The following is a 42353-nucleotide window of genomic DNA, read 5'->3' on the forward strand; positions in this document are numbered from 1 at the left end:
GGCCGCCCTGCGCTGGCTCGCCGCCGAGCTGGACGCCGACCCCGGCTTCCGCTTCATCTGCTACGTCGACTCGCTGCGCGGTATCGCGCTGATGGACGCCGCACTCCGCGAGGCGGGCGCGAGCCGCCCCGTCGACGTCGTCATCGAACTGGGCGCGGGCGAGACCGCCCGCACCGGCGTCCGCACCGAGGCCGAATGCCTCGAACTCGCCGACGTCATCGCGGGTGTGGACACCCTCCGCCTGGTAGGCGTGGCCGGCTACGAGGGCGAGGTGCCCGACGCGACCCCCGAGCGGGTGACGGCCTGGCTGCGCCGACTCATCGCGCTGGCTGTGGAGTTCGACAAGACCGGGCGCTTCGCCGACCTCGACCGGATCGTCGTCAGCGCGGGCGGCAGCGCCTGGTTCGACACGGTCGCCGAGGTCTTCGCCGGGATCCCCGCGCTCTCCGCCCCGGTCCTCAAGCTGCTGCGTTCGGGCGCGTACGTCTCCCACGACGACGGCCACTACCGCCACCTCACCCCCTTCAACCGCGTCCCGGAAGAAGGCGCACTCCGGCCGGCCTTCCGCCTCTGGGCGCAGGTCATCTCCCGCCCCACCCCTCACCAGGCATTCCTCAACGCCGGTAAGCGCGACGCCGCCTACGACCTCGATCTCCCGCAGGCCCAGGTCGTACGCTCCGGCCGGGACGGCATCGAACGCCCCGCCACCGGCATCACCGTCACCGGCCTGTCCGACCAGCACGCCTGGGTCACCACCGAGGGCGCGGACGACCTGGAGGTCGGCGACTGGGTGGGGCTGGGCCTCTCCCACCCCTGCACGTCGTTCGACAAGTGGCAGCTGATCCCGCTCGTCGAGGCCGACGGCACGGTCACGGACTTCATCCGCACCTTCTTCTGATAACGCGGCTGCCGGAGCACCACCCCAAGCCGCTCCCCCAGCACTCCCCCGAGCAGTTTCCCGAGCACGTCCCCGAACGCTTTCCCGAGCAGTTTCCCGAACCGGCATCTCGCACCTTCCCCCGTCTCGCTCTCTCATCAGGAAAACGCTCCGCGCCCCCGTTTCGTGAGACGCCCGGGAAAGATTTCCTGAGCCACCGCCCCCGGCAGCCCCCGCGCCGCCCGCACAGACCCCGGCGGTGCGCGCCGACCCCCGCGGCCCGCACCGCCGGTCTCAGAAAGGCCCCCATGGACACCGTGTTCCGCGACGCACGCGTCATCGACGGATCCGGCGGCCCGTCCTACCGCGCCGACATCGCCCTGTCCGACGGCCGGATCGCCACGATCCACCGCGAGGGCGACGCCGGCCCCCGCCCGTCCGCCCGGCACACGGTGGCCGCCGACGGCCTCGCCCTCTCCCCCGGCTTCATCGACATGCACGCCCACAGCGACCTCGCGCTGCTCCGCGACCCCGCGCACGAGGCGAAGGCCGCCCAGGGCGTCACCCTCGAAGTCATCGGCCAGGACGGCCTGTCGTACGCCCCGGTCGACGACCGCACACTCGCCGAGGTCCGCGCCCAGATCACCGGCTGGAATGGCGACGGCTCGGACATCGACTTCACCTGGCGCACCGTCGGCGGCTACCTCGACCGCCTCGACCACGGCTTCGACGGCCACGGCATCGCCGTCAACGCCGCCTACCTCATCCCCCAGGGCACCGTCCGGATGCTCGCCATGGGCTGGGACGACCGCGCCGCCACCGCCGAAGAGCTGGCGCGGATGCGGCAGTTGGTCGCCGAGGGCCTGGAACAAGGCGCCGTCGGCCTCTCTTCCGGCCTGACCTACACCCCCGGCATGTACGCGTCCGACGCCGAACTGACCGAACTCTGCCGGGTCGTGGCGCAATACGACGGCTACTACTGCCCGCACCACCGCTCCTACGGGGCGGGCGCCCTCCAGGCGTACGAGGAGATGGTCGCCCTCACCCGCGAGGCCGGCTGCGCCCTCCACCTCGCGCACGCCACCATGAACTTCGGCGTCAACAAGGACCGCGCCCCCGAACTCCTGGCCCTGCTCGACGCGGCCCTGGCATCCGGCGCCGACATCTCCCTGGACACCTACCCCTACACCCCCGGCTGCACGACGCTCGTCGCCATGCTGCCGAGCTGGGCGAGCGAGGGCGGCCCGGACGCGATCCTGGCCCGCCTCCAGGACGACGCGAGCGCCGCCCGCATCCGGCAGGTCATGGAGGTCGACGGCGCCGACGGCTGCCACGGCGTCCCCATCGAGTGGGACGCCATCGAGATCTCGGGTGTCTCCGACCCGGCCCTGAGCTGCTACGTCGGCAAGACCGTCGCCCGCAGCGCCGCCGAACGCGGCGAGGAGCCCTGGGTCACCGCCCGCCGCCTCCTGATCGAGGACCGTCTGGGCCCGACGATCCTCCAGCACGTCGGCCACGAGGAGAACGTCCGCCGCATCATGCGCCACCCGGTGCACACCGGTGGCAGCGACGGCATCCTCCAGGGCGCCAAGCCGCACCCCCGCGCGTACGGCACCTTCCCGCACTACCTCGGCAAGTACGTCCGCGAGCTGGGTGTCCTGCCCCTGGAGGAGTGCGTCGCCCACCTCACCTCGCGCGCCGCCACCCGCCTGCGGCTGCCCGACCGCGGTCTGGTCCGCGAGGGTTACCGCGCCGACCTGGTCCTCTTCGACCCGGAAACGGTCGCGGCAGGCTCCACCTTCGACGTCCCGCGCGCCCTGCCCACCGGCATCCCGCACGTCCTGATCGACGGCCGCTTCGTCATGCAGGACGGCAAACGGACCGACATCCTGGCGGGCCGCTCCGTCAGGCGCTCAGCGCCCCGCCCTTGACGGCGGTGATGAACCGGCCCCAGGCGGCGGCGGGGACGATGACCGTCCCCCCGTCCCGGTCCTTGGTGTCCCGCACGGGGACGATGCCAGGGAGGTCGTCGGCGACCTCTACACAGTTGCCGCCGTCGCCGTTGGTGTAGGTGCTGGTGCGCCAGCGGGCGGCGCCGAGGAAGTCCTCACCGATCTCGACGCAGTCCCCGCCAGAGCCGTTGCTGTAGCTGCTCGTACGCCAGACAGCGGCGTTCAAGTCAGTCTGCCTGCTTGCCATTTCGGTAGTCCTCCGCCGTTTCCTCGATCATCGCCAGGGACGCCTGAGGTGGCAGCGCGGCGGCCCTGAGCAGATCGTACGACTTGCGGTACTCCTCCACGAGCGCCGGATCGTCGATGGTGTCCCCGCTGTGCAGCGACTCCGTGTAGACCAGCGGCGGGGCGTCCGGGAAAGCCATGAGCTTGGCCGTACCGAACATGAAAGGGTGCGGCCCTTGATTACGCGGAAGGATCTGTGGAGCGATCCGGTGCCGCCGCGCCAACGCCGCGATGCTCTCCAGCTGTTCGGCCATCTCCGCCGCCGGGAGAATGGGTTCACGCAGCAGCGACTCGTGCAGGATCACCCAGTACATCGGGGTCTTGTGGTCGTCCTCGAAGAGTCGCGCTCGCGCCATTCGGGCATTGGCCTTCTCTTCCACCTCCTCGGTGGGGGCCAACGGATGCGTCGCCCGCACCACCACCCGCGCGTACTCGACGGTCTGCAGCAAGCCGGGGAAGACGCTCGGGCTCCACTCCTCGATGGTCTTCGCTTGCTTCTCCGCCTCCAGAATCCGCGCGAAGTAATCGGCATGGCCGACCCGCCGCGCCTTGCGCACGTCCTCGCACCGCCGCCCGAAGAAGCCGTCCGTCTTCAGCACCCGGTCCACGTGGGCGGCGAGATCGGCCGGCATCCGCCGCTGGCCGTGTTCGATCTCGCTCAGATAGCTCACCGCGTAGAAGCTCCCCTCCACCGTCGCCTGAAGGGTCAGCCCCGCTTCCTCCCGCTTCCAGCGAAGCCGAGCCGTAAAAGGCGGGGACACTGACTGAACCGTCAACTTCCTTGCGTGCAGGCATTTTTCACCGCTCCACGATGTACGCACCGAAAGGGAAATCCCTTCCACGCTACGCCGCCTCGCGTCACTCTGTGAGCAGTTGGTCACGATACGCACAGGAAGACGAAACCATGCCCGACCGGACACACACCCCCCGCCCCCACCACGACGACGACGCGGACGACTGCGCCGAAGCACTCCGCGCCGCACTCGCCGCCAACGGCATCTCCCTGCCCTCCCTCGGCATCGACCTGCCGGCCTTCGCGGGCAGCTACACGCTCCCCCTCATCGCCCTCGGCAACTGCAACACCGCCACCGCCCGCAGGCTCGCCGCCGTACTCCACAAGGCCGCCGGGAAGTGACGAAGCCCCATCGGGACCGGCCCCCGAAGAAGCACGGCGACGCCCCCGAAGAGGCCCGGCGCGAGGAGCTGGCGGAGAGCGTCAGGAGGCTCAACAGGTGGTCGTCCGGCGGAGGCGGGCGACGCTGAGGCCATGGCGCCCGTGGCATCCATGCCGCCCGTGGTGGCCGTGGCGTCAGTGCGGCCGGTCCTGTGCGACCCGCGCGGCCCACTCCATGGCCACGACCGGCTGGTTGGTTATGCCCATCGCCCCCACCTCCTCCGCGAACCGCTCCCGTTCAGGTGTGAGGAAACCGGTGAGGAAAGCCAGCGGCCCGAGGTACCTGCGTTCCTCGCGCAGCCGCCGGGCCAGCGCGAACCCGGCGTTTCCGTCCCCGTCCCTGGTGATGTCGGAGAGCAGCAGGTCCACGGGGTGGGCCGCGAGCAGGCGGAGTGCGGTCGCATCGTTCCGCGCCAGATGCACCCGCGCACCCCGGGAGCGCAGCTCGGCCGTCAGCCAGTACTCGTCCGTGGCTTCGTCGTCGACCCAGAGGACGGAGAGGTCGAGGTCGCGCACCCCGGGCGGCGGAAGGTAGCTGGCCAGCCGCTCGGACGCCGCGGCCGGAACCGGCTGCGGTAACGGGTCCTGGCCGTGCTGCGGTGACGGGTCCTGGGCCTGCTGTGGCACCGGGGCCGGAGCTGGGGCGGGAGTCTGGGGGCGGCCCTGCTCCTGGAGGACGGCCAGCACCAGTTCCCGCAACTGGTCCTCCTGGTTGGTGATCGCCGCCCCCAACCGGGCTGCCCGGTCCTCCCGTTCGGGGCTCTGCCGGATCGTGTAGAAGATCACCGGTCCGGCGTACAGCCCTTCCTCCTGGAACCGCTGGACCATCGCGAACCCGGCGGCGTGGTTGCGCCGCCTGCTGATGTCCGAGATCAGCAGGCCCGGTGTACGGAGACGCAGTTCGCCGGCGGCGGCGGCGCTCGTGGTCACGTGCCGCACCCGCACCCCCAGACTCCGCAGCACCGACCGCACCTCCGCTTTGCGGTCCGGCTGGTCGTCGACCCACAGGACGTCGAGCGTCGGCAGGGCGTAGCCACCCGGCGACTGGTACGCGACCAGCCGACCCTGCCGCACCCATGTCGGCAGGCCCGTCTCGACCGGGAGCTGCACCGGCGGCAGCGGCTCCGGTTGCTCGTACGCAGGTGAACCGCCTTGCGGCGTCGGCCCGTTGCGGAACCCCTCGGGGAGATCCGGATACGGAGCCACGCCGGGGCTGCCCTGCTGCCCGCCATAGGGCGTGTCCGGGGGCGGGGCGGAGTGCTGCCGCACCGACGGCTCCGGGCGCCCCTGCTCCCCGGTGCCGATCAACCCGACCGACGCCGCCTCGACCCGCACGCGACGATCATCCCCGGACGCACCGTTGATCACCTGCCACAGCGGCCCCCACTCCCGCCCCACCCCCTCCGGCCCGTCCGGACCATCGGGCCCGTCCGGGTTGCCTCGGCTGCCCGCCCCCTCACCCGAAAGCCGGGGCCCCTCCCGCAGCCGCAGCAGCAGCCGGGCGGCGTCATCGCGGGCGGTGAGTTCGTCAACGAGCGAGGTGAACGCCGGGTTCGTCACCAAGTCGGGGAACTCGTTCGGCAGTTGACGCTCCAGCGCCGCCAGCACCTCGGCGCCGGACGCGTCGGGTGCGCCCGGCACCAGCAGGTCGTAGCGCGCCACGAACTCCCTGGCCACCGTCAGTTCCGTATCGGCAACGGCGCCGGGCGCCGCCAGCAACGTCCGCCGCACCGTCCGGTACGTACGGAACTCGGCCACCACATCGCCGTCCACCGTCCCGGAAGGGCCCGTCATCATCCGGTAGAAGTCCGGGTAGAAGTACTGGAGCAGCAGCGTCCGGATGACCGCCTCCGGGCCGAAGTCCCGCCACACCGGATTGAGCGTCGCCTCCAGGACGAAGCCGTTCACCAGGCGCTTGATACGCCGCGGATTCCGACCGGTGCGCTGCACCAGCAACTCCACCAGCGCGTCGTCCAGCAGCGGTTCCACCCCTGCGGTCCGCGCGCACCAGCGGATGTACTCCTCGACGCCCTGCCCGTCGGGAGCCGGAATCCGGTAGCTCGTCTGGAAGATCTTCTCCATGAACGCCGAACCGGCGGGCGACAGATCGCGCAGCAGTCCGTTCGGCCCCATGGCGGAGCGGTCGCAGCCGACGACGAAGGCCAGACCGGGTACGTCCAGATAGACCTTCACTGCCTCGCAGACCGCGAGCACCGTCTCCTCCGAGCAGCGGTCGAGGTCGTCGATGAAGACCACCAGGAGGCGGCGCGGCTGATGCCCGTCCGTCTGCGCCCATTCCTGCACCAGATCGCCGATGGCGGCCCGCATCTCGTTACGCGCCTGGGAGTTGACCGACAGGTTCTTCCACAGTTCGTCGACGAGACCGGAGACGCCCAGCGGCCCGGCGGCGACCGTCGTCACGGCGCGCACCGCCCGCAGCAGCGCCCGCTGGTCGGTGACCCGCTGGAGGCCGCGCCGCAGCACCCGCCGGTCGAACCGCATCAGAACGGACTTGATCAGCCCCTCCAGCGCGTCCGCCCCGGTCGACGTCCAGGCGTTGTACCAAACGGTGTGCACCTCGGGCAGCGCCGCCAACTCCGCGTCGACCAGCCGCATCAGGCTGCTCTTGCCCATGCCCCAGCCCGCGTCGATGGCGAGGGTGAAGGGTGTCGAGGGCCGGGAGGAGACCAGCAGCCCGGCGAGCCGGCGCGCGGCGCTGCCGCTGCCGAGCAGATCGGCGGCGGCTTCCGCCACCGGCTCGTCGTTGAGCAGCGAAAAGGGCGTGTACCCGGCTGCTGTGCTCGCCATCCTGGCCCCCGTGTCAGGTCGTCGGCGTGATCCGGACCCGCCGCGCGCCCGGCCGTCCGATTGCCCGGCCGTCGGCTGCAACGAAATCCACGGACAAGCGTACCCACGACCAGTGACAGCACGTGACGAGTCGCACACCATCAGCTGATCAAGGTGGGCAAAAACACCCGGCGAGCGGGCCGACCCGGTCGTAAAGTGGCGGGCATGCAGGTGATCCAGTCAACCAAGCTCGCCAATGTCTGCTACGAGATCCGTGGCCCCGTGCTGGAGGAGGCCATGCGGCTTGAGGCGGCGGGTCACCGCATCCTCAAGCTCAACACCGGAAATCCCGCGGCGTTCGGCTTCGAGTGCCCGCCCGAGATCCTGGAGGACATCCTCCGCTCGGTCGGCACGGCGCACGGCTACGGCGACGCCAAGGGCCTGCTCTCCGCCCGCCGCGCGGTGATGCAGCACTACCAGACCAAGGGCGTCGAGGTCTCCGTCGACGACATCTACCTCGGCAACGGCGTCTCCGAACTGATCCAGATGTCGATGCAGGCGCTGCTCGACGACGGCGACGAGGTCCTGGTACCGGCCCCGGACTACCCGCTGTGGACGGCATCCGTCTCCCTCTCCGGCGGCACCGCCGTCCACTACCGCTGCGACGAGCAGGCGGACTGGATGCCGGATCTCGCCGACATCGAGCGCAAGATCACCGACCGCACCAAAGCCATCGTCGTCATCAACCCCAACAACCCCACGGGCGCGGTCTACGACGACGCACTCCTGGAGGGCATCGCCGAGATCGCCCGCCGCCACCACCTCATCGTCTGCGCCGACGAGATCTACGACAAGATCCTCTACGACGGCGCCACCCACACCCCCTTCGCCTCCCTCGCCCCCGACCTGCTGACACTGACCTTCAACGGCCTGTCCAAGTCGTACCGGGTGGCGGGCTACCGCAGCGGCTGGCTGGCGGTCTGCGGCCCCAAGGCACACGCCTCGTCCTACATCGAGGGCCTGACGATCCTCGCCAATATGCGCCTGTGCGCCAACATGCCGGCCCAGCACGCCGTCGCCACCGCACTCGGCGGCCGGCAGTCGATCAACGACCTGGTACTCCCCGGCGGCCGTCTGCTGGAACAGCGCGACACGGCCTACGACCTGCTGACCCAGATCCCCGGCGTCAGCTGCGTCAAGCCGAAGGGCGCCCTCTACGCCTTCCCGCGCCTCGACCCCAAGGTCTACAAGATCAAGGACGACCGCGAGATGGTCCTCGACCTCCTCCGCGCCGAAAAAATCATGATCGTCCACGGCACCGGCTTCAACTGGCCGGATCCGGACCACTTCCGCCTGGTCACCCTGCCGAACAAGGACGACCTGACGGATGCGGTGACGCGGATCGGGTCGTTCCTTGAGGGGTATGGGCAGTACTGAGGGAGACGCAGCGCCGCCCCCTTCGGCGCTCGGCGCGACAGCGCCACGATCACCAGCACCGGATGCCCGGCGGACAGTTGCCCGCCGGGCATCCGGTGTTTTCGCTCCTGACGGCACAGGCCGAGTTCCTCCACCCCGGGGCAGGTCACGCATCGCTTACGGACAGTCCCGATCGGCCGCGCCTTTCCAGCCGTTCGTCACTCTCGGCACAATTCCTCGCCATACTCGGCATAACTTTAGACTCCGTCTAAGGTAAGATGGTCTCCTAGACGTTTTCAGGAGGCCATCCCCATGTACGAACCGATCCGCACCAAGTCGGTCCACACCATGGCCGCGGCCCCGGAGATCCCGCATCGCTCCCGTGAGGAGGAGCTGGACATCCGGCTCGCAGGACATCTGACCGCGTTGCTGACCGTCACTGACGAGCTGCACGCCCTGGTATCACAGAGCGCGGCGCACGGGCGGGGCGCCGACGCGCTGGCCGTGGCCGCCGACGAGATAGCCGAACAGGTCGCCCGTCTCAATGGCGGCCACTACCCGCTGCGCGCCGAGCCCACCGGCGGCGATCCGTCCCGTCGGCGGGCGCTGGAGCAGCGGGCGCGCACCCTCGCGGGCAACGCCCTGGTGATCGCCACGTCCCGTGAGGACACCGCGGCGATAGCACTGGCCGTGGAGCGCCTGGAGGCTCACGGCGACGGCGCCACCGTGACCGGCCTGCCGGATCTCGCGACGGCGTAGCGGCCCGCCCGGCACCGGGCACCGGCTTCACCGCGTCGGCCCGGAAGCCCGAAAGCCGAGCGGGGCCCCGCACCAAGTACGGGGCCCCACAAGCACGGTGGCACGGTGAGCCGTGCCACGGGCATCAGCCCAGGCGCTGCACCAGCGCGCGGTACTCGTCCCACAGTTCCTTCGGCGCGTGGTCACCGAAGGTGTTGAGGTGCTCGGGAATCAGCGCCGCCTCCTCGCGCCAGACGTCCTTGTCGACGGTGAGCAGGAAGTCGAGGTCGGCGTCGGACAGGTCGAGGCCCTCGGTGTCCAGCGAGCCCTTGGCCGGCAGCACGCCGATCGGGGTCTCGACGCCCTCGGCCTTGCCCTCAAGGCGCTCGACGATCCACTTCAGCACCCGGCTGTTCTCGCCGAAGCCCGGCCACACGAAGCGGCCCTTGTCGTCCTTGCGGAACCAGTTGACGTAGTAGATCTTCGGCAGCTTGGCCTGATCCTTGTCGGCACCGACCTTGACCCAATGCCCCATGTAGTCGCCCATGTTGTAGCCGCAGAACGGCAGCATGGCGAACGGGTCGCGGCGCAGCTCGCCGACCTTGCCCTCGGCCGCGGCGGTCTTCTCGGAGGCGACGTTCGCACCGAGGAAGACGCCGTGCTGCCAGGTCAGCGACTCGGTCACGAGCGGTACGGCGCTGGCGCGGCGGCCACCGAAGAGGATCGCCGAGATCGGCACGCCCTTGGGGTCCTCCCACTCCGGCGCGATGATCGGGCACTGGCCCGCGGGGACCGTGAAGCGGGCGTTGGGGTGGGCCGCCGGGGTCTCGGACGCCGGGGTCCAGTCGTTGCCCTTCCAGTCCGTGAGGTGCGCGGGCAGTTCCTCGGTCATGCCCTCCCACCACACGTCGCCGTCGTCGGTGAGCGCGACGTTGGTGAAGACGGAGTTGCCCCACATCGTCTTCATGGCGTTGGCGTTGGTGTGCTCGCCGGTGCCGGGCGCGACGCCGAAGAAGCCGGCCTCGGGGTTGATCGCGTGGAGGCGGCCGTCCTCGCCGAAGCGCATCCAGGCGATGTCGTCGCCGATGGTCTCGACCGTCCAGCCCGGGATGGTCGGCTCCAGCATCGCCAGGTTGGTCTTGCCGCAGGCGCTCGGGAAAGCGGCGGCGACGTACTTGGCCTCGCCCTGCGGCGGGGTGAGTTTGAGGATCAGCATGTGCTCGGCGAGCCAGCCCTCGTCACGCGCCATGACGGAGGCGATGCGCAGCGCGTAGCACTTCTTGCCGAGCAGGGCGTTGCCGCCGTAGCCGGAGCCGTAGGACCAGATCTCGCGGTCCTCGGGGAAGTGCGAGATGTACTTGGTGGTGTTGCACGGCCACGGCACGTCCTTCTCGCCCTCGGCGAGCGGGGCGCCGAGGGTGTGCACCGCCTTGACGAAGAAGCCGTCCTCGCCCAGCTCGTCGAGCACCGCCTGTCCCATGCGGGTCATGGTGCGCATCGAGACGGCGACGTATGCCGAGTCGGTGATCTCCACGCCGATCGCGGAGAGCGGCGAGCCGAGCGGCCCCATGCAGAACGGGACGACGTACATCGTCCGGCCGCGCATCGCACCGCGGAAGATGCCGTCGGAACCCGCGAAGATCTCCCGCATCTCGGCGGGGTCCTTCCAGTGGTTGGTCGGCCCCGCGTCCTCCTCCTTGCGGGAGCAGATGAAGGTACGGTCCTCGACACGCGCGACGTCCCGGGGGTCGGACGCGGCGTAGTACGAGTTGGGCCGCTTGACGGGGTCGAGCTTGGTGAAGGTGCCCTTGTCGACCAGTTCCTCACACAGCCGCTCGTACTCCGCCTCCGAGCCGTCACACCAGACGACCCGGTCGGGCTGGGTGATCGCTGCGATCTCGTCGACCCAGGTGGTGAGGCCCTGGTGACGGGTCGGGGTGGTGGGAGCCGCGTTGTCGCGCGCCACGATCGCTCCTAGATGAGGGTATGGACGGACCGACGTCCGGTTCACCCGGACAGATCCGCTTCTTTGACTGTCTGCCCCTTGGGGGCTGCGACCCGGATGCTTCGTGACCGCTCATCCGGTGCCGACCGCACTCATTTGATCATCCGACCATGACGGACATCTGTCCAGAGGGCGCCTTCGTGACCGTCACCACTTCGGCACTGATCGGTAACTTACGGTGGCGTAGGTAGCATGACGGCCATGACTTCCCCGCACGATGCCGTAGCGAGCCACCCTCCCCCCGTGCCCGCAGCAGATGCGGTCTCGTCGGTCGCCGCGGCGGCGGCACCGCTCAAGCCCAAGCTGCGCGGCTGGCTGCACGCCGGCATGTTCCCCGCGGCCCTGCTCTCCGGCGTCATCCTCACCGCGCTCGCCGACAGCACCCGCGGCCGGATCGCCTGCGCGATCTACACCCTCAGCGCCTGCCTGCTGTTCGGCGTCAGCGCGCTCTACCACCGCGGTAACTGGGGCCCACGCGCCGACGGAGTGCTGCGCCGCCTCGATCACGCCAACATCTTCCTGATCATCGCGGGCACCTACACGCCGCTGACCATGCTGCTCGTGCCGGGCAGCCGCGGACAGGCACTGCTGTGGGCGGTGTGGGCCGCCGCCCTGGCCGGCATCGCGTTCCGGGTCTTCTGGGTCGGCGCGCCACGCTGGCTCTACACCCCCTGCTACATAGCGATGGGCTGGGCCGCCGTCTTCTTCCTCCCCGACTTCCTGCACACCGGCGGCGTCGCCGTCCTCGTCCTGGTGATCGTCGGCGGCCTCCTCTACAGCGCGGGCGGCGTGATCTACGGCATCAAACGCCCCAACCCCTCGCCCCAGTGGTTCGGCTTCCACGAGGTCTTCCACTCCCTCACCCTCGCGGCGTTCGTGGTGCATTACGTGGGCATCTCCTTGGTTGCCTACTCGCACGCCTGACGCCCCGGCACGATGGGCCCGCCTTGCGCGAGGCGGGCCCCGCGGCGCCCGTCCCACCACGACACGACCATGGCCCCAGCCCACCCGATGGCCGAGAATGATGTGCATGGTCTCTGCACGTACCTCCGCCGCAGCGTCGGCCGACAGGCCGGTGATCGGGCTGCGGGAGCGGAAGAAGATTCAGACTCGGCAGGCGATCCGGCGGGCCGCCTACCGGCTCTTCGACGAGCAGGGGTACGACGCCACGCCCGTCGACCAGATCGCCGAGTCCGCCGATGTCTCACCCAGCACCGTCTTCCGCTACTTCCCCACCAAGGAAGACATCGTGCTCAGGGACGCCCACGGCACCGTGCTGGAGGCCGCGATCCGGAGCCGCCCGGTCGGCGAACCGGTGGCCGAAACCCTGCGGCAGGTGACCCTCGCGGCGCTGCGCGCCCTGGGCGCCGGGGACCGCGGTGAGCTGGTGCGGCGTGCGCGGCTGATCCGCGACGTTCCCGCGGTGCGCGGCCGTACGGCGGAAAACCTCGCGCGGGACACGGAGTTGATCAGCACGGTCCTGGCCGAGCGGGCCGGGCGCCCGGCCGGTGACCTGGAGGTGCGGGTGATCAGCGCGGCGATTCTGGCGGCCCTCCAGGAGACCCTGTTGCGCTGGGCGGAGGAATGCGGGACACCGGGGGCGGCGGGGAGGTGCGCGACGGACGGCGGGCCCGCCGAGCTGGAGGCGATGGTTCACCGCACGATGGACCTGCTGACGCGGGGGCTGACGCTCTCATCGGACTCATCGGACTGAGCACCGCCCGGCCGCACGCGGGCAGCGCCTCCCCGCAGCGGGGGCACCGTCCCCCGGAGTGGCTGATTCCTGCGCTCACGCCTCGCCGAGCCGGGCCGCGAGGCGGGCCCGGAGTTGGGAGAGCCGCGCTATCCGGTCGTCGAGGTCGGCCAGCCTGCGCCGGGCCACCGTCTCCGCCGCGCCGCACCGCTGTGCACCGGGATCCCGGGGTATCAGCTCCGGCAGCCCGCTCGGCGGCAGGGTGTGCAGCAGGTGCGCGAACGCCCGCACGTCACCGACCGTCAGCCCCGCCTCCCGGAGATCGCGCACCGCCCTCAGGCGGCGGACGTCCTCGGCGTCGTACTCGCGGTGCCCGGCCGGCGTCCGCCGGGCCGTCAGCAGCCCCTGCTGCTCGTAGTAGCGCAGCGCCCGGGGCGTCATCCCGGCAGCCGCCGCCGCGTCCCCGATCCGCATCCGCCCCTCTTCGGTACGCATGTCAGCCGGTGGCTTCCCGACCGAAGTCGACGTCGCCCAGGGCGCGTTCGATGCCCGCCGCGCAGTGCAGGACGTACGGATCCGCGCCGAACGGGCCGACGATCTGGAGCCCGAGCGGCAGCCCGCCCGCGGAGCGGCCGGCGGGGAGGGCGACCGAAGGCAGTCCCGCGTTGCTCCACGGCAGGGACATGATCGACGAGCCGGTGCTGCCGAGGCCGAGCGGCGCCGCGCCGGTGGCGGCCGGGGCGATCCACAGGTCGATGCCGGCTTCCGTGCCCGCCACGGCGAGCCGGTCGCGGAACGCGGCGCGCCGCACCCGGGCCACCTCGTAGTCGGAGTCCCCGATCGAGCGGCCCTCCCTGATCGCCTCGGCGGTCTGCTCCCGGTAGAGGTCACCGAAGCGTTCGAACCAGTCGGCGTGCGCGCGGGCCACTTCGTAACGGTTCATGGTGAACAACTGCGTGACGACGTCGGCGAAGTCGTCCATCAGCGGCTCCTCGTGGACGGTGTAGCCGGCCGCCCTGAGCAGCGCCCGCTGGTCGTTGAGTGCGGCCAGCGCCTCGTCATCGGCGCGCCGCAGGTACGGGCCGACGGGCACGCCCAGCACCGGGAGCCGCGCCTCGGTACCCGTCCCTTCCTGCGGGGCCACGGGCCAGCCGTCGCAGAGCACCGACGCGGCGAGCGTGACACCCGCGACGTCCGACGCGTAGCACCCCAGGGTGTCGAAGCTGACGGCGTTGGGGATCACCCCGGCGATGGGGATCCGGCCGAGGCTCGGTTTGAAGCCGACCACGCCGCAGTACGCGGCGGGCCTGATCATCGAGCCGACCGTCTGCGTCCCGATCGCCAGCGGCACCATTCCGGCGGCGACGGCCGCGGCCGATCCGCTGCTCGAACCGCCCGGCGTATGGGCCACGTTGTGCGGATTGCGGGTCGGCCCCGGCGCGGTGACGGCGAACTCCGCCGTCACCGTCTTCCCTGCGATCACCGCCCCGGCGGCGCACAGCCGGTCGACGACCGCGGCCTGCGCCCCGGCGAGCACTCCCGGTGGCAGCGCCGACCCCGCGCGGGTCGGCAGCCCGTCCACCCGCACGATGTCCTTGACGCCGACCGGCACGCCGTACAGCGCGGGCTTGGCGGGCCGGTTGGCCAGGTCCGGCGCACCGGCCGTCGCGCTGTCCCACGCCTCGGCCGTGCGGCGCGCCTCCTCCAGGAGCCGGGCCCGCCGCTCCGGTTCGGGGACGAAGGCCCGTACGTGCGGGTCGACGGCGTCGATCCGGTCGCAGGCGCGGCGGGCCGCGTCCACGGGGTCGTCCGCACCGGACCGCAGGGCAGCCGCCTCTTGGACGAGCGATCTGTGCCGCAGGAAGCTCTTCACCCGTGCAGGCTACAACCGGCCGCCGCGGACCCGGCCGGTTATCCACAGCCCCCGGCCGACGCGCTTCCCGACGGTTTCGCCGCCGGCTTCAGCGGACGCGTAACCGGCCGGCCCGAGGCTCGCCTTCGGGTTCCCGCACGGCCGCCCACCGGCGCCCGCCTCCCCCCCTTGCCGCTCACAACTCCACGATGACCGCGCCCATATGACGTCCCTCGGTCAGTTCGCGCAGCGCGGACGGGGCCTGCTCGATGCCGTGCAGCCTGGCGTGCGGGAAGGTGAAGGTGCCGTCGCGCAGCCCGGCTCCGAAGCGGGTGTGCCACTCGGGGATCAGGTCCAGGTGGTCGTAGAGGGCGACGCCGCGCAGGGTGATGCTGCGGGCGAGCAGCGACAGGGTGTCGATCTCGGTGGTGGCCGGCACGTCGGTGGACATCTGGCTGGCCAGCGCGCCGACGATCGCCAGGCGGGCGCCCCGGTTGGCGAGCGTGATGGCGGCCTGGAGCTGCTCGCCGCCCACGTTGTCGAAGAGCGCGTCGATGCCCTCCGGTGCGGCGCGGCGCAGCTGCTCCTCCACGGGGCCTGCGCCGCGGATGACCACCGCGTCGTAGCCCAGCTCATCGATGAGCCGGTCGGCCTTCTGCTGCGATCCGGTGCTGCCGATGACCCTCTTCGCGCCCTGCTGCCGGGCGATCTGGCCGGCCAGGGTGCCGACGCCGCCGGCCGCCCCGGTGATGAACACGGTGTCGCCTGGCTTCACTTCGGCGCCGCGGACGATGCCCATCCAGGCCGTGGGGCCCTGCGAGAGGTAGCCGGCCGGGTCGGGCAGCAGCCCGGGGGTGATCTTGCGGACGGCCGAGGCGTCGACCAGGGCGTACTCGCGCCAGCCGAGGTGATGTTCGACCTGGTCACCAGGGGTGAGGTCGGTTCCGGGTGCCGCGACGACCTCGCCGATGGCCGGCCCGTTCAGCGGCTCACCGATACCGAACGACGGCATCGGCACCGAGGTGGACTCGTCCATGAGGGTGCGCATCACGGCGGCGACCCCCATGAGGGTGTTGCGTACGAGGACCTGCCCCGGGGCGGGCTCGGGCACCGGCAACTCGACGATCTCGAACAGCTCGTCGGTGACCGGGCCCTCGGGGCGGGCGGCCAGGCGGACTTCGCGGTAGGTGCGGTTCGTCATGGGAAGAGGCTAGAACTTGACGCGTACGTCAAGGTCAATCCCGTCTCTGGGCCTAGGACTTGAGCATCCCTGGGCCTAGGACTTGCGAGGGAGGCGCCACCGGGGAGCGCGACGGCACTCCCCCGTGGCCCCTGCCCCCGGATTCCGCTCAGCTCCGGAGCCGGTCGGCCAGCTCCTCCGGGTCCGTGGTCGGCCGCTCGCAGGTGAAGTGGCGGCACACATAGGCGGCCGGTTCGCCGTCGACCAGGGGGCGGTCCTGGAGCAGCGGCACCTCGCCGGCGTCGTCCGACCCCGGTGCGCCGAGCGCGACGACCGCGCCCGGTGCGGTGCCGAGCAGCGCGGCACGGTGCAGCGCCGCGGTGGCCGGGTCGCCCTGCGGCCCGACGACGGCGACCTCGCGCGGGCCGTCCAGCGCGGCCTCGGCGACGGCGAGTCCCCAGCCGATGAACCGGGGCGCCCGGCCGCCCAGCGCCGTCACGATGGCGAGGGCCCGCTCCGCGGCGTCCCTGTGCAGTGCGCTGCCGGTGAGCGCCCCGTAGGAGAGCAGGGCGCCGGCTGCGGCCGTCCAGCCGGAGGGTGTGGCGTTGTCGGTCGGGTCCTGCGGGCGGCGGATCAGCGCCTCGGCATCGGACGCGGTGTCGTAGAGCGTGCCGTCGTCGGCGCTGAACTGGACCAGCACGGTGTCCAGGAAGAACCCGGCGAACTCCACCCAGACGCCCTCGCCGGTGACGGATGCGAGGGTCAGGAAGCCCTCGGCGACGTTCGCGTAGTCCTCCAGGACACCGGAGTTGTTGCCCGGCACGCCGTCCTTGGATGTGCGGTGCAGCCGGGCCTGCCAGTCCATGTGGACGCGCACCAGGAGGTCGGCGGCGTCGGTGGCGGCCTGGACGAGATCAGGGCGGTCGAAGTAGGCGCCGGTCTCGGCGAGCGCGGCGATGGCCAGGCCGTTCCAGGAAGCGACGATCTTGTCGTCCCGCCCCGGGCGCGGTCGCTCGGCGCGCGCCGCGAGCAGCCGCTCGGTGACCGAACGCACCCGTTCGGCGTCGACCGGACCTCCGGTGCCCGGGAGTTGGAGTACCGAGGCGCCCTCCTCGAAGGTGCCCTCGTCGGTGACGCCGAAGTGGACCGCGGCGAACTCCGCGTCCTCCTCGCCGAGCGCGTCCCGCAGCTGCCCGGGGGTCCACGCGTAGTACGCGCCCTCGACGTGCCGCCCCGTCCCGTCGTCGCTGTCCGCGTCCAGCGCGGAGGCGAAACCGCCCTGTTCGGTGCGGAGTTCACGGACCATGAAGTCGGCCGTACCGAGCGCGATGCGGCGCGCCGACTCGGATCCCGTGGTCCGCCAGAGGTGCGCGTAGGTGCGGCACAGCAGTGCGTTGTCGTAGAGCATCTTCTCGAAGTGCGGCACGGTCCACGACGCATCCACGGAGTAGCGCGCGAACCCGCCGCCGAGCTGGTCGTAGATGCCGCCGCGGGCCATCGCCTCGCAGGTCGCCTGGACCATTTCCAGGGCGCCTTGGGATCCGGTGCGCGCATGGTGGCGGAGCAGGAACTCCAGCACCATGGGCGGCGGGAACTTCGGCGCACCGGCGAATCCGCCGTGCACCGCGTCGAATTCCCGGGTCAGTCCCATCAGCGCGACATGCAGGTCCTCCGGGCGCGGCGGTCGCTGCTCGGCGGACTCCAGGGCCCCGGTGAGGGAGCGGCCCGCGAGGTCGGCGACGATCCGGCCGGCCACCTCGCCGACCTCGTCACGGCGGTCGGTCCAGGCACTCCGCACCCCTTCCAGGACCTGCCCGAAGGACGGCATGCCGTGGCGCGGCGCCGGCGGGAAGTACGTACCGAAATAGAACGGTTCAGCGTCCGGCGTCAGGAACACCGTCATCGGCCAGCCACCCTGCCCGATGGCCGCCTGTACGGCCTCCATGTAGACGGCGTCGACGTCCGGGCGCTCCTCGCGGTCGACCTTCACGGCCACGAAATGCTCGTTGAGCAGCGCGGCGGTGGCGGGGTCCTCGAAGCTTTCGTGGGCCATCACGTGGCACCAGTGGCACGAGCTGTAACCGACGCTGAGCAGCACCGGCACATCGCGCCGCCGTGCCTCGTCGAACGCTTCGGCGGACCACGGCCACCAATCGACCGGGTTGTCGGCGTGCTGGAGCAGGTACGGGGACGTCTCATGGGCCAGGCGGTTCGGCATGCGCCCATCCTCTCCCAACCGGGTGCCCGGAACGCGGAGCGGGCGGTTGCGGGGAGTTATCCACAGCCCTGCCGGAATTCTTGCGGAGGCGGAAGACTGTGCGGACGACGCGATCACCGGCCGGCCCGCCCGCAGCGGCAGGACCGGCCGGGGGGCCGCAGCGCAACGCAACACAACGACCGATCGACGCGAGGACCGAACGACCCGAGAACCGCACGTGCGGGAACTGCTGGAGGGGGATGGGCATGCCGGGCTCACTGGCCGAGTGGCGCGAAGGCCACCGGGCGCAGGCGGACGAACTGCTGGCGCGGGGTGGAGCCGGAAACGGGGTGGCGGGCATGGCGGCTCGGGCTCGTGCCGAACCGCCATGCGCGCGAGGTCATGGGAGTGACCGTCGCGCCGCCTGTCGCCGAGCAGTGATGCCGTGTCCGGGCCGCCGGCGCTCCGCCGCCGGTCCGGACCGCCGGATCAGCTGGTCTTCGGCTTCGCCGTCTGCGCCGCCTTCGGAGCGGCGGGTGCGGTGCTGCCCGCCTCGCCGTCCTTGGACGACTCCTCGAAGTCCACCTTCTTCATGTGCCGGTTCATGGACTTCATCAGCAGCCACACGGCGCCGCCGATGACCGCGAAGACGATGAAGCCGAGGACGCCGGGGGTCACTTTGTCCTTGTCGAAACTGTCGGCAAGGGTGACGAAGTGCGTCAGGGCGAGGGTGCTTGTCGCGCTCATCATGGGGTCAATTGTTGCGGATGCCTGCGAAGAGGTCGTCCTCGGGGAGGGATGTGTCGACGAGCGACTTGGCGAGCTCGTATTCCTCCGTCGGCCAGACCTCCTGCTGGATGTCCATCGGCACCCGGAACCACCCGCCGTCGGGGTCGATCTGGGTGGCGTGCGCGATCAGCGCCTTGTCGCGGATCTCGAAGAAGTCGGCGCACGGAACGTAGGTGGTCAGGGTGCGCTCGCGCTGCTCGAACTGCTTCCAGCGCTCCAGCCACTCGCCGTACGGCGATTCCATGCCGCGCGCGAGCAGCGATTCGTGCAGCGCCACGGTGCGCGGGCGGTTGAAGCCCTGGTTGTAGTAGAGCTTCTGGGGCTGCCAGGGCTCGCCGGCCTCCGGGTATTTGTCCGGGTCGCCCGCCGCATCGAAGGCCACCATCGTGATCTTGTGGGTCATGATGTGGTCGGGGTGCGGGTAGCCGCCGTTCTCGTCGTAGGTCGTGATGACCTGCGGCTTGAACTCCCGGATCAGCTTCACCAGCGGCTCGGCCGCCGCTTCGACGTCCTGGAGGGCGAAGCAGCCGTCGGGCAGCGGCGGCAGCGGGTCGCCCTCGGGCAGACCGGAGTCGACGAAGCCGAGCCATTCCTGCTTGACGCCCAGGATCTCCCGGGCCTCGTCCATCTCCTTCTTGCGCACCTCGTGGATGTGCTCCTCGATGTACGGATCGCCCTGGAGTTTGGGGTTGAGGATGGAACCTCGCTCACCGCCTGTGCAGGTGGCGACCAGCACGTCCACCCCCTCGGACACGTACTTGGCCATGGTGGCCGCACCCTTGCTCGACTCGTCGTCGGGGTGGGCGTGGACCGCCATCAATCGCAGCTGCTCAGTCAAGACTCGATCCTCAGTGAAAGGCTGGAGAAGATGCCTCCTATAGTGACCGAAGCGAGGGGGCCATGTATTCCCTGGGCCAGGAAGCCCACGAGGCCGGTGTTCCCGGCCCCCTGTAGCAGGAGGACAGCAGATGACCGCGGTGCGCGACGGGCTCCCTGACGGACGCTACGGCCGGACCGCGGACCAGCGCTCCGACCGCAAGCTCAAGATCGTCGGTGCGGTCTTCGGTGCCGTACTGCTCGGCGTGGTCGTCTGGTGCGGCGCCTCGTACATCGCGGGGCAGGACCTCAGCGGCCGGGTGATCACCTGGGACGCGGTGTCCGACAGCGCGGTCAAGGTGCATCTGGAAGTCGTCAAGGACGCGGACGCGAAGGGCGTGTGCACGCTGCGGTCGCAGTCCGAGGACGGCGCCGAGGTGGGCCGCAAGGACGTCACCGTCGACCAGCGCGGCAGCCAGGTGGACACCGAGGTCACGGTGCGGACGACGGCCCGTGCCACCAATGCCGTCCTGGTCGGCTGTACGGCCTCCGGCGGCAACTGAGTCCGGCCCCGCGGCGCCCCGTCTTCCCGGCCGCGGGAGGGCCGCACACAGCGGATCGTCGACCGACCGGCCCTGACCAGCGGTGACGCTTTCCCGCGCGTTCCTTGCCGATTTCCCCTTCCCCGTTTTGTGCCGGAATTGTTAGGCTCGTGGTTTCGCCCACCCGTGAAGGCGCAATCCTTCCTGGTAGGGCGTTTGATGTATTCCCCAGTACGTACCGACGAGGAGCACCCGTGACCCAGACCAGCGAAAGCGTCACCTGGCTGACCCAGGAGGCGTACGACCAGCTCAAGGCCGAGCTGGAGTACCTGTCTGGTCCCGCACGCACCGAGATCACCGAAAAGATCGCGGCGGCCCGCGAGGAAGGTGACCTGAAGGAGAACGCCGGGTACCACGCGGCCAAGGAGGAGCAGGGCAAGCAGGAGCTTCGCGTGCGCCAGCTCACCCAGCTGCTGCAGACCGCGAAGGTCGGCGAGGCCCCCGCCGCCACCGGCGTCGTCGCTCCCGGCATGGTCGTCACCATCGCGTTCGACGGAGACCCGGACGACACCCTCCAGTTCCTGCTGGCCTCGCGGGAGTACGCGAGCTCGGACATCGAGACCTACTCCCCGCAGTCGCCGCTGGGTGAGGGCGTGAACGGCAAGAAGGTCGGCGCCGACGCGGAGTACGAGCTTCCCAACGGCAAGAAGGCGAGCGTACGGATCCTCGACGCCACCCCCTACTCGGGCTGAGCCTCGCCCCTCGCAGAGCCTGACAGCGGCCCGGAGCAGCACGCTCCGGGCCGCTGTCGTGCGTCCGTACCCGCCCGTCCGGGGCCGGGGCGTATCAGGCCGTCGCCGACCGGTACTTGCGGACCGCCAGGGTCCGGAAGAGGGCGATGATCACCACGGACCAGATGAGCGACGCCCATACCGGGTGCTCCATCGGCCAGGCCCCGGTCACCGATACGGGGCGTCCGGCGATGCTGTTGCCGAAGAGGTCCCTGGCCGCCTGGACCGTGGCACTGAAGGGGTTCCATTCGGCGATGTACTGGAGGAACGTCGGCATGCCGTCGACCGGCACGAAGGCGTTGGAGATGAACGTCAGCGGGAAGAGCCAGATCAGCCCGCCCGAGGTGGCCGCCTCCGGCGTCCGCACGGTGAGGCCGATCAGCGCGCCTATCCAGGAGAAGGCGTAGCCGAGCAGGAGCAGCAGCGCGAATCCGATGAGCACCTTGCCGAGGTTCTCGTGGGCGCGCCAGCCGATGATCAGCGCGACGACGGCCAGCACAACCAGCGTCAGCGCGGTCTGCACCAGGTCGGCGAGGGTGCGGCCGGTGAGCACCGCGCCACGGGACATCGGCAGCGAGCGGAACCGGTCGATCAGGCCCTTGTGCATGTCGTCGGCGATGCCGGCGCCCGCGCCCGCCGTGGCGAAGGTGACGGTCTGCGCGAAGATGCCGGCCATCAGGAACTCGCGGTACGCCTGGGCGTTGCCCGGCGCGGCGCCCGGGATGTTGATCGAGCCGCCGAAGACGTACGTGAAGAGCACCACGAACATGATCGGCTGGATCAGGCCGAAGATGACCACCTCGGGGATCCGCAGCATGCGAATCAGGTTGCGCTTGGCCACCACGAGAGAGTCGCGTACGGAGCGGCCGATGCCGCCGCGGGGCTGCGGGGTCCGGACCGGAGCCGCTTCGGTCACCGCGCTCATTTCACGGCCTCCTTCGTGGGCTCCGGGGTGGCGTCCGCCCCGTCCTTCGCCGACTTCTTCCGCCGCTTGGCGTCCTTCCGCCCGCCGCCGGGGCCGCCATCCGCGGCGTCCCCGCCCCCGGTGCTCCCCTCCGCTTCGGTCTCCGCGGCGTGCCCGGTGAGCGAGATGAACACGTCGTCCAGGGTCGGCCTGCGCAGCCCGATGTCGTCGATCTCGACGTCGTGGGTGTCCAGTTCGCGGATGACCTCGGCGAGGAGTTTGGCGCCGCCGGTCACCGGGACCGTCAGCTTGCGGGTGTGCGTCTCGATCGTGCCCTCGCCCGTGCCGAAGCGCCGCAGCACCTCGTCGGCGACCCGGATCTGGCCGGGGGTGTGCACCACCACTTCGACGCGTTCGCCGCCGGTGCGGGCCTTGAGCTGGTCGGACGTGCCGCGGGCGATGACCCTGCCGTGGTCGATCACGCAGATGTCGTGCGCCAGCCGGTCGGCCTCCTCCAGGTACTGGGTGGTGAGCAGCAGCGTCGTGCCGCCCGCGACCAACTCCTGGATGACGTCCCACAGTTGCTGGCGGTTGCGGGGGTCGAGGCCGGTGGTGGGCTCGTCCATGAACATCACGGGCGGGCTGACGACCAGCGCGGCTGCGAGGTCGAGACGGCGGCGCATGCCACCGGAGTAGGTCTTGGCGGTGCGGTCCGCGGCGTCGGCGAGGTGGAAGCGCTCCAGCAGCTCGACCGCCCGCCGCTTCGCGTCCCGCGAGCTCATCTGGTAGAGCTGGCCGACCATCACGAGGTTCTCGCGGCCCGTCAAGTACTCGTCCACGGCGGCGAATTGGCCGGACAGGCCGATGGACCTGCGCACCCGGTCGGGGTGGCGCAGCACGTCGATCCCGGCGACCGTCGCGCTGCCGCTGTCGGGGCTGAGCAGGGTGGTCAGTACGCGTACGGCAGTGGTCTTGCCCGCGCCGTTCGGCCCGAGCAGGCCGAGGACGCTCCCTTCGGGGACGTCGAGATCGACGCCGTCCAGTGCCCTCACGTCGCCGAAGGTCTTGACCAGCCCCTCGGCATATATGGCGCCTGGCATGCGGGTACCCCCATGGCTTGGGTGAGTTCCAGGTCGAATCCTACGGTTGGCGGCTCGCGCCCGCTCTGCGGACGCAGCTCCGCAACGGGCCGCCGCAACACCTCAACACTCACGACATCACCGCGCAACAACGTTTCGCGGCCCGGGACTTGACTGTACCCCGGACGCGACACAAACGCGATACATCGCGAAGAGATTCACCTGTTCTTACGCCATGACCCGGTACCCGGCGGCCCGCAGCGCCGTGCTCAGCTCCGCGCAGTGCTCCGGCCCGGTGGTCTCCAGATGCAGCTCCACCTCGGCCTCCGTCAGACCGAGCCGCGGGTCGGTACGGACGTGGATCACGTCCAGGACGTTGGCGTCGACATCCGACAGCACGCCGAGCAGCGTCGCCAGCGCCCCCGGCCGGTCCGTCAGCCGCAGCCGCAGCGACAGGTAACGCCCGGCCGCCGCCATGCCGTGCCGCAGGATCCGCTGCATCAGCAGCGGGTCGACGTTCCCGCCCGACAGCACGGCGACCACCGGCCCATCGAACGTCTCGGGCTCCGAGAGCAGCGCCGCTACCGGGCTCGCCCCGGCCGGCTCCACCACCATCTTCGCCCGCTCCAGGCACAGCAGCAGCGCACTGGACAGCGCGTCCTCGGAGACCGTGCGGACCTCGTCCACCAGGGCTTCGACGATCCGGAACGGCACCTCGCCCGGCCGCCCCACCTTGATGCCGTCCGCCATCGTCGACAGCCCGTCGACCGCGACGGGGTGCCCGGCCGCCAGCGACGGCGGGTAGCAGGCAGCGCCCGCCGCCTGCACGCCGATGACCTTCACGTCCGGCCGCAGCGCCTTGACCGCGACCGCCACCCCGGCCGCAAGACCGCCGCCGCCGACCCCCACGACGATGGTCCGCACCTCGGGGCACTGCTCCAGGATCTCCAGGCCGACGGTGCCCTGACCTGCGATGATGTCCCGGTGGTCGAAGGGGTGGATGAAGACAGCGCCGGTCTCGCGCGCGTACTCCTGGGCGGCGGCAAGCGTCTCGTCCACCACCTGGCCGTGCAGCCGCACCTCGGCGCCGTAGTCACGGGTCGCGGCGACCTTCGGCAGCGGGGCGCCGACCGGCATGAAGACCGTCGAACGCACCCCGAGCAGGGACGCGGCCAGCGCCACCCCCTGCGCGTGATTGCCCGCGCTCGCCGCCACGACACCGGCCGCGCGCTCCTCTTCCGACAGACCGGCGATGCGCACATACGCGCCGCGGATCTTGAAGGACCCGGTGCGCTGGAGGTTCTCGCACTTCAGGTGCACCGGGGTGCCGACCAGCCCGGACAGATAGCGGCTGCCCTCCATCGCCGTGGCCCGCGCGACGCCGGAGAGCATCTTGTGCGCCTCGTGCACGTCGTCGACCGTGAGCGCGGCGGGCCCGCCGGCCATCCCGTCGGCAGCGGGCACGGGTGCGGCGGACGGGCGCGGCGTGTGATCTGCCATGCGGCCAGTCTCGCAGTTCCCCCCGCGACGGGCGTTCCCGGCCGGGGCGGGCGGCGGAACGGCGGTCGGCTTCCGCCCGCGGCCCGCGGAGCGCCGCGGAGGCCGCGGCAGGGGCAGCGATCCGGACGCGCGCCCGCGCCGGAGCGGGCACGGAGACCGGCCCGGGACGCGCACCGTACGCAGGTGGGGCCGGTCGGGCGGGGTCGCGGGCCCGTCTCCTGCCCGCGGCCGGAACGCGCAGCCCCGGTACGGGCCGGGCCCGAGCCGCGTACTCTGTCCCCCAATCCGTAAGTCCCCCATGAAGCGAGCTCCCGGCCATGCCCACCACTTCGGACATGACGACACACACCGACCCCGCCGTTCTCGACGCGCTGCAACACCAAGTGGCCGTCTTCGCCCGTCGTGCTGAACAGAGCCGGCTCGGCGGCGTGGGGCAGGCGCGCAACTCCATGGACCGCGCCGCCTACCTGCTGCTCAACCGCTTGGACCAGGAAGGTCCGATGGGTGTGAAGGCCCTGGCCGCGGGGATGGGCATCGACTCTTCGACGGTGACCCGCCAGGTCGCACCGCTGGTGGACTCCGGTCTCGTCAGCCGCGCCACGCACCCCGAGGACGGCCGGGCGGTGGTGCTCCAGCTGTCCGACCGCGGGCGCTCCCGCCTCGATGAGGTGCGTAATTCGCGCCGTGCGCTGATGGAGCTGGTGACGGACGAGTGGACCGAGGAGGAGCGCGAGGCGTTCTGCACCCTGCTGACGCGCTTCAACGCCTCGCTCGCCACCGTCACCGCGTCGCTGCCGGGGTCCGGCCCGGCTTCCTGACCCGGCCCAAGGCCCGGACCTGTGCACCGCACCAGGGGGCGGGACGGGACGGCCGGTACCACCCCTCCCGTGGAGGGGTGGTCGGCTCAGCGGCTCAGCCGTCCCTGCCGGTCAGCCCAGTGCCTGGGTGAGGTCGGCGAGCAGGTCGTCGACGGACTCGATGCCGACGGAGAGCCGTACGAGGTCGGCGGGGACCTCCAGCGGTGAACCGGCCGTCGAGGCGTGCGTCATCCGTCCCGGGTGCTCGATCAGCGACTCGACGCCGCCGAGCGACTCACCGAGGGTGAACAGCTCCGCCCGGTTGCAGACGTCGACCGCCGCCTGCTCGCCGCCCGCGACGCGGAACGACACCATGCCGCCGAAGGCCCGCATCTGCTTGGCCGCGACCTCGTGCCCGGGGTGCTCGGCCAGACCCGGGTAGTAGACGTGGGTGACCTTCGGGTGCGCGGTCAGCAGCTCGGCGACCCGGGCGGCGTTGGCGCTGTGCCGGTCCATGCGGACGGCGAGGGTCTTGATGCCGCGCATCACGAGCCAGGCGTCGAACGGTCCGGCAATCGCGCCCATGGCGTTCTGGTGGTAGGCCAGTTCTTCGCCGAGTGCGTCGTCGTTGACGACGAGCGCGCCGCCCACGACGTCGGAGTGACCGCCCATGTACTTGGTCGTGGAGTAGACGACGACGTCGGCGCCGTGCGCCAGCGGCTGCTGGAGGTACGGGCTGGCGAAGGTGTTGTCGACGACGAGGCGGGCCCCGGCGTCCCGGGCGACGCCGGCCAGCGCCGCGATGTCGCTGATGCCGAGCAGCGGGTTGCTGGGCGTCTCCACCCAGATCGCCTTCGTACGGGGCCGCAGCGCGGCACGTACCGCCTGCGGGTCGGACGTGTCGGCCACCGACCACTCGACACCCCACCGCTCGACGACCTTGGCGAACAGCCGGAAGGTGCCGCCGTAGGCGTCGTTGGGGATGACGACGTGGTCACCGGGGGTCAGCAGGGTCCGCAGCAGGCAGTCCTCTGCGGCGAGTCCCGAGGCGAAGGCGAGGCCCCGCCGGCCGCCGTCGAGGGCGGCGAGGTTCTCCTCAAGGGCGGTACGGGTCGGGTTGGCGCTGCGGCTGTATTCGTAGCCGCCGCGCAGCCCGCCGACACCGTCCTGCTTGTACGTGGACACCTGGTAGATGGGCGTCACCACCGCGCCGGTGCCCTCGTCGGGCTCCTGACCTGCGTGGATGGCGAGTGTCTCGAAGTGCTGGTGGCGCTGGTCGCGCTGATCGCTCATGCCTGCCGAGCCTAGTCGTCCGCCGGGGCGGAGATTCCCGGAACTTTCTGGTTCGCTGGAGAGTGGATACATACGAAGGCCGCTCCCCGGCCCCGCCCCTCCACCTCCGACCGGGATTCTCCACATGGACGCTCTGCTCGTGCTCATCGCCGCGACCGCGATCGGCGGTGTCGTCTTCCTGCCCTGGATGCGGCGCCGGCGGGCCGCGCAGCAGGCCCGGCAGGGCCTGGTGGTGGCCTCCGACCCGATGGCGGGCTACGGCTTCGTACCCCTCGACGCACTCGACGTCCGCCTGCCGGGCCCCGACGAGGAACTCGACGGCGCGCTCGCGGAGATCCGGCGCACCGGCGACTGGCGGCCGGCCGCCGCGCTGCTGAAGTCCACCGGGGACGACTGGGAGCGGCGCTGGCAGCGGGTCCAGACGCTGGCCGGATCGGCGGCCTTCGAGCTCGCCGCCGAGACGGCGGAGCAGGGGCGGCCCGGCTCCGCCGGCACGAAGGGCGGGCAGCCGGCCGGTGTGCAGCGGGCCGGCGGCATCTGGCTGCGGACCTGGCGCCTGGAGGCGCCCAAGGATCCCGGCGGTGCCCAGACCCACGCCCAGTTCCTCGTCCTCCAGGCGCTGCGCGACCCCGGCTCGCAGGACTTCCGGATGATCCTGGAGGAGGCACGTACGGTCTGCGGCGAGGCGGCCCTGCTGGCCCCCGGCAGCCCGATCCCGTACATCGTCGAACTCGCCGTCGCCCGCGGCCTGCACGACCGGCCCGCCGACTACGAAGAGCTGTGGTCCAAGGTCGTCCAGCGCGCCCCGCAGCACATGGGCGCGCATCTCGCGGCGCTGCCGTACTGGTCGGAGAAGTGGCACGGCTCCCGCAAGGAGGCCGAGGCGTTCGCCGAGCGCGCGGCGTCCGGGGCCCCGGAGAAGAGCCTGCTCCCCGCCCTCCCCCTGTTCGCGGTCTACGAGCACATCCCCGAGGCCAACATGGTCCGCGGCCTCTACCAGAGCGCGGTGATCGAGCGGGCCATCGAGGGCGCGCACTTCGCGCTGCGCGAGGTGCCGGCCGACCACCCCATGGCACCGCACGTCCGCCACCTCCTCGTCTGGTTCCTGGTACGCGCCGAGCGGTACGCCGAGGCCATGGAGCAGCTGCGCGAGGTGGACGGCCATGTCGGCGCCGTCCCGTGGTCCTACGGCCGCAACCCCGCCGGCGAGTACGCCGCCTACCGGGCGCTGGCCATCGCCGGCTGGGAGCGGATGGGAGGCACCTCGGCGGGCTTCACGCCCCCGGGGCACTGACCGGGGCGGCCGTGGCCCCCGCCGGAATGCCGGCCGGGCCCCCGGCGTTGCACGGAGGGCCGTCCCCGCGTGGCAGGCGGCCCGCTGTCACGTCCGCCGCCACTTCCGCCGTCGCCGTCCCTCCCGGAGCCTGATCACGATGCTGTTCTCCCGCTTCAAGAACCACCTCCCCACCCCCGATGAGGCGCTCAAGGGCCGCCCCGAACGGGACTTCAGCGTCCCCGAGCGGCACACCGTCCTCGGCAATCCGCTGCTCGGCCCGTACCCGGACGGCCTGGAGACCGCCGACTTCGGTCTGGGCTGCTTCTGGGGCGCCGAGCGGAAGTTCTGGCAGACCGAGGGTGTCTGGACGACGCTGACCGGCTATCAGGGCGGCCACACCCCCCACCCCACCTACGAAGAGGTGTGCAGCGGCCACACCGGCCACACCGAGGCCGTGCGCGTCGTCTTCGACCCCGCCGTCGTCCCGTACACCGCTCTCCTGAAGCTGTTCTGGGAGTCCCACGACCCGACCCAGGGCTTCCGTCAGGGCAACGACGTCGGCACCCAGTACCGCTCCGCGATCTACACCCACTCCCCCGCCCAGCAGCAGGCCGCCGAAGCCTCCCGCGACGCCTACGCCGCCGTCCTCCGGGCGGGCGGCTACGCCGACATCACCACCGAAATCCTCCCGGCCGAGCCCCGCCCCTTCTACCCGGCCGAGGGGTACCACCAGCAGTACCTCGACAAGAACCCGGCCGGGTACTGCGGGATCGGCGGGACGGGCATGAGCTGCCCGGTGGGCGTGGCTCCGGCCGGGGACTGACTTCGGCGGGAAGAAGCATTCACCTGCGTATCAGCGCCTTCACCACGTGTGAGTGAACGGTCCGAATAGCGGGCGTTCACGCCATACGCGCCACGTGGCCCCGCACACTCGTCAGGCTCACCGAACGTCTCAAGCAATGAACAGGCACGACCATGAGTCGGACAATCACCCGGTCGCCCGAGGGCGCCCCGCAGGCCGTGCAGGACCACAAGGCCGTGCAGGACCGCGAGTCCGTGTTGTCGCACGGCCTCAAGCAGCGCCATCTGTCGATGATCGCGCTCGGCGGGGTCATCGGCGCGGGGCTCTTCGTGGGCTCCGGGGTCGGCATCGCCGCGGCCGGGCCGGCGATCATCCTGCTCTTCATGGGGACCGGCGCGCTGGTCATGCTGATCATGCGGATGCTCGGCGAGATGTCCGCGGCCCGGCCCTCCACCGGCTCGTTCTCGGTGCATGCCGAGGAGGAACTCGGCTCCTGGGCGAGTACCACATCGGGCTGGATGTACTGGCTGATGCTCTGCGCCGGTGTGGCAGCCGAGGCCACAGCGGCGGGCACGATCATGCACACCTGGGTGTCGTTCATCCCCGCCTACGGCTGGGTGGCGATCTTCATGGTGTTCTTCTGCGCCAGCAATCTGACCGCGGTCAAGAACTTCGGCGAGTTCGAGTTCTGGTTCGCCGCGATCAAGGTCACCACGATCGTCGCCTTCCTGGTGCTGGGCGTGCTCGGCATTCTCGGGGTGTTCGGCAGCGCACCCGGCACCAGCCATCTCACCGGCCACGGCGGCTTCTTCCCGACCGGCGCCGCCGGACTCGCCGCCGGGCTGCTGACCACCATTTCCGGGTTCGCCGGTCTGGAGACCGTCACCATCGCGGCGGCGGAGTCCGACCACCCGAGCCGGAACGTCGCCCGTGCCGTCCGCACCGCCGTCTGGCGCATCGCCGTCTTCTACATCGGTTCCATGGCCGTGGTCGTCACCCTGGTGCCGTGGAACAACCCGAAGGTCGCCACGGACGGCCCGTACGTCACCGTGCTCGACAGGCTCGGCATCCCGGCAGCCGGCACGATCATGCAGATCGTGGTGCTGGTGGCACTGCTCTCCGCGATGAACGCCAACATCTACGGCTCGTCGCGCATGGCGTACTCCCTGGTCAACCGGGGCCAGGGCCCGCGTTTCCTGGGCAAGGTCACCAGGGGCGTGCCGGCGGCTGCGGTGGTGGCGTCCTGCCTGTTCGGCTTCGCCGCCGTGATCGCCGGGATCGTCTGGCCGACCACCGTGTTCGCCTGGCTGCTGAACATCGCCGGCTGCTCGGTGCTGGTCGTCTGGTCGATCGTCTGCCTCACCCAGCTGAAGATGCGCCGCCGCCTGGAGCGCGAGGCACCCGAACTGCTCTCGGTGCGGATGTGGGGCTTCCCCTATCTGACCTGGCTCGCGTTCGCCGCCATCCTCGGTGTCTTCGCCGTCATGGCCGCCGGTGCGGACGGCCGTCACCAGCTCGCAGGTACGGCCGTCGTGGTGGCGGCGCTGGCAGGCGCGGGCCATCTCAAGCAGCGCCGCGACCGGCGGGCGGCCGTCAGCGTCTAGGCGGCACGCCTAGGCGGCACGTCTAGGCGGCACGGAGCCCTCGCCGCCGCTTGCCGTCCCGCTACGCGCAGTGGTGACAGGCCGCGCCTGCGGCGGAAGGCGCCGCTCCAGGCGGGCGGAAGGCCCTGCTCCGGACGGGCGGAAGGTCCCGCTCCGGCGCCGTCGGCGCGGCGTCAGCGGCACGTCAGCGGCACGTCAGGACCGGCCCCCAAGCTGTGAGCAGACCAGTTGTCCGCACCTGGCGTCGACAACCTCACTCGGGGGAGCCCCTCATGCGTACCACCATCCGCCGCCCTGCCGTTCTCGCTGCGACCGCCGTCGCCGCTCTCAGCCTGACGCTCACCGCCTGCGGTGGCGACGGTGACGGCGCGAAGGACGCGAAGGACAAGGGGAGCGCCGCGTCCGCCCCGGCGTCGAAGGACACCGGCGCCGACACCGAGAAGGGCTCGGACGCCGGGAAGAAGGACACCGCCGGTTCCGGAACCTCCGGCTCCGACTCGGCCGCTCCCGCCGCGCAGACCGCCGCCAAGAAGAAGGCCGGCGCCACCGCTCCGGCCTGCACCGCCCAGGACGTGAAGATCACCGCGGCCAAGCAGGACGGCGTGCCCACCACGCACATCACGCTGACCGCCAAGAACACCTCGGGCCACTCCTGCACGCTGCTCCAATACCCGCTGATCGCGTTCGGCGACATCCACACCGCCAAGGACGTACCGGCCGTCGCCAAGAGCAAGCCGGGCGCCCCCGTCGTGCTGAACGCCGGCGCCCCTGCCTACGCGGCCGTGCGGATCAACAACGGCGGCGCCCACGAGGACAACCACGCCGTCACCTCCTTCAACGTGAACCTCTTCGCCGCCGACGGCCCCGCCGAGGGCAGCAAGGTCGTCACCGCGCCCAAGGGCGGCATCGCGGTCGACGACGCGGTCGCGAAGACCGGCTACTGGACGCCCGAACTGCGCAACGGCGCCGACGACTTCTGAGCCGCCAGGTCCGTACGGCACGGACCCCGGCACGCACACACTGAGGCCCCGACTCCGGTCGGGGCCTCTCGCGCGTGGCCCGCGTCCCACCGCGCAACGCCCGAAGTCCGCCCCGCCGCCCGTGTTATGGCTGGGTGTGGCGAAGGACACCGTGGAAGGGACGGACGGTATGGGTGAACAGGCGGCGGCAGACGCGGTCGTGCGGGTCAGGCAGGCGCGCGAGGACGACTATCCGGCGCTGGTGGGCGCCGTGCAGGAGTGGTGGGGCGATTCGCGTACGCCCGCCGAGGCACGGGAGTTGTCGCTGCTGCTGCCCCGGCTTTTCCTCCAGCACTTCGCGGGGACGAGCTGGGTGGCGGAGCCGGCACGCGGCGGGGTCGCCGGGTTCCTGGTGGGGTTCCACTCCGCGGACCGCGCCGACGAGGCGTACATCCATTTCGTGGGCGTACGGCCGGAGTTGAGGGGCACGGGCCTGGCCCGCAGGCTGTACGAGGGGTTCTTCGCGCAGGCGTCGGCGGCGGGGCGCGAGACCGTACGGGCCATCACCTCACCCGCCAACACGGGGTCGGTCGCCTTCCACCGCGCGATGGGCTTCGAGGTGGAGGGCACGGCGTCCGGGAACGGGGCGGCCGTACGGGCCGACTACGACGGGCCGGGGCAGGACCGGGTGTGCTTCCGGAAGCGGCCGGCGGCAGCGGCGGGATAGCGGGCGGCCACCGCCCGCGGCACACGGCCGCCCCCGGGTCGGCCGCCACGCCGCGCGCCCTCGTTCACCCTTCCTCGTGCCCCGCCAAGCGGGCGCGGTCCGCCGCCGCGGTGCCCTGGTGCCAGCCGTCGGCGTCGCGTACGCCGCGCAGGCGGACGGGGGCGGTGTCGGGGAACAGCGTGCCAACGGCCTCGTCGACGGCCAGTTCGCGGGCGGCGAGCACCGGGAGGAGGCCGGGGGACGCGGTCTCGGCGGTGGCTTCGGCGGTGGCCGCCGCGGTGGCGGCCGACAGGCGGCTGCGGACGCGGTCGGCGTAGGCGACCAGGAAGGTCTGGCGGAAGTCGCGGGTGCGGCGGGACCTGCCGCTTGTGTGCTGCGCGTCGCCCGCCCGGTTCATCGCGCCGGTGGCCTGGAGCAGCAGCGAGGTGTAGAGCAACTCGGCGGCCTCCAGGTCGGTTTCGAAGCCGATGAGGGTGGAGAAGGCCACGTCGGACGACCAGACGGCCTGGCAGCGGTTGGCCGCGGCGACGGCGTCCAGGAGGAGTGCCTTGGCCTGTTCGTACGGGCCCTCGATGCCGATGCGGACCGCCGAGGGGCCGCCCGGCGCCCCGGCGGCCGTGCCGTCGGCCCCGGCCAGGAGTGCCGCGTCGATGCTGTGCCTGGCCATCAGCTCCTGTGCCTTCGCCGACAGCGCCTCGGCCTCCTCGGCGTAGTCGGTGGCCTCCGCCTTGGCCAGCAGCCCGCGGATCCGGCCGAGCGCACGGGACGCCCCGGGTCCTGCGGTCCGCTCCGTGGGAGCCGGGGCCATGGCGGGCAGCGGGGTGATCCGCGGCAGCCGCGCGAGGGCGCGCAGCGCGGCCAGGACGGCGCAGGCGGCCTCGAAGCGGGAGGTGCGGCGGCGGGCGGCCAGCGCGTCGAGGTAGCCGCCGTCGGACGGCCACCAGACCTCGGCGCCCAGCCGCCCCGCCTGCTCGGCCCAGCGCGGGTCGGCGGCGGACGGGCGGGAGCGCCCCGCGCCGGTCCGCGCCTCGGCGGCGACGGCGTCCACGACCAGCGCGACGAGGCCGGGCTCCGCCGCGTCCCGCCGTACGATCCGCTCCAGGTCGGCGGGGAGCCAGCCGCCGGCCCTGCACTGCCGTACGGCGTCGGCCGCGGCGGCCACCAGCGCGGCGCCGACGGCCTCCCGGTCGGCCGCCGCCAGCATCGACGCGCCGGCCTCCACGGCGTCATCGGCAGCCGCGCCGTCCGGGGCGTACCTGACCCGGCCGAGCACGCTCCCGACCAGCTCCGCCGCATCCGACGGCGGCCGTCCGCCCCGCCCGTTCCTCGTACGCTCGCTCACCTTGTCACTCTACGAGTGCCGGGACGGGCCCGGCCGCCCGCGCTCACAGCCGCAGCTGGTGGACGCCAAGGCCGCCCTCCGGGCGGTAGCCGAGCGCCGCGTTCACCGCGCGCATCGGGGTGTTGTCGTCGGCGACGGTCGTCATGATCTCCCGTACGCCGGGGTGCGCCCCGTGCAGCACCTCCCGCATGCGGAGCTTGACGGCCCGGCCGATGCCACGGCCGCGGTGGGCGGGCAGGACGACGGTGTCGTACTGGAGGGCCCGCACGGATCGCGGTGTGGGCAGCACGAGTTCGGTGTAGGCGGCCACGCTGTCGTCGGTCGTGGCGAGCGCTGCCACGGTCAGCAGCACCCCGCCGCGGTCGATGACGACCTGGGCGGCGGCGCGGACCCGTGCGGCGTCCCAGGGGTCCGGCCGTGCGTCGAGGTCGCCGGTGGGCGCGTCGTCCATGGCCTGGTGCGCGCGGGCGTGCGTGTCGGCGTACGCGTCGGGGACCTGGCCGCTCCAGGCGAGGAAGCGGTAGCCGTCCGGGAGCGCCGGGCGGCCGTCCGCCGGCGCCCGCGTCACGTCCTGCACGTACGCCACCAACGGCAGGGCGCAGACGGCCCCTTGGGACCGCGCGAAGACCTCGCCGGGCCCGCCCGCGTCGAGCTGCGCGCTCACCGACGTACGGGACTCGGCCGCGAGCAGGGCGCGCACCTCGGCCCACAGGGCGCCGCCGACCCCGGCCCCGCGGTGGCGGGGGTGGACGGTCAGGGCGTCGAGGAAGGCGGTGTGGGTGTTGTCCGCCGAGTCGAAGAGGCGGACCAGGGCGACCCCCGCGTATCCGCCGCCCGGCGCGGGCACGGCGAAGGCGGCGGCGCGGCTGTGCAGCGCGGGGATGCGCAACCGGCCCGCCTCGGCGGCCCGTTCGGGGGCGGGGAGGTCGGGCCGGTCGTGGGCGTGGGCGGCGGCGAGCACCGCGCACCAGGCGTCGACGCAGGCGTCGGACGCGGCGTCGATCCGGTGGGCGGGGCCGGCCGGTGCCCTGCGGGACGTGTCGTGGGACTGCACCATGCGGGGCACCGTACGCAGCGCGGACGCCCGGCGCGCCGTATTTTCCGGCGGCACCGGGCGTCCGGGCTCAGGCGTGCGGGGCGGCCGGGGCGCGGCCGGGCGGTCAGTTGCCTGCGCCGCCGTTCAGGGCGCTGCCCGCGACCCACTGCTGCCAGCTCATGTTCCAGCCGTTGAGGCCGTTGTCCGGCTGGATGGTCTTGTCCGGGGAGTTGACCATGTGGACGATGTCGCCGGTGAGGGAGTGGTCGAAGAACCACGCGCCGTCCGTGGACGCGTCGCCCGCGCCCTTGGCGTCCGCCAGGCCGATGCAGCCGTGGCTGGTGTTGGAGCTGCCGAAGATGCCCTTGCCCCAGTAGTTGCCGTGGATGAACGTGCCGGACGTGGACAGGCGCATCGCGTGCGGGACGTCGGGGATGTCGTACTCGCCCTTGCCGTCGTTGTTCGTGAAGCCGACGGTGGAGCCGTCCATCCGGGTCTGCTTGTACTTCTCGGAGATGACCATCTTGCCGTTGTAGGTCGGGTGCTCCGTGCTGCCCGCCGAGATCGGGATGGTCTTGATCGTCTTGCCGTCGCGCACCACCGTCATCCGGTGGGTGTCCGCGTCGACGGTGCTGACCTGCGAGCGGCCGACGGTGAAGCTGACGGTCTTGTCCTGGATGCCCCGGACGCCGGATGACGCCTCGACGCCGTCGAGGTCCAGCTTCATCGTGACCTTGGAGTTCGCCTTCCAGTACTCCTGGGGGCGGAAGTCCAGGCGGGTGTCGTCGAACCAGTGGCCGACGACCTTCTGGTTGCTGCTGGAGGCGACCTCGATCGCCGATTCGACGTCCTTCTTGTTCTTCACGGGCTTGTCGAAGCGGAGCGAGACCGGCATGCCGACGCCGACGGTGGAGCCGTCCTCGGGCGTGAAGTTGCCGATGAAGCTGTTCGCCGGGGAGACGGTGGTGAAGGTGGAGTTCTCCACCGCCTTACGGCCGTCGTCGTCCACCGCGTGCGCGGTGATCTTGTACTTCGTCGAGCGGTCGAGGTCCTTCTTGGGCTTCCAGGAACTGCCGTCGGCGGCGAGCGTGCCGTCGACGGTCTTCTTGGCGTCGGCGGTGGTCATCGTGACGTCGGTGAGCTTGCCGCCGCTGACCGTGACCTTGGCGTCGTTGCTGATACCCGCGGTGGCCGAGCCGTCCTTGGGCGTGATCTTGATCTTGGCCTGCGAGGCGTCCTTCGCGGCGGCCTCGTCCACCTGGTGGGAGGTCTCGTGCTTGGCGCTGCTGCCGCCGCCTGCGCCTCCGCCGCATGCCGAGAGCGTGACTACGCCCCCGAGCAACGCGGCAGTGGCTATGAAGCCCTTGCGGCGCTTGCTGTCCGTCATCACACGCTTCTCCATTGCTACCGATATACGTATTTCCCCGAGCCGCTGACCGGACGCAGGCTTCCCGGCCGACGTCCTATGAACGCATGTTCCGTTTCGCCCGTTCCACACCTGCACAAAGTGTGGGGAAGGCCACGCAATCGACCCCTGTGCGACGAAGTGGTCGCACAGGGGTCAACAGGGGCGGTCGCCGGGCCGCGACAAGCGGCTCCTGACGGTGTTCCGGACGGGTCGGGGACGGGTCAGACCTCCTCTTCGACGGCGACCTCACCCGCGAGATCCCACTCCGCGGCGTCCCACTCGGCGTCCGGGTCGTAGTCGGTCATTTCCTCGCTGCTCCAGGAAGCCTGCGCGAGTGCGGTGCCGGGGACGGCGGTGACCAGGTCGAACGGATCGACCAGGTGCGCCAGCGCCTCGGCCGGATCGTCCCTGACCGTCTCCTCGGCCTGCTTGCGGCCCTCGTCAGGCAGCGAGGGATCGCCGGCGACCTGCTCGACCGCCGCCGCGGTCAGCAGTCCGGAGTCCGTGACCTCCATGACCAGTTCGACGTGAAGACGTACAAACCGTGATGTCTCACCATTGCTCATGGGACGGAGGGTAAACACGTCCAGGGCCCGACTTCCCCGCGACCCGCGGCGGTCACTAACATCTGCGGTCAGCGGCCAATTCGCCGGACCCACAAGGGGGATTGTTTCTGTGACCGCACGACGACCACTGCTGACCGCTGCCGCCGCGGGGTCGGTGTTGATCGCCTTGTGGTTCGTACCGTCCGCCAACGCGATCGTGGAGGCTCCCGGAGGGGCCGCGGCCGACGCGCGGACCTCATCGGTCACCGGTACGGCGCCGGAGGACGAGGACGGGCAGAACAACCCCACCACCATGTCGGGCGGCGTACCGCAGAGCGGTACCGGCGCACGGCCGGACGGCGCGACCTCGCACTCCCTCGCCGAAACCGGCAGCCCGGACACCACGCCCTACGTCATCGGCGGCGCCGCCTGCCTCGCCCTCGGGGCGGGCCTGGTCAGCTACTCCGTGCGCCGCACCCGGGACGACACGGTCTGACGCGGCGGACCGGGCCCCGCGTACGCGGAGCGGCGGCCCGCCACCGGGACGGACCGCCGCTCTCCTCGCTCACCGGGCAGGCCGCCTCCCTCCGGGGCGGCCGTCCCGTCAGGCCAGTTCGCCGGTCACCGACTCCACGGCCGCGATCAGCTTCCCCGAGCGCACGAACCCGTACGCGGCCTCCAGGTCGGGCGCCAGGAAGCGGTCACCGCCCGGCCCCTGTATACCGGCCTCGCGCGCCGCGTCCACCACCGCGCGGGTGGCGGGCGCCGGTGTCAGCCCCTCGCGCATCTCCACCGCGCGGGTCGCCGCGTACAGCTCGACGGCGATGATCCGGGCCAGGTTGTCGACGGCGGTGCGCAGCTTGCGGGCGGCGGACCAGCCCATGGAGACGTGGTCCTCCTGCATCGCCGACGACGGGATGGAGTCGACCGACGCCGGCGCCGCCAGCCGCTTCATCTCGCTGACCAGGGCGGCCTGCGTGTACTGGGCGATCATCAGGCCCGAGTCGACACCCGGGTCGCCGGCCAGGAAGGCGGGCAGGCCGTGCGAGCGGTTCTTGTCCAGCAGGCGGTCGGTGCGGCGCTCGGCGATGGAGCCGAGGTCGGCGGCGGCGACGGCGAGGAAGTCCAGAACGTAGGCGACCGGCGCGCCGTGGAAGTTGCCGTTCGACTCGACCCGGCCGTCCGGCAGCACCACGGGGTTGTCGACGGCGGCGGCCAGCTCGCGGTCGGCGACCCGGCAGGCGTGGTCGAGGGTGTCCCGGCCGGCGCCCGCGACCTGCGGGGCGCAGCGGACCGAGTACGCGTCCTGGACGCGCGGCGCGTCGTCCTGGTGGTGCCCCGTGAAGCCCGAACCGGCAAGCACCTTGAGCATATTGGCGGCCGACGCGGCCTGCCCGGGGTGCGGGCGGATGGCGTGCAGCTCGGGCGCGAGGACCTTGTCCGTGCCGAGCAGCGCCTCCAGGGAGAGGGCCGCGGTGATGTCGGCCGAGGTGAACAGGCGGGCGAGGTCGGCGCAGGCCATCACGAGCATGCCGAGCATGCCGTCGGTGCCGTTGAGGAGCGCCAGGCCCTCCTTCTCGCGCAGTTCGACGGGGGCGATGCCGTGCGCGGCGAGGAGTTCGGCGGCGGGCCTCACGGTGCCGTCGGGGCCCTCGGCCTCCCCCTCGCCCATCAGCGTCAGCGCACAGTGCGAGAGCGGCGCGAGGTCGCCGGAGCAGCCGAGCGAGCCGTATTCGTGGACGACGGGGGTGATGCCGGCGTTGAGCAGCGCGGCCATGGTCTCGACGACCAGGGGGCGTACGCCGGTGTGTCCGGAGGCGAGTGTCTTCAGGCGCAGGAACATCAGGGCGCGGACGACCTCGCGCTCCACCCGCGGGCCCATCCCGGCCGCGTGGGAGCGGACGATGTTGCGCTGGAGCTGGGCGCGGAGTTCGGGGCTGATGTGGCGGACGGCGAGGGCGCCGAAGCCGGTGGAGACGCCGTAGACCGGGTCGGGCTTGGCGGCGAGGTCGTCGATGAAGGCGCGGCTGGCGGCGACGGCCGCGAGGGTGTCGTCGGACAGCTCGATCCGGGCGGCGCCGCGGGCCACCGCGATGACGTCCTGCGCGGTCGTGCCGGACGTCCCGAGCACCACAGTGTGCATATCCATATTCAGGCACCCTAGAGTTTGAATCGCCGGATGTCACCACCGGATCGGCCGATCACTCCTTACCCGGCCGGTGACCTGCGAGGCCGCCCGCCGCAGCGGGCCGCCCTCGACGTCAGCGCACGCCGCGCCGCATCCACCTCACCTCCGGAACCGCCGCCGCTCCGGGCCCGGACGCCGCTCCGGGGCGTCCGCGAGCCGCACGACCGGATCGTCCGCGCCGCCGTCCCGCCCGGCGACCACCGGCTTGTGGGCACGGGCCGCCTTCGCGCGGTACTGCGCGGCGTCCGCGAGCCGGAAGAGCCGGCGGGCGCTGCACACCTGGCCGATCGGGTCGCCGGTCGACGCGACACCCACCGCTACCCCCTCGCCCAGGTCCAACTCCCCTGCCCGCTCGCACAGTTCACCGGCCACATCGACCACGTCGTCGGCGGCGGGGCCGACCGCGAGCAGACAGAACTCGTCGCCGCCGAGGCGGGCGGCGAGGGTGCCGGGCAGCATCGCGCCGCACAGCGAAAGGACCGAGCCGAATCGTTCCAGCAGCCGGTCGCCGACCGCGTGGCCGCAGGAGTCGTTCACCTGCTTCAGCCCGTTCAGGTCGCACACGACCAGGCTGACCACGGCGGCATCCGCGCGGTGCAGTTCCAGCGCCTCGTCGAGACGCATGTCGACGGCACGGCGGTTGGCGAGCCCGGTCAGCGCATCGGTGAAGGCGAGCCTGCGGGCCTCAGCCAGCCGTTCGGTCTGCGCGATCCCGGCAGCCGCCACGGCGGCGAGCACGGTCGCGAACTCCGCGTCCCCGCCACTGAACACCGGCTCCCCGGCCCGGCGTGCGACGTACAGCTCGCCCCAGGCCCGCCCGTCCAGCACGATCGGCGCGACCACGCAGCAGCCACGGCCGCGGCGGTGCAGCGCAGCCGCCCGCCGGTGGTTGCCTAGGCCGGACGCCGCGGGCGCGGGCGGGCCCCCGGGCGACTCCTCGGCGGTCTCCACCCAGGCGTCGAGCGCGCCGCCGTCCGCCCACCGCTCGTGCAGGAAACCGGCGATCTCCGGGAACTCGTGCACCGGATACGTCTCGTCGTCAGGGAACTCCTGCTCCCCTTCGGCGAGTTCACCGACGTTGACCAGCACCCGCAGCTGCCCCAGGTCGCGCTCCCAGGCCGAGATCGCGGCGAAGGAGCCGCCCAGGGCCAGCCGCACGCCCTGCGCCGCCGCATGGGCGGACTCCCGTGGTGTGTGTGCGGTCGCCATCGCCTGCGCCAGCTCCACCACGGCGCGCAGCCTCACATCGCCCTCAGCCGTCACCGGACCCTCGCATTCCGTCACCGTGAGCACGCCTTGCGCCCCAGCGTAGGAATGTTTCATCCTATTCGCCCCTTCCGTGCGCCTTCCATGCCGGGGCGCACTCCTCACCCAGGGGCACCTTCGGCGGCGGCGCGGGGGCGGGCCCGGCTCACTCCCCCGGCCAGTCCGGATCCCGCTTCTCGTTGAACGCCGCGACACCCTCCGCGCGGTCACCGGAGAACGCCACGCTGCGCCACGCGGCGTCCTCCACTTCGAGCCCGGCCCGCAGGTCGAGGCCGTGACCGAGCCGCAGCGCCCGCTTCGCCGCCCGCAGCCCGACCGGCGAGTTACGGGCGATCCCGGCCGCCAGCGCCAGCGCCTCCGTACGGTCCTGGCCGTCCGCCACCAGCTGGTCGACGAGCCCGAGCCGCGCGGCCTCGCCGGCCGGCACCCGGCGGGCGGTGAACACCAGCTCGGCGGCGCGGGCCGCACCCACCCGGCGCGGCAGCAGCTGCGTCCCGCCGCCGCCCGGGATCACCCCCACCGACACCTCGGGCAGCCCGACCACCGCACTGCCGTCGGCCACGATCAGGTCGCAGGCCAGCGCCAGCTCGAAGCCGCCGCCCAGCGCGAAGCCGTGCACCGCGGCGATGGTGGGCTGCGGCAGCTCCAGGACGCCCGTGTACGCGGCACGGGTGTGCGGGCGCTGCCGCATCAGGTCCGCGTCCGTGAAGGAGTTCCGCTCCTTGAGGTCGGCGCCGACGCAGAACGCCCGCTCGTGGGTGGAGCTGAGCACGACCGCCCGCACGGAGGTGTCGGCGGCCAGTTCGGCGCAGGCCCGCGCCAGGCTGTCGGCCATCGCCGTGGACACCGCGTTCATCGCCTTGGGGCGGTCCATGACCAGTTCCGCCACGAAGCCGTGCCGGTCCACGCCGACCCATTCACCGAAGCGCTGCATACGTCCCTCCCTGTTAACGACCGTTGATTCGGTCCCGCGGCGATCATTCCAGGTGCGGCGGCGGGGCGACAGGGAGGTCGCGGCGTTCGGGGCGTTCGGGGCGCTTCGTCAGTCGCGGCGGCTCAGCAGCCAGGGTTCGACGACGCCGAGGCCGCGCACGGGGCGCTGCCACATCGGCTGCAACGCGAAGCGGTACGTCGGCAGGGCCGGGACCATGCCGTCCGCCTCCGCCTGCGCCGCGGCCTTCTCCGCGGCAGCCGCTGCGGCCTCCGACACCGGTGCGTCGCCGGTGCGGCCCAGCTCCTTCGCGAACGCCTCGTCCACCAGCACCGTGTCCTTCGGCGCTATCGACGTCAGCCGGCTGGCGAGATTGACGGTCGTGCCGAAGACGTCGCCCATGCGGGTCGTGACCGTGCCGAACGCGATGCCGACCCGCAGCTCGGGCATCGTCTCGTCGTTCGTCATCGTCTCGATCAGCCGCAGGCCGATCTCCGCGGCGGTGCCCGCGTCGTCGGCGGCGAAGAGCACTTCGTCGCCGAGGGTCTTGATGAGCCGGCCGCCGTGCGCGACCACCAGGTCGGAGCAGGTGGTCTCGAACGCCTCGACCAGCTCGCCCAGTTCCTCCTCCTCCAGGCGGCGGGTCAGGCGGGTGAAGCCCACCAGGTCGGCGAAGCCGACGGCCAGCCTGCGGTCGACCATCTCGTCGTCGTCCTGGGCCCGTACGACCCGGCCGGTCGCCGCGGCGAGCTGGCGCCGCCAGACGTAGACCAAGAACTCCTCCAGCTCGGGGAGGAGCAGCTCGACGAGCGGGTAGGTGATCTCCGTACGGGTCATCCCGGAGTCCTGCGGCTCGGTGAGGCCCTCCAGGAACGAGTCGATCTGCCAGTCGGCGAGCCGGGCGGTGGTCTGCCCGGTGGAACGCGCGACCTGCACGGCCATCGCCTCGCTCAGCAGCCCGGCCTCGACGAGGCCCGCGAGCCGCCGCAGGGCCAGGACGTCGGCCTCGGTCAGCGCCTTGACCTGGCCGATGTCGGCGAATCCCATGGCGCGCCAGAACCGGGCCGCCAGGTCCATCGAGACGCCGGCGCTGCGGGCCGCCTGGAACGGCGTGTAGCGGCGGTCGGCGCCGAGGATCAGCGCCTCCAGCCGGATGGCGATGGTGTCGTCCGGGTCGGCGGACGCGTTCCCTGCGGGCGCGGTGCCGTCGGTGGCCGCGCCGTCGGTCGGTCCGCCGGCGTCGTCGGCGCCCGCGGGGTCGTCCTGCGTGGCGGCCGTCTCGCGCGAGGTGGCGTCATCCGCCGCGCGCGGGACGGCGCCCGAGTCGTCGGTGGTCACCGCCCGCTCCCTGTCCGATGCCTGCGCACTGCCCTTCCGATCACTGCTCGCCCGTGGTCCGCTCCCCGGCGGACCGCCTCAACGATACGGCAGGTGTGCTCTGGCTCACTCTCACCTGGGGCATTGTCGTGTGCGGTTGGCGGGTGGGGGCTGGTGTTCGGTGGTCGCGTGGTGTGTGGGGGTGGGGTGGGGGGGGGGGGGGGGGGGGGGGGGGGGGGGGGGGGGGGGGGGGGGGGGGGGGGGGGGGGGGGGGGGGGGGGGGGG

38 protein-coding genes and 1 pseudogene (1 of these 39 running past the window's edge) are annotated in these 42353 nt (G+C 71.9%); 16 read left to right on the forward strand and 23 right to left on the reverse strand.

The window, feature by feature from the left end:
• Nucleotides 1-898, forward strand: the 3' portion of a protein-coding gene (locus ACGFNI_RS12190; RefSeq protein ID WP_393682945.1) for an amino acid deaminase. It extends 413 nt beyond the left edge of the window; only the last 898 of its 1311 coding nucleotides appear in the window; its start codon lies off the left edge, out of view; its stop codon occupies nt 896-898.
• Between the two features lie 287 nt (nt 899-1185).
• The gene (locus tag ACGFNI_RS12195) at nt 1186-2808 is read left to right on the forward strand and encodes an amidohydrolase family protein (protein WP_393682947.1); all 1623 of its coding nucleotides are present in this window, start codon (nt 1186-1188) and stop codon (nt 2806-2808) included.
• On the opposite strand, the gene ACGFNI_RS12200 is transcribed toward ACGFNI_RS12195, so the two are convergent.
• Both ACGFNI_RS12200 and ACGFNI_RS12205 read right to left on the reverse strand, forming a co-directional pair.
• Nucleotides 2783-3076, reverse strand: coding sequence for a DUF397 domain-containing protein (locus ACGFNI_RS12200; RefSeq protein ID WP_393682948.1), 294 nt, complete (start codon nt 3074-3076; stop codon nt 2783-2785). The genes ACGFNI_RS12195 and ACGFNI_RS12200 overlap by 26 nt on opposite strands.
• Nucleotides 3057-3909: pseudogene (locus ACGFNI_RS12205) on the reverse strand (helix-turn-helix transcriptional regulator). Before ACGFNI_RS12205 ends, ACGFNI_RS12200 begins: the two are co-directional and overlap by 20 nt.
• Nucleotides 3910-4018: 109 nt before the next feature.
• On the opposite strand from ACGFNI_RS12205, the gene ACGFNI_RS12210 reads away from it, so the two are divergent.
• Complete coding sequence (locus tag ACGFNI_RS12210) at nt 4019-4249, forward strand: hypothetical protein (RefSeq protein ID WP_393682950.1); 231 nt, start codon at nt 4019-4021, stop codon at nt 4247-4249.
• Between the two features lie 174 nt (nt 4250-4423).
• On the opposite strand, the gene ACGFNI_RS12215 is transcribed toward ACGFNI_RS12210, so the two are convergent.
• Nucleotides 4424-7096 carry a P-loop NTPase fold protein gene (locus ACGFNI_RS12215; RefSeq protein WP_393682951.1) on the reverse strand — a complete coding sequence of 891 codons (2673 nt, stop codon included), beginning with the start codon at nt 7094-7096 and terminating at the stop codon, nt 4424-4426.
• A 204-nt stretch (nt 7097-7300) separates the two neighbouring features.
• Between ACGFNI_RS12215 and ACGFNI_RS12220 the strand changes: the two genes are divergently transcribed.
• Both ACGFNI_RS12220 and ACGFNI_RS12225 read left to right on the forward strand, forming a co-directional pair.
• Complete coding sequence (locus ACGFNI_RS12220; protein ID WP_393682953.1) at nt 7301-8512, forward strand: pyridoxal phosphate-dependent aminotransferase; 1212 nt, start codon at nt 7301-7303, stop codon at nt 8510-8512.
• Between the two features lie 291 nt (nt 8513-8803).
• Complete coding sequence (locus ACGFNI_RS12225; protein ID WP_393682955.1) at nt 8804-9250, forward strand: hypothetical protein; 447 nt, start codon at nt 8804-8806, stop codon at nt 9248-9250.
• A 124-nt stretch (nt 9251-9374) separates the two neighbouring features.
• Here the strand turns inward: ACGFNI_RS12225 and ACGFNI_RS12230 are convergent, their stop codons facing one another.
• Nucleotides 9375-11195, reverse strand: coding sequence for a phosphoenolpyruvate carboxykinase (GTP) (locus ACGFNI_RS12230; RefSeq protein WP_393682957.1), 1821 nt, complete (start codon nt 11193-11195; stop codon nt 9375-9377).
• A 240-nt stretch (nt 11196-11435) separates the two neighbouring features.
• On the opposite strand from ACGFNI_RS12230, the gene ACGFNI_RS12235 reads away from it, so the two are divergent.
• Both ACGFNI_RS12235 and ACGFNI_RS12240 read left to right on the forward strand, forming a co-directional pair.
• On the forward strand, nt 11436-12158 hold the full coding sequence (locus ACGFNI_RS12235; protein ID WP_393682958.1) for a hemolysin III family protein: 723 nt from the start codon (nt 11436-11438) through the stop codon (nt 12156-12158).
• A gap of 106 nt (nt 12159-12264) precedes the next feature.
• Entirely contained in the window at nt 12265-12948 is a 684-nt protein-coding gene (locus tag ACGFNI_RS12240) for a TetR/AcrR family transcriptional regulator (protein ID WP_393682960.1), read from the forward strand.
• A 75-nt stretch (nt 12949-13023) separates the two neighbouring features.
• Here the strand turns inward: ACGFNI_RS12240 and ACGFNI_RS12245 are convergent, their stop codons facing one another.
• The 7 genes from ACGFNI_RS12245 to mca all read right to left on the reverse strand — a co-directional run bounded on the left by ACGFNI_RS12245 (nt 13024) and on the right by mca (nt 19783).
• The gene (locus ACGFNI_RS12245) at nt 13024-13422 is read right to left on the reverse strand and encodes a MerR family transcriptional regulator (RefSeq protein WP_393682962.1); all 399 of its coding nucleotides are present in this window, start codon (nt 13420-13422) and stop codon (nt 13024-13026) included.
• Between the two features lies 1 nt (nt 13423).
• Nucleotides 13424-14800, reverse strand: coding sequence for an amidase (locus tag ACGFNI_RS12250; RefSeq protein WP_393682963.1), 1377 nt, complete (start codon nt 14798-14800; stop codon nt 13424-13426).
• A gap of 175 nt (nt 14801-14975) precedes the next feature.
• Nucleotides 14976-15980 carry a zinc-binding dehydrogenase gene (locus ACGFNI_RS12255; RefSeq protein ID WP_393682965.1) on the reverse strand — a complete coding sequence of 335 codons (1005 nt, stop codon included), beginning with the start codon at nt 15978-15980 and terminating at the stop codon, nt 14976-14978.
• 148 nt (nt 15981-16128) lie between these two features.
• Nucleotides 16129-18177, reverse strand: coding sequence for a thioredoxin domain-containing protein (locus ACGFNI_RS12260; RefSeq protein ID WP_393682966.1), 2049 nt, complete (start codon nt 18175-18177; stop codon nt 16129-16131).
• A 254-nt stretch (nt 18178-18431) separates the two neighbouring features.
• Entirely contained in the window at nt 18432-18560 is a 129-nt protein-coding gene (locus ACGFNI_RS12265) for a hypothetical protein (protein WP_393683066.1), read from the reverse strand.
• A gap of 85 nt (nt 18561-18645) precedes the next feature.
• The gene (locus tag ACGFNI_RS12270) at nt 18646-18906 is read right to left on the reverse strand and encodes a hypothetical protein (RefSeq protein ID WP_393682968.1); all 261 of its coding nucleotides are present in this window, start codon (nt 18904-18906) and stop codon (nt 18646-18648) included.
• Nucleotides 18907-18910: 4 nt separating this feature from the next.
• Complete coding sequence (gene mca, locus ACGFNI_RS12275; protein WP_393682970.1) at nt 18911-19783, reverse strand: mycothiol conjugate amidase Mca; 873 nt, start codon at nt 19781-19783, stop codon at nt 18911-18913.
• 130 nt (nt 19784-19913) lie between these two features.
• Between mca and ACGFNI_RS12280 the strand changes: the two genes are divergently transcribed.
• Nucleotides 19914-20324: a DUF4307 domain-containing protein gene (locus tag ACGFNI_RS12280; RefSeq protein ID WP_393682972.1), complete on the forward strand. Its 411-nt coding sequence runs from the start codon at nt 19914-19916 to the stop codon at nt 20322-20324.
• 233 nt (nt 20325-20557) lie between these two features.
• Entirely contained in the window at nt 20558-21055 is a 498-nt protein-coding gene (greA, locus tag ACGFNI_RS12285; RefSeq protein WP_393682974.1) for a transcription elongation factor GreA, read from the forward strand.
• Nucleotides 21056-21149: 94 nt separating this feature from the next.
• Here greA and ACGFNI_RS12290 read toward each other — a convergent pair whose 3' ends face one another.
• From ACGFNI_RS12290 to ilvA, 3 genes are all read right to left on the reverse strand, one after another.
• On the reverse strand, nt 21150-22019 hold the full coding sequence (locus tag ACGFNI_RS12290; protein WP_393682976.1) for an ABC transporter permease: 870 nt from the start codon (nt 22017-22019) through the stop codon (nt 21150-21152).
• Nucleotides 22016-23098 (reverse strand): ATP-binding cassette domain-containing protein, encoded by a 1083-nt coding sequence (locus ACGFNI_RS12295; RefSeq protein ID WP_393682978.1) that lies wholly within the window; start codon nt 23096-23098, stop codon nt 22016-22018. The genes ACGFNI_RS12290 and ACGFNI_RS12295 overlap by 4 nt, the downstream gene beginning before the upstream one ends.
• Before the next feature lie 207 nt (nt 23099-23305).
• The gene (gene ilvA, locus ACGFNI_RS12300; RefSeq protein WP_393683059.1) at nt 23306-24523 is read right to left on the reverse strand and encodes a threonine ammonia-lyase; all 1218 of its coding nucleotides are present in this window, start codon (nt 24521-24523) and stop codon (nt 23306-23308) included.
• 371 nt (nt 24524-24894) lie between these two features.
• Here ilvA and ACGFNI_RS12305 point away from each other — a divergent pair, with 371 nt between their 5' ends.
• Nucleotides 24895-25395, forward strand: a complete 501-nt coding sequence (locus tag ACGFNI_RS12305; protein ID WP_393682980.1) for a MarR family winged helix-turn-helix transcriptional regulator — start codon at nt 24895-24897, stop codon at nt 25393-25395.
• A 111-nt stretch (nt 25396-25506) separates the two neighbouring features.
• Here ACGFNI_RS12305 and ACGFNI_RS12310 read toward each other — a convergent pair whose 3' ends face one another.
• Nucleotides 25507-26667, reverse strand: coding sequence for a cystathionine gamma-synthase (locus ACGFNI_RS12310; RefSeq protein WP_393682982.1), 1161 nt, complete (start codon nt 26665-26667; stop codon nt 25507-25509).
• A gap of 124 nt (nt 26668-26791) precedes the next feature.
• On the opposite strand from ACGFNI_RS12310, the gene ACGFNI_RS12315 reads away from it, so the two are divergent.
• The 5 genes from ACGFNI_RS12315 (at nt 26792) to ACGFNI_RS12335 (ending at nt 32035) form a co-directional block, all read left to right on the forward strand.
• Nucleotides 26792-27961 (forward strand): hypothetical protein, encoded by a 1170-nt coding sequence (locus ACGFNI_RS12315; RefSeq protein ID WP_393682983.1) that lies wholly within the window; start codon nt 26792-26794, stop codon nt 27959-27961.
• A gap of 139 nt (nt 27962-28100) precedes the next feature.
• On the forward strand, nt 28101-28766 hold the full coding sequence (gene msrA / locus ACGFNI_RS12320) for a peptide-methionine (S)-S-oxide reductase MsrA (protein WP_393682984.1): 666 nt from the start codon (nt 28101-28103) through the stop codon (nt 28764-28766).
• Between the two features lie 152 nt (nt 28767-28918).
• Nucleotides 28919-30349, forward strand: a complete 1431-nt coding sequence (locus tag ACGFNI_RS12325; RefSeq protein WP_393682986.1) for an amino acid permease — start codon at nt 28919-28921, stop codon at nt 30347-30349.
• 272 nt (nt 30350-30621) lie between these two features.
• Nucleotides 30622-31329, forward strand: a complete 708-nt coding sequence (locus ACGFNI_RS12330) for a DUF4232 domain-containing protein (RefSeq protein WP_393682988.1) — start codon at nt 30622-30624, stop codon at nt 31327-31329.
• Between the two features lie 169 nt (nt 31330-31498).
• Complete coding sequence (locus ACGFNI_RS12335) at nt 31499-32035, forward strand: GNAT family N-acetyltransferase (RefSeq protein ID WP_393682990.1); 537 nt, start codon at nt 31499-31501, stop codon at nt 32033-32035.
• Between the two features lie 64 nt (nt 32036-32099).
• On the opposite strand, the gene ACGFNI_RS12340 is transcribed toward ACGFNI_RS12335, so the two are convergent.
• The 4 genes from ACGFNI_RS12340 to ACGFNI_RS12355 all read right to left on the reverse strand — a co-directional run bounded on the left by ACGFNI_RS12340 (nt 32100) and on the right by ACGFNI_RS12355 (nt 36387).
• Nucleotides 32100-33308 carry a DUF2786 domain-containing protein gene (locus tag ACGFNI_RS12340; RefSeq protein WP_393683061.1) on the reverse strand — a complete coding sequence of 403 codons (1209 nt, stop codon included), beginning with the start codon at nt 33306-33308 and terminating at the stop codon, nt 32100-32102.
• Nucleotides 33309-33420: 112 nt separating this feature from the next.
• Nucleotides 33421-34434, reverse strand: a complete 1014-nt coding sequence (locus tag ACGFNI_RS12345; protein WP_393682991.1) for a GNAT family N-acetyltransferase — start codon at nt 34432-34434, stop codon at nt 33421-33423.
• A gap of 103 nt (nt 34435-34537) precedes the next feature.
• A complete protein-coding gene (locus tag ACGFNI_RS12350; protein WP_393682993.1) occupies nt 34538-35815 on the reverse strand; it encodes an Ig-like domain-containing protein in 1278 nt (425 codons plus the stop codon).
• Nucleotides 35816-36042: 227 nt separating this feature from the next.
• Nucleotides 36043-36387 (reverse strand): hypothetical protein, encoded by a 345-nt coding sequence (locus tag ACGFNI_RS12355; RefSeq protein ID WP_393682995.1) that lies wholly within the window; start codon nt 36385-36387, stop codon nt 36043-36045.
• Between the two features lie 109 nt (nt 36388-36496).
• Here ACGFNI_RS12355 and ACGFNI_RS12360 point away from each other — a divergent pair, with 109 nt between their 5' ends.
• Nucleotides 36497-36862 carry an LAETG motif-containing sortase-dependent surface protein gene (locus tag ACGFNI_RS12360; RefSeq protein WP_393682997.1) on the forward strand — a complete coding sequence of 122 codons (366 nt, stop codon included), beginning with the start codon at nt 36497-36499 and terminating at the stop codon, nt 36860-36862.
• 108 nt (nt 36863-36970) lie between these two features.
• Here the strand turns inward: ACGFNI_RS12360 and hutH are convergent, their stop codons facing one another.
• The 4 genes from hutH to ACGFNI_RS12380 form a co-directional block, all read right to left on the reverse strand.
• A complete protein-coding gene (gene hutH / locus ACGFNI_RS12365) occupies nt 36971-38509 on the reverse strand; it encodes a histidine ammonia-lyase (RefSeq protein ID WP_393683062.1) in 1539 nt (512 codons plus the stop codon).
• A 144-nt stretch (nt 38510-38653) separates the two neighbouring features.
• On the reverse strand, nt 38654-39763 hold the full coding sequence (locus ACGFNI_RS12370) for a diguanylate cyclase domain-containing protein (RefSeq protein ID WP_393683064.1): 1110 nt from the start codon (nt 39761-39763) through the stop codon (nt 38654-38656).
• A 202-nt stretch (nt 39764-39965) separates the two neighbouring features.
• Nucleotides 39966-40754: an enoyl-CoA hydratase/isomerase family protein gene (locus tag ACGFNI_RS12375; protein ID WP_393682998.1), complete on the reverse strand. Its 789-nt coding sequence runs from the start codon at nt 40752-40754 to the stop codon at nt 39966-39968.
• A 108-nt stretch (nt 40755-40862) separates the two neighbouring features.
• Nucleotides 40863-42089, reverse strand: a complete 1227-nt coding sequence (locus tag ACGFNI_RS12380) for an adenylate/guanylate cyclase domain-containing protein (RefSeq protein WP_393683000.1) — start codon at nt 42087-42089, stop codon at nt 40863-40865.
• Nucleotides 42090-42353: the final 264 nt, after the last annotated feature.

The sequence above is a fragment of the Streptomyces sp. NPDC048644 genome, from assembly GCF_043199105.1.
Classification (GTDB): Bacteria; Actinomycetota; Actinomycetes; order Streptomycetales; family Streptomycetaceae; genus Streptomyces.

Coding starts and splice junctions, on each gene's coding strand:
- hutH (WP_393683062.1), bottom strand. CDS start 38,509: ATGCACACTGTGGTGCTCGGGACGTCCGGCACGACCGCGCAGGACGTC.
- ACGFNI_RS12315 (WP_393682983.1), top strand. CDS start 26,792: ATGGACGCTCTGCTCGTGCTCATCGCCGCGACCGCGATCGGCGGTGTC.
- ACGFNI_RS12265 (WP_393683066.1), bottom strand. CDS start 18,560: ATGACCTCGCGCGCATGGCGGTTCGGCACGAGCCCGAGCCGCCATGCC.
- ACGFNI_RS12335 (WP_393682990.1), top strand. CDS start 31,499: ATGGGTGAACAGGCGGCGGCAGACGCGGTCGTGCGGGTCAGGCAGGCG.
- ACGFNI_RS12255 (WP_393682965.1), bottom strand. CDS start 15,980: ATGACGAACCGCACCTACCGCGAAGTCCGCCTGGCCGCCCGCCCCGAG.
- ACGFNI_RS12240 (WP_393682960.1), top strand. CDS start 12,265: ATGGTCTCTGCACGTACCTCCGCCGCAGCGTCGGCCGACAGGCCGGTG.
- ACGFNI_RS12200 (WP_393682948.1), bottom strand. CDS start 3,076: ATGGCAAGCAGGCAGACTGACTTGAACGCCGCTGTCTGGCGTACGAGC.
- ACGFNI_RS12345 (WP_393682991.1), bottom strand. CDS start 34,434: ATGGTGCAGTCCCACGACACGTCCCGCAGGGCACCGGCCGGCCCCGCC.
- ACGFNI_RS12225 (WP_393682955.1), top strand. CDS start 8,804: ATGTACGAACCGATCCGCACCAAGTCGGTCCACACCATGGCCGCGGCC.
- ACGFNI_RS12215 (WP_393682951.1), bottom strand. CDS start 7,096: ATGGCGAGCACAGCAGCCGGGTACACGCCCTTTTCGCTGCTCAACGAC.
- ACGFNI_RS12220 (WP_393682953.1), top strand. CDS start 7,301: ATGCAGGTGATCCAGTCAACCAAGCTCGCCAATGTCTGCTACGAGATC.
- ACGFNI_RS12355 (WP_393682995.1), bottom strand. CDS start 36,387: ATGAGCAATGGTGAGACATCACGGTTTGTACGTCTTCACGTCGAACTG.
- ACGFNI_RS12310 (WP_393682982.1), bottom strand. CDS start 26,667: ATGAGCGATCAGCGCGACCAGCGCCACCAGCACTTCGAGACACTCGCC.
- ACGFNI_RS12330 (WP_393682988.1), top strand. CDS start 30,622: ATGCGTACCACCATCCGCCGCCCTGCCGTTCTCGCTGCGACCGCCGTC.
- ACGFNI_RS12375 (WP_393682998.1), bottom strand. CDS start 40,754: ATGCAGCGCTTCGGTGAATGGGTCGGCGTGGACCGGCACGGCTTCGTG.
- ACGFNI_RS12235 (WP_393682958.1), top strand. CDS start 11,436: ATGACTTCCCCGCACGATGCCGTAGCGAGCCACCCTCCCCCCGTGCCC.
- ACGFNI_RS12280 (WP_393682972.1), top strand. CDS start 19,914: ATGACCGCGGTGCGCGACGGGCTCCCTGACGGACGCTACGGCCGGACC.
- ACGFNI_RS12370 (WP_393683064.1), bottom strand. CDS start 39,763: ATGGCGACCGCACACACACCACGGGAGTCCGCCCATGCGGCGGCGCAG.
- ACGFNI_RS12260 (WP_393682966.1), bottom strand. CDS start 18,177: ATGCCGAACCGCCTGGCCCATGAGACGTCCCCGTACCTGCTCCAGCAC.
- ACGFNI_RS12195 (WP_393682947.1), top strand. CDS start 1,186: ATGGACACCGTGTTCCGCGACGCACGCGTCATCGACGGATCCGGCGGC.
- ACGFNI_RS12295 (WP_393682978.1), bottom strand. CDS start 23,098: ATGCCAGGCGCCATATATGCCGAGGGGCTGGTCAAGACCTTCGGCGAC.
- ACGFNI_RS12325 (WP_393682986.1), top strand. CDS start 28,919: ATGAGTCGGACAATCACCCGGTCGCCCGAGGGCGCCCCGCAGGCCGTG.
- ACGFNI_RS12350 (WP_393682993.1), bottom strand. CDS start 35,815: ATGGAGAAGCGTGTGATGACGGACAGCAAGCGCCGCAAGGGCTTCATA.
- ACGFNI_RS12290 (WP_393682976.1), bottom strand. CDS start 22,019: ATGAGCGCGGTGACCGAAGCGGCTCCGGTCCGGACCCCGCAGCCCCGC.
- ACGFNI_RS12245 (WP_393682962.1), bottom strand. CDS start 13,422: ATGCGTACCGAAGAGGGGCGGATGCGGATCGGGGACGCGGCGGCGGCT.
- ilvA (WP_393683059.1), bottom strand. CDS start 24,523: ATGGCCGGCGGGCCCGCCGCGCTCACGGTCGACGACGTGCACGAGGCG.
- ACGFNI_RS12305 (WP_393682980.1), top strand. CDS start 24,895: ATGCCCACCACTTCGGACATGACGACACACACCGACCCCGCCGTTCTC.
- ACGFNI_RS12210 (WP_393682950.1), top strand. CDS start 4,019: ATGCCCGACCGGACACACACCCCCCGCCCCCACCACGACGACGACGCG.
- ACGFNI_RS12270 (WP_393682968.1), bottom strand. CDS start 18,906: ATGATGAGCGCGACAAGCACCCTCGCCCTGACGCACTTCGTCACCCTT.
- msrA (WP_393682984.1), top strand. CDS start 28,101: ATGCTGTTCTCCCGCTTCAAGAACCACCTCCCCACCCCCGATGAGGCG.